Source organism: Pseudovibrio sp. Ad13 (assembly GCF_001623225.1).
Classification (GTDB): Bacteria; Pseudomonadota; Alphaproteobacteria; order Rhizobiales; family Stappiaceae; genus Pseudovibrio.
In genome coordinates, this window is sequence record NZ_LMCC01000017.1 from 286,994 (window position 1) to 344,664 (window position 57,671).

54 protein-coding genes and 1 pseudogene (1 of these 55 cut by a window edge) are annotated in these 57,671 nt (G+C 51.5%); 26 read left to right on the forward strand and 29 right to left on the reverse strand.

Features of this window, described 5'->3' with window-relative positions; translation table 11 throughout:
* Positions 1-291 carry the end of a hypothetical protein gene (locus tag PsAD13_RS20950; RefSeq protein WP_063319358.1) on the forward strand. The gene continues 699 nt to the left of window position 1, outside the view, so 291 of the gene's 990 nt are visible here — the last part of the coding sequence; its start codon lies beyond the left edge, outside the window; its stop codon occupies positions 289-291.
* Positions 292-389: 98 nt separating this feature from the next.
* Complete coding sequence (gene rpe, locus PsAD13_RS20955; protein WP_063319359.1) at positions 390-1,058, forward strand: ribulose-phosphate 3-epimerase; 669 nt, start codon at positions 390-392, stop codon at positions 1,056-1,058.
* A gap of 66 nt (positions 1,059-1,124) precedes the next feature.
* On the opposite strand, the gene PsAD13_RS20960 is transcribed toward rpe, so the two are convergent.
* Together PsAD13_RS20960 and PsAD13_RS20965 are read right to left on the reverse strand one after the other, a co-directional pair.
* Positions 1,125-1,892, reverse strand: a complete 768-nt coding sequence (locus PsAD13_RS20960) for an aldolase/citrate lyase family protein (protein ID WP_063319360.1) — start codon at positions 1,890-1,892, stop codon at positions 1,125-1,127.
* A gap of 167 nt (positions 1,893-2,059) precedes the next feature.
* Complete coding sequence (locus PsAD13_RS20965) at positions 2,060-2,383, reverse strand: DUF1476 domain-containing protein (protein ID WP_057462572.1); 324 nt, start codon at positions 2,381-2,383, stop codon at positions 2,060-2,062.
* Positions 2,384-2,739: 356 nt separating this feature from the next.
* Here PsAD13_RS20965 and purC point away from each other — a divergent pair, with 356 nt between their 5' ends.
* From purC to purQ, 3 genes are all read left to right on the forward strand, one after another.
* Positions 2,740-3,504, forward strand: coding sequence for a phosphoribosylaminoimidazolesuccinocarboxamide synthase (gene purC / locus PsAD13_RS20970; RefSeq protein ID WP_008548091.1), 765 nt, complete (start codon positions 2,740-2,742; stop codon positions 3,502-3,504).
* Positions 3,505-3,714: 210 nt separating this feature from the next.
* The gene (gene purS / locus PsAD13_RS20975) at positions 3,715-3,954 is read left to right on the forward strand and encodes a phosphoribosylformylglycinamidine synthase subunit PurS (protein WP_057462573.1); all 240 of its coding nucleotides are present in this window, start codon (positions 3,715-3,717) and stop codon (positions 3,952-3,954) included.
* Between the two features lie 244 nt (positions 3,955-4,198).
* Entirely contained in the window at positions 4,199-4,870 is a 672-nt protein-coding gene (purQ, locus tag PsAD13_RS20980) for a phosphoribosylformylglycinamidine synthase subunit PurQ (protein WP_063319361.1), read from the forward strand.
* A gap of 68 nt (positions 4,871-4,938) precedes the next feature.
* Here the strand turns inward: purQ and chrA are convergent, their stop codons facing one another.
* Complete coding sequence (gene chrA / locus PsAD13_RS20985; RefSeq protein ID WP_063319362.1) at positions 4,939-6,165, reverse strand: chromate efflux transporter; 1,227 nt, start codon at positions 6,163-6,165, stop codon at positions 4,939-4,941.
* Between the two features lie 89 nt (positions 6,166-6,254).
* Positions 6,255-7,067, reverse strand: coding sequence for an AraC family transcriptional regulator (locus tag PsAD13_RS20990; protein WP_063319363.1), 813 nt, complete (start codon positions 7,065-7,067; stop codon positions 6,255-6,257).
* A 147-nt stretch (positions 7,068-7,214) separates the two neighbouring features.
* Here PsAD13_RS20990 and PsAD13_RS20995 point away from each other — a divergent pair, with 147 nt between their 5' ends.
* Positions 7,215-7,751, forward strand: a complete 537-nt coding sequence (locus tag PsAD13_RS20995; RefSeq protein ID WP_063319364.1) for a peroxiredoxin-like family protein — start codon at positions 7,215-7,217, stop codon at positions 7,749-7,751.
* A 63-nt stretch (positions 7,752-7,814) separates the two neighbouring features.
* Here PsAD13_RS20995 and PsAD13_RS21000 read toward each other — a convergent pair whose 3' ends face one another.
* Entirely contained in the window at positions 7,815-8,864 is a 1,050-nt protein-coding gene (locus PsAD13_RS21000; protein ID WP_063319365.1) for an FUSC family protein, read from the reverse strand.
* Between the two features lie 11 nt (positions 8,865-8,875).
* Positions 8,876-9,859, reverse strand: a complete 984-nt coding sequence (locus tag PsAD13_RS21005) for an HlyD family secretion protein (RefSeq protein WP_193777082.1) — start codon at positions 9,857-9,859, stop codon at positions 8,876-8,878.
* A 359-nt stretch (positions 9,860-10,218) separates the two neighbouring features.
* On the opposite strand from PsAD13_RS21005, the gene PsAD13_RS21010 reads away from it, so the two are divergent.
* The 7 genes from PsAD13_RS21010 to PsAD13_RS21040 all read left to right on the forward strand — a co-directional run bounded on the left by PsAD13_RS21010 (position 10,219) and on the right by PsAD13_RS21040 (position 16,099).
* A complete protein-coding gene (locus PsAD13_RS21010) occupies positions 10,219-10,731 on the forward strand; it encodes a hypothetical protein (RefSeq protein WP_063289576.1) in 513 nt (170 codons plus the stop codon).
* Between the two features lie 224 nt (positions 10,732-10,955).
* Positions 10,956-13,160 carry a phosphoribosylformylglycinamidine synthase subunit PurL gene (gene purL, locus PsAD13_RS21015; RefSeq protein WP_063319432.1) on the forward strand — a complete coding sequence of 735 codons (2,205 nt, stop codon included), beginning with the start codon at positions 10,956-10,958 and terminating at the stop codon, positions 13,158-13,160.
* Between the two features lie 113 nt (positions 13,161-13,273).
* Positions 13,274-13,507, forward strand: a complete 234-nt coding sequence (locus PsAD13_RS21020) for a BolA family transcriptional regulator (protein WP_057462580.1) — start codon at positions 13,274-13,276, stop codon at positions 13,505-13,507.
* 130 nt (positions 13,508-13,637) lie between these two features.
* A complete protein-coding gene (gene grxD, locus PsAD13_RS21025) occupies positions 13,638-13,973 on the forward strand; it encodes a Grx4 family monothiol glutaredoxin (RefSeq protein WP_063319366.1) in 336 nt (111 codons plus the stop codon).
* Between the two features lie 153 nt (positions 13,974-14,126).
* Positions 14,127-15,005 (forward strand): hypothetical protein, encoded by an 879-nt coding sequence (locus PsAD13_RS21030; RefSeq protein ID WP_063319367.1) that lies wholly within the window; start codon positions 14,127-14,129, stop codon positions 15,003-15,005.
* Between the two features lie 146 nt (positions 15,006-15,151).
* Entirely contained in the window at positions 15,152-15,814 is a 663-nt protein-coding gene (locus PsAD13_RS21035; protein ID WP_063319368.1) for an HAD family hydrolase, read from the forward strand.
* 93 nt (positions 15,815-15,907) lie between these two features.
* Positions 15,908-16,099 carry a hypothetical protein gene (locus PsAD13_RS21040; RefSeq protein WP_057462584.1) on the forward strand — a complete coding sequence of 64 codons (192 nt, stop codon included), beginning with the start codon at positions 15,908-15,910 and terminating at the stop codon, positions 16,097-16,099.
* Positions 16,100-16,652: 553 nt separating this feature from the next.
* Here PsAD13_RS21040 and PsAD13_RS21045 read toward each other — a convergent pair.
* The 6 genes and pseudogenes from PsAD13_RS21045 to PsAD13_RS21070 all read right to left on the reverse strand — a co-directional run bounded on the left by PsAD13_RS21045 (position 16,653) and on the right by PsAD13_RS21070 (position 22,344).
* Positions 16,653-17,150 (reverse strand): hypothetical protein, encoded by a 498-nt coding sequence (locus PsAD13_RS21045; protein ID WP_063319369.1) that lies wholly within the window; start codon positions 17,148-17,150, stop codon positions 16,653-16,655.
* 99 nt (positions 17,151-17,249) lie between these two features.
* The gene (ttcA, locus tag PsAD13_RS21050) at positions 17,250-18,215 is read right to left on the reverse strand and encodes a tRNA 2-thiocytidine(32) synthetase TtcA (RefSeq protein WP_063298033.1); all 966 of its coding nucleotides are present in this window, start codon (positions 18,213-18,215) and stop codon (positions 17,250-17,252) included.
* A gap of 132 nt (positions 18,216-18,347) precedes the next feature.
* A complete protein-coding gene (gene rpsD / locus PsAD13_RS21055) occupies positions 18,348-18,965 on the reverse strand; it encodes a 30S ribosomal protein S4 (RefSeq protein WP_057462588.1) in 618 nt (205 codons plus the stop codon).
* 238 nt (positions 18,966-19,203) lie between these two features.
* Positions 19,204-20,649: pseudogene (locus PsAD13_RS21060) on the reverse strand (sodium:alanine symporter family protein).
* Between the two features lie 151 nt (positions 20,650-20,800).
* The gene (gene murI, locus PsAD13_RS21065) at positions 20,801-21,574 is read right to left on the reverse strand and encodes a glutamate racemase (RefSeq protein WP_063319370.1); all 774 of its coding nucleotides are present in this window, start codon (positions 21,572-21,574) and stop codon (positions 20,801-20,803) included.
* Entirely contained in the window at positions 21,574-22,344 is a 771-nt protein-coding gene (locus PsAD13_RS21070) for an RNA methyltransferase (RefSeq protein ID WP_063292767.1), read from the reverse strand. The genes murI and PsAD13_RS21070 overlap by 1 nt, the downstream gene beginning before the upstream one ends.
* Before the next feature lie 294 nt (positions 22,345-22,638).
* Here PsAD13_RS21070 and PsAD13_RS21075 point away from each other — a divergent pair, with 294 nt between their 5' ends.
* Entirely contained in the window at positions 22,639-23,223 is a 585-nt protein-coding gene (locus PsAD13_RS21075; protein ID WP_063319371.1) for an HdeD family acid-resistance protein, read from the forward strand.
* An 88-nt stretch (positions 23,224-23,311) separates the two neighbouring features.
* Here the strand turns inward: PsAD13_RS21075 and PsAD13_RS21080 are convergent, their stop codons facing one another.
* Both PsAD13_RS21080 and fabF read right to left on the reverse strand, forming a co-directional pair.
* Complete coding sequence (locus tag PsAD13_RS21080) at positions 23,312-23,902, reverse strand: DUF2585 domain-containing protein (protein WP_063319372.1); 591 nt, start codon at positions 23,900-23,902, stop codon at positions 23,312-23,314.
* Between the two features lie 225 nt (positions 23,903-24,127).
* A complete protein-coding gene (gene fabF, locus PsAD13_RS21085; protein WP_057462594.1) occupies positions 24,128-25,390 on the reverse strand; it encodes a beta-ketoacyl-ACP synthase II in 1,263 nt (420 codons plus the stop codon).
* Positions 25,391-25,849: 459 nt separating this feature from the next.
* Here fabF and PsAD13_RS21090 point away from each other — a divergent pair, with 459 nt between their 5' ends.
* The 3 genes from PsAD13_RS21090 (at position 25,850) to PsAD13_RS21100 (ending at position 29,553) form a co-directional block, all read left to right on the forward strand.
* Positions 25,850-27,067: an NADP-dependent isocitrate dehydrogenase gene (locus PsAD13_RS21090; protein ID WP_063303477.1), complete on the forward strand. Its 1,218-nt coding sequence runs from the start codon at positions 25,850-25,852 to the stop codon at positions 27,065-27,067.
* 183 nt (positions 27,068-27,250) lie between these two features.
* Positions 27,251-28,372: a hypothetical protein gene (locus PsAD13_RS21095; RefSeq protein WP_063319373.1), complete on the forward strand. Its 1,122-nt coding sequence runs from the start codon at positions 27,251-27,253 to the stop codon at positions 28,370-28,372.
* Positions 28,373-28,572: 200 nt separating this feature from the next.
* The gene (locus PsAD13_RS21100) at positions 28,573-29,553 is read left to right on the forward strand and encodes a glycerophosphodiester phosphodiesterase family protein (protein WP_063319374.1); all 981 of its coding nucleotides are present in this window, start codon (positions 28,573-28,575) and stop codon (positions 29,551-29,553) included.
* Here PsAD13_RS21100 and PsAD13_RS21105 read toward each other — a convergent pair.
* The 3 genes from PsAD13_RS21105 to recA all read right to left on the reverse strand — a co-directional run bounded on the left by PsAD13_RS21105 (position 29,543) and on the right by recA (position 34,823).
* Positions 29,543-30,718 carry a cyclic nucleotide-gated ion channel gene (locus PsAD13_RS21105; protein WP_063319375.1) on the reverse strand — a complete coding sequence of 392 codons (1,176 nt, stop codon included), beginning with the start codon at positions 30,716-30,718 and terminating at the stop codon, positions 29,543-29,545. The two genes, PsAD13_RS21100 and PsAD13_RS21105, sit on opposite strands and share 11 nt — an antisense overlap.
* A 189-nt stretch (positions 30,719-30,907) precedes the next feature.
* Positions 30,908-33,568 (reverse strand): alanine--tRNA ligase, encoded by a 2,661-nt coding sequence (gene alaS / locus PsAD13_RS21110; RefSeq protein ID WP_063319376.1) that lies wholly within the window; start codon positions 33,566-33,568, stop codon positions 30,908-30,910.
* Positions 33,569-33,758: 190 nt separating this feature from the next.
* Positions 33,759-34,823, reverse strand: a complete 1,065-nt coding sequence (gene recA, locus PsAD13_RS21115; protein ID WP_057462600.1) for a recombinase RecA — start codon at positions 34,821-34,823, stop codon at positions 33,759-33,761.
* 301 nt (positions 34,824-35,124) lie between these two features.
* On the opposite strand from recA, the gene PsAD13_RS21120 reads away from it, so the two are divergent.
* The 3 genes from PsAD13_RS21120 (at position 35,125) to PsAD13_RS21130 (ending at position 37,856) form a co-directional block, all read left to right on the forward strand.
* On the forward strand, positions 35,125-36,048 hold the full coding sequence (locus PsAD13_RS21120; protein WP_063319377.1) for a PfkB family carbohydrate kinase: 924 nt from the start codon (positions 35,125-35,127) through the stop codon (positions 36,046-36,048).
* Between the two features lie 32 nt (positions 36,049-36,080).
* The gene (locus PsAD13_RS21125; protein WP_063319378.1) at positions 36,081-36,995 is read left to right on the forward strand and encodes a pseudouridine-5'-phosphate glycosidase; all 915 of its coding nucleotides are present in this window, start codon (positions 36,081-36,083) and stop codon (positions 36,993-36,995) included.
* A gap of 393 nt (positions 36,996-37,388) precedes the next feature.
* On the forward strand, positions 37,389-37,856 hold the full coding sequence (locus PsAD13_RS21130; protein ID WP_063292832.1) for a hypothetical protein: 468 nt from the start codon (positions 37,389-37,391) through the stop codon (positions 37,854-37,856).
* Positions 37,857-38,027: 171 nt separating this feature from the next.
* Here the strand turns inward: PsAD13_RS21130 and PsAD13_RS21135 are convergent, their stop codons facing one another.
* The 7 genes from PsAD13_RS21135 to flgB form a co-directional block, all read right to left on the reverse strand.
* Positions 38,028-40,592, reverse strand: coding sequence for an ATP-binding protein (locus PsAD13_RS21135; RefSeq protein ID WP_063303470.1), 2,565 nt, complete (start codon positions 40,590-40,592; stop codon positions 38,028-38,030).
* A gap of 95 nt (positions 40,593-40,687) precedes the next feature.
* The gene (flhB, locus tag PsAD13_RS21140; protein ID WP_057462611.1) at positions 40,688-41,764 is read right to left on the reverse strand and encodes a flagellar biosynthesis protein FlhB; all 1,077 of its coding nucleotides are present in this window, start codon (positions 41,762-41,764) and stop codon (positions 40,688-40,690) included.
* A gap of 11 nt (positions 41,765-41,775) precedes the next feature.
* Positions 41,776-42,549: a flagellar biosynthetic protein FliR gene (gene fliR / locus PsAD13_RS21145; protein WP_063319379.1), complete on the reverse strand. Its 774-nt coding sequence runs from the start codon at positions 42,547-42,549 to the stop codon at positions 41,776-41,778.
* 43 nt (positions 42,550-42,592) lie between these two features.
* Positions 42,593-42,859, reverse strand: a complete 267-nt coding sequence (fliQ, locus tag PsAD13_RS21150; protein WP_057462613.1) for a flagellar biosynthesis protein FliQ — start codon at positions 42,857-42,859, stop codon at positions 42,593-42,595.
* A gap of 57 nt (positions 42,860-42,916) precedes the next feature.
* The gene (locus tag PsAD13_RS21155) at positions 42,917-43,225 is read right to left on the reverse strand and encodes a flagellar hook-basal body complex protein FliE (protein ID WP_208986846.1); all 309 of its coding nucleotides are present in this window, start codon (positions 43,223-43,225) and stop codon (positions 42,917-42,919) included.
* Between the two features lie 35 nt (positions 43,226-43,260).
* On the reverse strand, positions 43,261-43,671 hold the full coding sequence (flgC, locus tag PsAD13_RS21160) for a flagellar basal body rod protein FlgC (protein ID WP_108818255.1): 411 nt from the start codon (positions 43,669-43,671) through the stop codon (positions 43,261-43,263).
* 54 nt (positions 43,672-43,725) lie between these two features.
* A complete protein-coding gene (flgB, locus tag PsAD13_RS21165) occupies positions 43,726-44,133 on the reverse strand; it encodes a flagellar basal body rod protein FlgB (protein ID WP_082827033.1) in 408 nt (135 codons plus the stop codon).
* A gap of 445 nt (positions 44,134-44,578) precedes the next feature.
* Here flgB and PsAD13_RS21170 point away from each other — a divergent pair, with 445 nt between their 5' ends.
* Positions 44,579-46,045, forward strand: coding sequence for a flagellar biosynthetic protein FliO (locus PsAD13_RS21170; RefSeq protein WP_063319381.1), 1,467 nt, complete (start codon positions 44,579-44,581; stop codon positions 46,043-46,045).
* 10 nt (positions 46,046-46,055) lie between these two features.
* Positions 46,056-46,817, forward strand: coding sequence for a flagellar type III secretion system pore protein FliP (gene fliP / locus PsAD13_RS21175; RefSeq protein WP_082830714.1), 762 nt, complete (start codon positions 46,056-46,058; stop codon positions 46,815-46,817).
* 84 nt (positions 46,818-46,901) lie between these two features.
* Here the strand turns inward: fliP and PsAD13_RS21180 are convergent, their stop codons facing one another.
* From PsAD13_RS21180 to PsAD13_RS21200, 5 genes are all read right to left on the reverse strand, one after another.
* On the reverse strand, positions 46,902-50,906 hold the full coding sequence (locus PsAD13_RS21180) for a hypothetical protein (RefSeq protein ID WP_208986847.1): 4,005 nt from the start codon (positions 50,904-50,906) through the stop codon (positions 46,902-46,904).
* A 105-nt stretch (positions 50,907-51,011) separates the two neighbouring features.
* Positions 51,012-51,710, reverse strand: coding sequence for a FlaA (locus PsAD13_RS21185; RefSeq protein ID WP_063307941.1), 699 nt, complete (start codon positions 51,708-51,710; stop codon positions 51,012-51,014).
* Positions 51,707-52,273 carry a DUF6468 domain-containing protein gene (locus tag PsAD13_RS21190; protein ID WP_063292779.1) on the reverse strand — a complete coding sequence of 189 codons (567 nt, stop codon included), beginning with the start codon at positions 52,271-52,273 and terminating at the stop codon, positions 51,707-51,709. The genes PsAD13_RS21185 and PsAD13_RS21190 overlap by 4 nt, the downstream gene beginning before the upstream one ends.
* A complete protein-coding gene (fliM, locus tag PsAD13_RS21195; protein ID WP_063289603.1) occupies positions 52,274-53,497 on the reverse strand; it encodes a flagellar motor switch protein FliM in 1,224 nt (407 codons plus the stop codon).
* Positions 53,498-53,508: 11 nt separating this feature from the next.
* Positions 53,509-54,006: a flagellar basal body-associated FliL family protein gene (locus tag PsAD13_RS21200; protein ID WP_057462619.1), complete on the reverse strand. Its 498-nt coding sequence runs from the start codon at positions 54,004-54,006 to the stop codon at positions 53,509-53,511.
* A gap of 279 nt (positions 54,007-54,285) precedes the next feature.
* Between PsAD13_RS21200 and flgF the strand changes: the two genes are divergently transcribed.
* Genes flgF through flgH form a run of 4 tightly spaced genes read left to right on the forward strand, consistent with a single transcriptional unit; the run spans position 54,286 to position 57,562 of the window.
* Positions 54,286-55,026: a flagellar basal-body rod protein FlgF gene (gene flgF / locus PsAD13_RS21205; protein ID WP_063292781.1), complete on the forward strand. Its 741-nt coding sequence runs from the start codon at positions 54,286-54,288 to the stop codon at positions 55,024-55,026.
* An 11-nt stretch (positions 55,027-55,037) separates the two neighbouring features.
* Positions 55,038-55,820 carry a flagellar basal-body rod protein FlgG gene (gene flgG, locus PsAD13_RS21210; RefSeq protein WP_057462621.1) on the forward strand — a complete coding sequence of 261 codons (783 nt, stop codon included), beginning with the start codon at positions 55,038-55,040 and terminating at the stop codon, positions 55,818-55,820.
* Between the two features lie 12 nt (positions 55,821-55,832).
* Positions 55,833-56,801, forward strand: coding sequence for a flagellar basal body P-ring formation chaperone FlgA (flgA, locus tag PsAD13_RS21215; protein WP_063319382.1), 969 nt, complete (start codon positions 55,833-55,835; stop codon positions 56,799-56,801).
* Positions 56,801-57,562, forward strand: coding sequence for a flagellar basal body L-ring protein FlgH (gene flgH / locus PsAD13_RS21220; protein WP_063319383.1), 762 nt, complete (start codon positions 56,801-56,803; stop codon positions 57,560-57,562). The genes flgA and flgH overlap by 1 nt, the downstream gene beginning before the upstream one ends.
* The last annotated feature ends 109 nt before the right edge of the window (positions 57,563-57,671 follow it).

Sequence of the window (57,671 nt, forward strand, 5' to 3'; positions counted from 1 at the left end):
ACCGCACCTTTCAAAGCCACCGTCTTGTTTGTGGGTGTCTTTGCAATTGCAGCACTTCAGTTGCTCGTAACCTTCCTGATCTTTTATCCGGCAGGACAGCAAACTGCCTTCATCGCCGCCTACGGCACCGGAAGCCGCAATCTAGGCCTGATGGTTGCTGCATTGGGAGGCACAATTCCAGAGCTCGCATGGCTGTTCTTTGCATTTGCCCAGTTCCCGATCTACCTGCTTCCATGGATCCTTAAGCCTGCTGCGATACACATCCGTGAAGCAGAAGCAACAATCCCTTGAGCGCTGTGCGGTAAGCTGCGCTGTTCGCACCACTTGCTTCTCATGTGTGTCCATGTTAGCCGCACAGCAAATTGGGCACATCTAGGAGAATCCCTGCTATGGCACAGCCGCTCGTTATCGCCCCTTCCGTTCTTGCGTCAGACTTTTCTAAGCTAGGGCAAGAAGTTCGTGATGTAGTTGAAGCTGGAGCCGACTGGATCCATCTGGATGTCATGGACGGCCACTTCGTTCCAAACATCACCTTCGGCCCGGACATCATTGCAAAACTCCGCCCTCACACCGATAAAGTCTTCGACGCGCACCTTATGATCGAACCATGTGATCCGTACCTTGAAGCCTTCGCAAAAGCTGGCTCGGACTACATCACAGTTCACGCAGAAGCGACCACCCACCTGCACCGCTCTTTGCAGGCAATCCGCAATCTGGGTAAAAAGGCAGGCGTTTCTCTAAACCCTGGCACACACGAAAGCTGCCTTGAGTATGTTCTGGACAGCGTCGACCTGATCCTTGTCATGACCGTAAACCCTGGCTTCGGTGGGCAGAAATTTATCCACTCTCAAATCGAGAAGGTTGCCCGCATCAAAAGCATGATCGGCGATCGCCCAATCCGCATCCAGATTGATGGCGGGGTCACCCCTGAGACAGCCCCATTGGTCACCAAGGCTGGCGCTGACACACTGGTCGCAGGCTCAGCAGTCTTCAAAGGCGGCACAGTTGAGAGTTATCGCGAAAACATCGCAGCAATCCGCGCTGCTACTCAGGTCTGATTTTTTGATCCTGAAATGCAAAAGGCCGCCCCTAAGGCGGCCTTTTTTTTTGCAGACGTAGTGACTTTAATCCAATGAACTCGCAGCTTCCGCAGCAGCATTGATAAACAAAGTCGAATCCGTCCCAAACGTCATAAACTGATAACCAGCAGCCTTTGAGTGCTGAAGATGCCCCTTGGAAACACAATAGATCCCTGCAATCTTCCCAGCCACACGGGTTTTCTCTGCAATGTCTTTCTGCATCTCCAGAGAACCGTCAGAAACAGGTTCCACGCATTGTCCGCCAGAAACAGTCAATGACAGGTCAGCAGGCCCGACAAAAATGCCATCCAAGCCATCAACAGCCAGAATGTCTTCAAGCGCCTCATAGGCCTCTGGCGTCTCAATCATGGCAATGGCAAGCGTTTTCTCATCAGCCGAAGAAAAATAATCATCCATAGAAACACCAGTTGCCATGGTTGCACCAACAGCACCATAGCTACGCGCACCCAGCGGCGGGTACTTGCAGAATTCCACCAGCTTCTTCGCGTCGTCCACTGAGTTGATCATAGGCGCGATAATCACTTCAGCGCCCACATCCAACAACCAGCTGGCTTTTTTAAAGTCGTCGACACAGATTCGTGCAACAGCATGCCCGCCACCATTGATGATCTCTTTGATAGAATCACGCGCTTCAGCAGTGGTTAGCAAACCATGCTGTAAATCCAGTGTGATTGCTTTGTAGCCGCCTCTTAAAAACAGATCAGAAAATATTGGAGAAGGCAGGCTTGCCCACGCGCTCACAATGGTTTGCCCTGCTCTCAACTTCTCTGCCAGACACTTATTCTCAGTCATTCAATGCCTCATCTGATTAAGCACAGGCACCATCAACCACGCAGCACCAGCTCTAAAACAAAACTATCATTCAAACAAAAAAGCCGTCTCCCTGAAAATAATCAAGGGAAGACGGCAAATTCTCTAGTTTAAGGGCTCTCTTGGTGAGCCTGCTTAAGGAGTGCAGCTTATGCTTCCTCAGCAACTTCCTTTTTCGCAACAGCCATCAGCTCTTCCATAGTGCGGCGAATCTGGTGTTCAGACTGCTCAACACTTGCATCTGCAAAATCTTTGGAAATACGAGCAAAAATGTCTTCGTCGCCTGGCTCTTTAAGATCAGTTTGGACGATCTTGTTGGCGTAATCTTCTGCGATGTCTCCGGCCAAACCAAGCTTCTCAGCAGCCCACTGGCCCAGCAGCTTATCGCGCCGTGCAGTAGCCTTGAAAGCAAGCTCAGAACCCATTGCGAAACTGCCTTCAAACGCATCAGCTCGTTTGTCAAACGTGCTCATCTATTCCCTCCTAGCTCAGACAATGTAAAAAGGTCCCTCCCCTCTTACAAGCCACGCTATAACTTACGTAATTCATTGTACGCAACTTCTATTTGCAGGTCAAAAGCCATTAGTTGTAGTCAGCAGCAATTCAGAGAGCGTTGACGCCATTCAAATTACCCATTTGTGCTTTATCAAAAAGTCGGTTAAGTTCCGCGCCGCATAGCGGGATCGCGATTTTCGCAATGACGAAAGATGCGAAAACCAGTGCTGGAGGGTCATTCGCAGCATTTTTGCTCGAATGTTTTGCAAGGCAAGTGGTTTAAGCCTCAACGTCACCCGTACGACTTGTTCTACAAACGCAATGGTAAGTGCCTATGAACCGCCGTCGGCGAATTTACGAAGGCAAGGCTAAGATTCTCTATGAGGGTCCTGAGCCGGGAACGCTGATTCAGCACTTCAAAGATGATGCTACAGCCTTCAACAACGAAAAGCATGAAGTCGTTGATGGAAAGGGTGTCCTGAACAACCGGATCTCTGAGTACATTTTCAACAATCTGAATAACATGGGCATTCCAACCCATTTTATTCGTCGGTTGAACATGCGCGAACAGCTGATCCGTCAGGTGGAAATCATCCCGATCGAGGTCGTTATCCGCAACGTTGCAGCAGGTTCTCTGTGCAAACGCCTGGGATTGGAAGAAGGTACTCAGCTTCCACGCTCCATTATCGAGTTCTACTACAAGAACGACGAACTTGGAGATCCGCTGGTTTCTGAAGAACACATCACCGCTTTTGGTTGGGCCGCTCCTCAGGAGCTTGATGACATCATGGCACTCGCCATCCGCATCAACGATTTCCTGTCCGGTCTGTTCATGAGCGTCGGTATTCGCCTCGTTGACTTCAAGATCGAACTTGGACGTCAGATCGAAGGCGACATGATGCGTATCGTCCTTGCGGACGAGATCTCTCCAGACAGCTGTCGCTTGTGGGACACTTCCACAAACGACAAGATGGATAAAGACCGGTTCCGCCAGAACATGGGCGGCATGGTTGAAGCCTATCAGGAAGTAGCCCGCAGGCTTGGTATCCTGATCGACAACGACCGCCCGGGACATTCTGGACCAGTGCTAGTCAAATAATCAACGAACGGGCCCCTGCGGCCCGTTTTGCATTTTTGGGGCAAGCAAACTACCGCACGGGTATTGAACTATCTCACTACCTGCGCTCATTTTCACTTCCCCAGTATAGATTCCCGCGTTATGAACGCGCGCAAAGAACGGATTTTCGCGGCAGGCGCAATGCAAACCGCTTGAATCTCTCATTTTGGTAAGGAAGGACCAGTTAGAACCATGAAGGCACGTGTGACCGTCACTCTTAAGAACGGTGTTCTCGATCCCCAGGGCAAAGCAATCGAAGGCTCCCTTGGTTCTCTTGGTTTTGAAGGCGTTGAAGGCATTCGCCAGGGTAAAGTGTTTGACCTTGAACTGGCAGATCGCACCGATGCTCAGGCAAAAGCTGACATTGAAGCCATGTGCGAGCAGCTACTGGCAAACACCGTCATCGAAAATTACTCGATCGAGCTTCTCTAGAGCGCGTTCCATGTGATTGAACTCAATCACATGACAAGAATTCGCTCAAAAGTAAGTTGTAACCGATAGCAGAATCTGCGAGGGCATAAACGTGCAAGACGATACAGGCCGGATCATCCGGTTCATGGTTATCAAAGCAATCATCTTTATTGGCTTGCCCGCTGCCCTCTCTGTTCTTGCAGTGTTTTTACTTCTGTAAAATCTCGTCTGTAACAAGCGGCCCTCCATCCAAGAGGAAACATTCATGAAATCCGCAGTGATCCTATTCCCCGGTTCCAACCGGGATCGCGATATGATCAAAGCGCTGGAGCAGATCTCCGGCCAGTCTGTTGCCACGGTATGGCATACTGAAACTGAACTGCCAGAAGCAGACCTTTATGTCCTGCCAGGCGGCTTCTCTTACGGCGATTACCTGCGCTCAGGTGCGATTGCAGCACGCTCCCACATCATGCCAGCTCTCAAAACTGCGGCAGATCAGGGACGTCACGTTCTCGGCGTATGTAACGGTTTCCAAATGCTGACTGAGGCAGGCCTGTTGCCAGGTGCGTTGATGCGCAATGCATCCCTCCACTTCGTGTGTAAGGAAGTTATGCTGGAAACCACCAGCACCAACAGCGCCTTCACACCGCACATGGAAAAAGGCAAAGTTTGGCGCTGTCCGGTGGCACACCATGACGGCAACTACTTTACTGACGCTGAAACCCTGAAAGAACTCGAAGGCGAAGGCCGCGTCGCATTCCGCTATGCTGACGGGACTAACCCAAATGGTTCTCTCAACGACATTGCAGGCATCACCAGTGCCAAAGGCAACGTTCTCGGCATGATGCCTCACCCGGAAAATCTTATCGAAGATCTTCATGGTGGCCTCGAAGGCCGGGCTCTGTTTGAAAGCGTAATGCAAAGCCTCGCTGCTTAATCAGAAAAGCAAACAAGTTTTAGAACCCGGAATGCTCAGCACTCCGGGTTTTTTATTACCTGAAGTCCTTAAATGAACGCAAAGCCAATCCCGGTCAGGCCAAGCAGTACCACAACCACCCATGGCGGCGATTTGAAAGAAACCAGCAGAACAAATCCGCAAAGCGCAGCTGCAAAGTCTTTCGCCTCAAGGATAGCGCTGGTCCAGACAGGCGCATATAAGGCCGCTCCAAGAACACCAACAACAGCCGCATTTGCACCAGCCATGACGCCACGTGCAGAAGGTGTCTGACGCAGCACGGCCCAGTAAGGCAGACCGGCAATCAGAAGCAACGCCCCCGGCAGGAAGATGCCCAGCAACGCTATGCTTGCTCCAATCCACGCTGCATAGCCCGTCTGCATTTCAGCGCCCAGATATCCAGCAAATGTAAACAAAGGCCCCGGCACGGCTTGCGTCGCGCCGTACCCGGCAAGGAAAGAGCTCTCACTCACCAGCCCTTTGCCAACCACCTCGGCTTCCAGCAGTGGCAACACCACATGCCCTCCACCAAACACAAGCGAACCGGAATGGTAGAAGCTGGCAAACACACCCAGCAACGGATCAACAATAACATCACTCAGAACGGGCAGACCAAAAAGCAGCACAGCAAATAAAATGACAGAAAGCAGCCCAACCCGACGTCTAGGAGCAAATAGAACCTCATGCACCACGGCTTTGGGCTCCGAGCGACAAAACAAAAAACCTCCCAGGCCACCGGCCACAATCGCCGCAATTTGCCCCCCGGCACCACCGAAGGCAACAACAAGAACCACGGCCAGAACAGCAAGTCCGGCCCTGAGCTGATCTGCGCAAAAGTTGCGTGCCATCCCCCAGACAGCCTGAGCAACAACAGCAACTGCCACCAGTTTGAGGCCATGGATCAGCCCCATACCGACGGGCCCTTCAAAAGCGCTCGCCCAATAGGCAAACCCAAAGAGCAGTAAGGCTGACGGAGCAGTAAAGGCGAAGAACGCAGCCAAAGCTCCCAACGGCCCTGCCCGCATAAGTCCAAGCCCAAACCCAACCTGACTGCTGGCCGGTCCCGGTAGGAACTGACACAACGCAACTAAATCACCATAGGCTTCTTCGGAAAGCCACTTCCGGCGCTTCACGATCTCTTCGCGAAAATAACCCAGATGAGCAATCGGCCCACCAAACGACGTCAAACCCAGCTTTAGAAAGGTAACAAAAACCTCCAGCGCATGACCTTTGGCATGCACTTCAGGAAGGTTGGTCGGGCGTTCTGTAAAACTCATGCACAGCTCAATTGTATTCTGAAAAGAAAGCGGAGCAGCATATAAAGCAGAGATGTGACATTAGGACAAACACGCAGAACGCATCTGTTTTAAGCAGCCACACCTGTTTTCAATGCAACATTACGAGGAAGCTCATTGTAACGCCGTTGATAGGCCCGCGACAATGCCGTTGGTGAAGCAAATCCAACCCGCGCAGCAACGCTTTTCAAAGGGCGCCCAGCCTCCAGATCCAATTTAGCCAATGCCAGCCGCCAGTTGCTCAAATACGACCCTGGCGTCTCCCCCATGACCTCCTTGAAGTGCACAGCAAACTGTGTGCGCGACATGCCAGCAACTTCTGCAAGACTTTCCAGACGCCACTGCTTGGAAGGATCTTCATGAATGGCAACAAGCGCTTGCGCTAGATTAGGATGAGCCAATCCGGCAATCAGACCACTGCAAGCAACACCGGACCGCACCGCATGACGCAGCAGCCGGATCACCACCACTTCACACAAGCGATTGATCACAGCGGCACTTCCGCACCGAGGCGAAAGCACTTCTTCCACCACCAATGCAGCAAGGCTCTCCAGCTCTGGCGCATCCTTGAGATAGATCTCCACGTAATCAGGCAAAGCTGTGCTCAGCTGAGACCCCGGCCCGCCAAACTCAACCCGAGCTCCGGCAAGAACAACAGTATCCTGGCATATACGCTTAACTTCAGTGGGGTTATTGGGACTGGCGGGAAGAAACACAAGCTTCCGGAAACCTTGCATACACCGAAGAATAAAAAAGTTGCCCTGAAGCACCTCATCCTCAGTGTTTTTAAGAATATGTGCCTCCACTTTAAAGCGTTCAATAAGCGAAGAAAGGCGATCGTATCGCAGCTCTCTCGGTTTCACCTCAGCAAGCGCAGTGGCCATATCCGAACTCTCAGTCAGTTATTTCGAACAAAAAGCAATTAAACGTTCAATATCATATCAAATAGAAATCGACCACTGCTAATTGCCCTTTCAAAAAATCGAATTGAGCAAAGCTACAAAAAGAAAATTTAGCTCAGGAGAATAATAATGCTTATCCCTCGCAAGCCAGTCCCAAGCTTATCTGTGAACCTTCTTGGTGGTGGTACATTCGATCTGTCAGCCGATGCTTCTGACTTTGCCACTCTGGTCGTTTTTTACCGTGGTCTGCACTGTCCCATTTGTGCAACCTACCTGAAAGAACTGGAACGCCTGACACCAGAGTTTGAGGAACGTGGTGTGAAAACCATCGCCCTCTCAACCGATACGCAGGACCGTGCTCAAACATTTTCCAATGCGATTAAAGCAGACAAACTGCGTGTTGGTTATGGCGTTACTCTGACAAAAGCACGTGAGTGGGGTCTGTTCATTTCAGCAGGCCGCGGAAAAACGTCTATCGGTATCGAAGAACCAGGCCTCTTTGCTGAACCAGGCCTGTTCTTTGTAAAGCCTGACGGCACTCTCTACTTCGGGAATGTGCAGACTATGCCATTTGCACGTCCTGACTTTAAACCAATGCTCGGTGCTCTCGACTTCTGCATCAAGAATGATTATCCCGCTCGCGGTGAATACACCGGGGCTCTTTAATCAATTGTACCACAAACACTTTTCTTGATGCACAGAGAGGCTGTGATTTCACAGCCTCTCTTTTTATTGGTCATCTACTTTTTGCGAAGATTTTTCATCGGCAATATGCTCAATACTCTTGAGTTCAGCCCCTTGCCAAATTCTGACAGCATACAGCACTATAATTCCTAGGATCGCCCCCAAAAGCACGCCAACCAAACGGTCAAGCACCCCTTCGATATTGTCAATCGGCCCGGAAGACGCAAGCGCAGCAATAACAAAGGCATAGCCGCCTTGTGTCCCGGCATAAGCCCAATAACTTGTGCTATGATGGAGTGAACAGAGAAAAAACAGCCCGCAAAAAACTGCGATCACCCACCAGAAGAATGACTGCAGACCCAGCACAACTAACAGTAAACCCAGCAAGCCGCCGATCAGGCACCCAACAGACCTGTTTAAGGCAACTTTCTTCACATCTTGAACTGGCCCATATAAGACCACAAGAGACGTAATCGTGATCTGCACCATAGCAACCAGATCATGCTTCACATAAATGATTGGTGCGGCTACCGCGACCACTGCACCTGTAATGCAAAGAGCTGTAACCCAGCTATGGTCAACTTCCTCAAGCCTGCTAATACCAATGGGGCCAAAACCAACCTTGATTGAGCTACCCTTGGTCAACCAATACATAACAATCGTAGCAACCCCAACCCCAATCAAAACAGTAACGCTCCGGTCTACCATCTTAGAAAAGAGCGCATCTATCTCAACCACTGAGATATAAATTGCAAGCATCGCTGTAATGATCCCAAGCAACCAGGCGTAGCTATAATCTGGACTTGCCATCCGTTTATAAACCGCGAGCGCAGCAAGTCCTCCAATTGAAATCACTTGGAAGATCGGAATGTTTCTGAACATGATAGCAAGCATGTAGCCAAATGCAGCGCCAGCAAGCGTACCAAAAAGCCGCTGAGCTCCTTTGCGCCACACATTGGTCCAATCGGCATTAGCAACAGTCATGGCAGACATCGCCGCCCACCAGGGATCATCCGCATCCACAACAAGCGCAACAACAGAAGCAAGTGTCACCATCAAAGCAGTTCGAAAACCATTATGATAATCCAGCTTCATCTGCTTCTCCCCTAATGCACAAGGAAGATGCGAGCGTCACCGCCATGCATCGGTTGATGATTTTTAAGGTATTCGCCCATATCAATCTCGACAGGAAAGCGTTGAGAGAGCCGGATCCACGCAGTTGTCAACGGGATATAAGGCAACACCCTCGAATCTGCATCCATTCTCGACACACCGCGCCCGATTGATCTCACCGTGCCTTTATGAATGCGATAAGGATCACTGGAAACTTGAAACCACACCGTTTGCCCGGGAATGAGACGAGCTGCGTGACGCTCAACTAAGTTGGCAATGATCCTCCAGTTGCTATTGGTGATGAGCGCCAGTTGAGGAACCCCCTCCAGTACATAATTACCCGGATTAACCGAATACTCACTAACCACACCATCATAAGGCGATAGAAGCGAGGATTTGCGAAGGTTATATTGCGCCAGAGCAGTAGCAGCTTGAGCCGCTTCATAAGTAGAGCGCATCACCTCAACCAAGTGCGTGGCCGCTCTCAAAGCATCACGTGTAGAGTCAGTTTCCGCGTTAGCTTCTTCCAGCGAGAGTGTTATGTTATCCAAACGCTGCTGGGTAACAAAACCATTGTCCGTAAGCTCTTCAAAGCGCTGCTGCTGTGCAGACAGATTGGCAACCTTGGCAACAGCCGCTGTGACAGCAGCCTCGGCAACCTGCACCTCCGCCTCAGACCGACGCAGATTTGCTAGAGACATCGCCTCTTCTGCACGGGCTTCCTGAACGGCCAAAGCAAACGGTTCAAGATCAATCTGCATAAGAAGCTCCCCCGCACCGACTTTCTGGTTTCGGGCAACTGGTACTTCGGTAACAAACCCGGAAATTTCTGGAGCAACGCGCACAACATCAGCGGAAACATAAGCATCAGCAGTGTAAGTGATGTAATAATCCTGTACCACATAAGCGCCGATCAAGGCGCATGCGCCTAAGATCACCTTGATCGGACCACTTATATGATAAATGCCTCCAGGCACCCTTTATCTCCGCTCACCTGACACTACGCAAAACATAAGTATCGGCGAATTCTTGTTAGACAAACCAGCGTCAAACACTGGCAAAAGGCACCCATTTGGAGGCACGAGAAAGCATCGCAAATGAGGGTTTTAAAATCATGAAAACCATCCCTCTAAATTCAAAGTAGGTAGTAAATACAGTAAGTTAACGAAGATTTCTGAAATGTGAAGTTTTTACACGTGCTCGTTGCAGAACGCGAAACAAAAACCTAACCAGTTCAAAAGGTCGTCGTTGAAAGGGGATCAGCAGGTGTGGTTGCATCGCGAAAACGCTTAGGCTTGGCCCAGTTGTCAGGCAAACCTGCAAAGGACTATCTGTGATGCCCCCCCTCGCGAAAAGAATTGCCGTCCTCGGAACCGTTTTCGCCACCACGTTTGCAGCGACAACGCTCAACGTCAATGCAGCACAGGTTAATGCTCGAGCCGCAAGCTTCTCCCACACAGGCCAGTTGGCCACCTTTGGCCTCTACAACAATGCAATTGTGACGGATCAGCTCAATCTTAAGCGCATCAACGCTGATTATATCTTCTTAAGCGATAACCCAGAGGACCCTTTTGACTTTGTATCAGGCAGTTGCTTCGGAGGCGCTGTCGTCAAAAACATGCAGGTCCAAGGCGGTGGCGTCTGCAGTTTGAAAGATAAGAATGGAACGCCCTTCGCTCTCAGTTATGAAATCACGACAGTTAAGAGTGGAACCTACTCCGGCAACTGGGCAATCCTTGGTGGTGATCAAAAATGGGACACAGCCAAAGGCAGCGGCACATGGAGCAGAATGGCCCTTCCCAATAAGTCCATGTCCGTCACCACAATTCAGGGCGAAATAACCTTCTGACAACCCAAAAATCGCCAATCAGAGGTGAAAATTTTTTCAGTCAATTCAAGAAATTACAGCCCACGTATTTTCCAACAAAGCGACTTGACGTTAAGCTGCAAAAAACCATGCCTTGGCAGCAAAAAAACCAAAAAAACGGTGTCGACAGTTTCCATTTTCCTATGAATCCTGTTAAGCAGCCCGTGACATTTGGCCCCGGCGCACTGCGCCCAAATTTTCTGAGTGTGATGATCCAAAATAGCGTCAAGATCACCCCCGAACTCATTGAGGCCCACGGTCTTAAGGAAGATGAATATGCTCGCATCCTGGAGCTGATTGGCAGAGAGCCAACCTTCACCGAGCTCGGAATTTTCTCCGCAATGTGGAATGAGCATTGCTCTTACAAATCCTCCAAGAAATGGTTGAAGACACTCCCGACCACCGGACCTCGTGTTATTCAGGGACCGGGCGAGAATGCAGGCGTTGTCGACATCGATGACGGGCAGGCAGTCGTCTTTAAGATGGAAAGCCACAACCATCCGTCTTACATCGAGCCATATCAGGGCGCAGCAACTGGCGTTGGTGGTATTCTGCGCGACGTGTTCACCATGGGGGCACGTCCGGTCGCAGCCATGAACGCTCTGCGCTTCGGTGAGCCAGATCATCCACGCACCCGCCACCTCGTGTCCGGTGTTGTCTCCGGTGTAGGTGGATACGGCAACTCCTTCGGTGTCCCGACAGTGGGCGGCGAAGTTGAGTTCCACAAATCCTATAACGGAAACTGTCTGGTCAACGCATTTGCAGCGGGCCTTGCCGATTCTGACAAGATCTTCCTGTCTGAAGCAAAAGGGGTTGGCCTCCCGGTCGTATACCTCGGTGCCAAAACAGGCCGTGACGGTGTTGGCGGCGCCACAATGGCATCCGCTGAGTTTGATGATTCCATTGAAGAGAAACGTCCAACTGTTCAGGTTGGTGATCCATTCACTGAAAAGTGTCTGATGGAAGCCTGCCTTGAACTGATGAAGACCGGCGCAGTCATCGCCATTCAGGACATGGGCGCAGCTGGCCTTACCTGTTCAGCAGTTGAAATGGGCGCAAAAGGTAACCTTGGCATCGATCTGGATCTCGACAAAGTCCCAGCCCGCGAAGAGAACATGAGTGCCTATGAGATGATGCTCTCTGAAAGCCAGGAGCGCATGCTCATGGTTCTAGAGCCATCCAAGGAAAAAGAAGCCGAAGCCATCTTCACCAAGTGGGGACTGGACTTCGCAATCTGCGGTGTAACCACAGATACCCTGCGCTTTGTTGTGAAGCAGCACGGCGAAATCATGGCCGATCTGCCAATCAAGGAACTCGGCGACGAAGCTCCTGAGTATGATCGTCCTTGGACACAGTGGGCTGAGCCGGAAGAAATTGCAGCAGCCAATATTGAAGAGCCAGCAGACTACAAAGAAGCTCTGCTGAAGCTTATCGGTGGCGCTAATGGATCCTCCCGTCGCTGGGTCTATGAGCAATACGACACCCTCATTCAGGGCAACTCCGCAGCAACTCCGGGCGGTGATGCTGGCGTCATCCGCGTTGACGGAACAGACAAGGGTCTTGCATTCTCCGTAGACGTCAACCCGCGCTATTGCTACGCAAACCCATATGAAGGCGGCAAGCAGGCAGTTGCAGAAACCTATCGTAACCTGTCCGCAGTTGGGTCCCTTCCGCTGGCGATCACCGACAACCTGAACTTCGGCAATCCCGAGAAGCCTGAGATCATGGGCCAGTTCGTTGGCTGCTTGAAAGGCATCGGTGAAGCATGCGAAGTTCTGGAAACTCCGATCGTCTCCGGTAACGTGTCTTTGTACAACGAAACCTACGGCGAAGGCATTTTGCCAACTCCTGCAATCGGCGGCGTTGGCCTGCTCAAAGACGTAACCAAGCGCGTTGGCAGTACATTCGTTAGCACTGGAGAAACCATCATCGTGCTGGGCGGCAAAGGCAAACACCTCGGTTCATCTCAGTACCTGCAGGAAGTTCTGGGCAGCGATGAAGGTGCACCTCCTTCAGTGGATCTGGAAGTTGAAAAGCTCACCGGAACGTTCGTACGTGAAGCCATCACCGCGGGCCGCATCACAGCAGCTCACGACATTTCATCTGGCGGTCTGGCTGTTGCTCTTGCGGAAATGGCCATCAAAGGCAAGCTCGGTGCTACTGTAAAAATCACCGGCGAACATCCTCATGCCATTCTGTTTGGCGAAGATCAAAGTCGCTATGTTGTGACTGTGGCAGAGGAAAAGCTCGCTGCCTTCTTGGAAGATGCGATCGACGCTGGTATCAGCACGGAAGAAATCGGTAAGACTGGAGGTGATACTCTTGTTCTTGGTGATAAAATCAGTGCATCAGTTGAAGAGCTGCACAATGCTTTCGAGGGATGGTTCCCGCATTTTATGCAGGCGAGCTGATACTCGTCCACCGAACTGCTAAACTGAGTTCTAAATAAGATTCGCTTCCCTCCTCATTTGGGTGAGGGAAGCAGCCAAACAGAAGTAACCCAGTCGGGCAAGGAGGCATACCCATGGCCATGGACGCAGGCGAACTACAAAACCTTATCAAAGAGGCTTTGCCAGACGCACACGTGGAAATCAGAGATCTGGCAGGTGACGGCGACCATTACGCCGCTGTCGTTATCTCAGAGAGTTTCCGCGGTAAATCCCGCGTACAGCAGCACCAGTTGGTGTATCAGGCTCTTAAGGGTAAAATGGGCGACGATTTGCACGCATTGGCGTTGCAGACCTCTGCTCCGGAATAACAAAACTAAGGCAGTGCGACCTTTCTCTTGCATTATCCCTGCAAGTTCCCATATGAGTGCCGCACTACGAACAATATACAATCACGGTCACCGGGCTTTGACCCCGGTCGAGCGAAAGGAACTCGACGACATGAGCGATATCCAAAGCTGGATCAAAAACGAAGTAGAAAACAACGATGTAGTGCTCTTTATGAAAGGCACTCCAAACTTCCCACAGTGTGGCTTCTCCGGCCAGTCTGTGCAGATTTTGGATTACATCGGCGTAAAATACGTCGGTCATAACGTTCTGGAAGACGATAGCCTCCGTCAGGGCATCAAAGATTATAGCCAGTGGCCAACAATCCCACAGCTCTACGTCAAAGGCGAGTTCGTTGGTGGCTGTGATATTATCCGTGAGATGTTCCAGTCTCAGGAACTTCAGGCTCTGCTCTCAGAAAAAGGCATCGAGATCGCACCAGCTGCGTAAGTCTCTGCTGAACATAAAATTCATAAAACGGGCCTTCCCACGGAGGCCCGTTTTTTCGTTTTCACTCACGAACCCTTACTCCATCCCATTTGTGAGGTTTAGGTGCCCATCTCACTGTGCTAGCTCTAGTTATTATTCTTTTCGGAGCGCACTATGACCGAGCCAACCATTAAATTTCTTCCCAAAGACTTACGCAACACACATTCAACTTGGTTGCAAAAATACAAAAAAAATATCGTCACCAAATATGGCGAAGATGGCATCATCAATAAGATTTTTGATGTTATTGGAGTGGAAAACAAAGTTTTATGCGACGTGGGTGCAGCCGATGGAAAACATCACAGCAACACATATAACCTATTAAAAAATAAAGGTTGGAAGGGCATCTTATTTGAGCCAACAAAGCAACGTTACAAATTGCTCAAAGAATTATACAAAGAAAACGAACAAGTACTCCCACTATTTGAATACGTTGGCCTAGATAAGCACACTGATCTGGATTTTCATCTCGACCAACTTCGTGAGAAGCTCCCAAGAAATTTTGATTTTTTGTCAATCGATATTGACGGCTGTGACGTCCACATCTGGGCAGATGTAAAGCGATATCGTCCGCGCGTTGTCTGCATTGAGTTTAATCCCTGCATATCTTTGGACATTTATTTCCTGCAAGCGCGAGATCTTTCAGTGAATCAAGGAAATTCCTTACTCGCTATCTGCGAAGAAGCAAAAGATATGGGCTATGAACTAGTTGCAACAACTCAGCTAAATGCATTCTTTGTTGATCGCAATGATTTTGATAAATTTGAGATTTTAGACAATTCTCCGAAAGCAATGCATTTCTTGGAGGATAAAACCACTCATATTCTTATGGCTTATGATGGCCATCTTTTCTTAGCTGGAAGAACCCATCATCCGTGGAAGCATTACGAAATAAAAGACGACAATATACAAGTATTGCCACCGGAGTACCGAAAATGGAAGGCGGATGGGCGCTTTGCATTCGCAACGCAGGATAAAGAAAAAGCGCCTTAAAATCCTCTCATCTGAGTATCGGCTTGATAAAATATTTTCCTACAAAGCCCTTTAAAACGGGCCTTCACACGGAGGCCCGTTTTTTGTTTTCAGGCACTCGAAAACCATTAGGTTATTCTGCAAGCATTCCTCAAAACAGGCAGCATATGTTTAAGACCATTGTTTTCGATTTGGATGGCACAATTTGTCATCACAAAGCATCCTACCCGAAAATGTTCTTTGAGATTTTTGGTGAGCAGTTCAACAAGCACAGCGACACCTGGCTACGCCACATGCTGCACAATGGCGAGCACACCGGGTTGGAGGCTGTGCAGTCGTGTTTCCCAGACATGCAGGCTGACGAACAGGAGCACGCACTGACAACGTTCACCCAGAGGTGGGCGGAGGCACAAGCTCCTTTCTCTGGCATTTTTGAAGCAATCGCACTTTTGAAGGCAAACTTTGACTGTCAGATCGGTGTCATGACCAATGGCCCTTCAGGTTTCCAATGGGCTGTCATGAACAAGCTTGGAATTCTGGATCACGTCGACTTTGCGTACGCCAGTGGTGATACATTCCCAGCAGAGTGCAAACCAAGCGTGTCGCTTCTTCGCAAGCTTGAGAAAAAACACGACTTTATCGCAGAAACAGCTCTGTTCATTGGCGATAATCTGGAAAAAGACATCAAGCCTGCCCGCGAAGCAGGTTGGAGTGCCCTCCATGTTGCTCCCCACGATCGAAAAGCAGATGCCCTGCCCCTCAACAGCTTCACAGAAGCAATAGCGCAGGCAGAGTGCTTAGAGGTTAACTGGAGTAGCCTGACCGCTTAACCTTCCTGAACGCTGAATGAACACACCTCTCAGAGCTCTCTCACATTCCCCTTGCTAAATCAGTCTGATCAACAGTTCATCGGGGGATGAGAGATGCAAGTTTATCTGAGAGTTTTGCTCCTAGGCGTAATCACAGGCACCACGATGGGTGCAGTCGCCGCGGCTATTACGCCAACCACGAAGGAAGGCCTCGCCCGTTACGAGTGCAACCACATAACCGTGTTCCAAAAGCCGTCTCTACTAAACGGCCCTGACGCCTGTAAGTACTATGGGGGGATGAAGTGAGAACTCAGCTGCACTCATACTGCTGCTTCACCACGGTGATAACACCGTCTCGTAAGTTAAAGCGCTCAGTCAGCTTGCTACAGCTATCACACAGTGGAACGATTTGAGCCCGACTTCCGCTCAGCCATCTCAGGTGTGATCCTTGGGTGGGTTTTTTATGACATTCTGCATTGCTGCAGGTAGATGGCCAGTCACGTTTTGAATGCCTGATCCAGTGCAACTTCCAGGAACCGCACTGACAGGATTGATCAGCAGTATCTCTCTGCTTTTTCCATCCAATACCGTTCAAGCCATCAATGACCATATTCATAGTTACCTCCAATGTCTTTCGTGGAAAATTCACATCGAGAAACTAAAAAAATATCACCACGTTAAACCGCGGCTTGATCGCTGAAATTCTGTCTTAATTCGACTTTAGTTACAGGATCTGGATACAATCTTTATTGAATAGGTAAAATCGCGTAGTTTCTGCAATTATTTCTCGCAGTTTACGTATTTTTATTACCTAACAAGAATTTAAAATACCGCAGGGAATCTCTAGCAGCACTGAAAATCAAACACCATTGAGACGGCGAAACTGGTTGATTTGCTCAGCCATTTCTTCTGGAGATTGCTTGTAGGTGCCTGGCAACACCCCATCAACGCCCAATCCACGCACGGCTTGAGCATAGGGAAACTTCCGCTTCCCCTTCAAATCCAGCACAACGCGTTTGGCCAGCTTAAACCCCATAAAGCTGAGTTGCTTTACATCCACACTCTCAATCTCATTCCAGGCCAATCTGCGCTTGATGAGAGCACGGTGATAAACAATCCCGTCTTTTCCAATCTCGGTATAATTGAGCGAAGGAAGATGAAAGATGCAAGCAGTGCCAAGTGCAATGGTAATGCCAATCAGAAAGAACGTGGTGATGCTTATGCCAAACACCTCTTCAAGCAACGGAGAGAGATCTGCAAATCCTCGCAACTGTGAGAACAACACAAACATCAGCGCAGTAAAGACGTTCTGCAAAACCAAAGCCGTGTTACGTGCCCAAAATCGAAGTGGTGTCATGTCTCTATCCAATCCAACCGATCAATCTATCGGAAAAAAGCAAAAACCGCTCCATCAAAGGATGCAGCGGTTTAGAATTACAGCAGTTAAGCCAAATGACTAAAACTCATTGCCAAACAGTTTCTCAGTCATCGCAGCAGCAGCGGAGCAAGGTTCCTGATCACTCTCTCCCTGCTCACCCGTATTAGGACGCAGGCCAACAAAATCAAACGCCTGTGCATCATGTAAATGAGATGGACGCACATGCGCCAGAGCCCGAGCCATAATGCCCAGCCGACCCGGCGTCTCCTTCTCCCACTGTTGCAACATCTTCTTCACCTGAACACGCTGCAAGCCATCCTGTGAGCCACACAGGTTACAAGGAATGATTGGGAAATCCATTGCCTTGGAGAACTTCTCGATATCCGCTTCAGAGGAGTTCATCAGCGGACGCAGCACCATCAGGTCACCTTCATCATTCACCAGCTTTGGCGGCATCGACGCCATGCGGCCACCAAAGAACATATTCATCATAAAGGTTTCCAAAGCATCGTCCCGGTGATGCCCCAACACAATTGCCTCACAGCCCAGCTCACGCGCAGTACGATATAAAATACCGCGGCGCAGGCGAGAGCACAGGGAACAATAAGTAGACGTTTCAGGCAGCTTGTCGGTCACAATGCCGTAGGTGTTCTCGCGCACAATCTTGTTCGGGATCTGGTAGCGCTCAAAGAACTCGGGCAGGATGTGTTGCGGGAAATCCGGCTGGGACTGGTCAAGATTGCAGGCGATCAGGTCAACAGGAAGAAGACCGCGCCACTTCAGATCCATCAGAACAGCAAGCAGAGTGTAGCTGTCTTTACCGCCAGAAAGGCAGATCAGCCATTTGGTTTTCTCCGGGCTCGCCCCATCCAGAACCATCTTATAGTCAGAAATTGCCTGACGAGTTTCACGCAGCAACCGTTTACGCAGTTTTTTGAACTCAACCGAACTTGGCACCTCACGGAAAAGTGGATGACACTTTGAATCGAAACTCTTGTCCTCAGCGGCTGTATCAGTGGCGTGTTCTGCGCTTAACTGGCTCATGGCGTTATCTTATCTTCACTCGTTCTCAATCAAACAATGGCGAATGCAATATGCTGCGGGAGGAATAGCACCACCAAAAGAAAAGGGCCACCCAAAGGGCAGCCCAAATCAAATTCTTCAGGATCAAACCTATTAGCGGGAATAGAATTCCACAACCAGGTTTGGTTCCATCTGAACTGGGTAAGGCACGTCGCCAAAAGCAGGAACACGAGCAAATGTCGCGGTCAGCTTGTTGGTGTCAACGTCAAGGTAGTCAGGAACGTCGCGCTCAGCGGACTGTACTGCTTCCAGTACGATTGCCAGCTGCTTGGACTTTTCACGAACTTCAATAACGTCACCAGGCTTACACATGTAAGAACCGATGTTTACGCGGCGACCGTTTACGTTCACATGACCGTGGTTGATGAACTGACGAGCAGCAAACACAGTGAGAACGAATTTTGCGCGGTAAACAACTGCGTCAAGACGGCACTCGAGAAGACCGATAAGGTTTTCAGAAGTATCACCGCGCTGACGGGAAGCTTCATCATAAGTCTTACGGAACTGTTTCTCAGAGATGTTGCCGTAGTAGCCTTTCAGCTTCTGCTTAGCGCGCAGCTGCACACCAAAGTCAGAAAGCTTACCCTTACGACGCTGACCGTGCTGGCCTGGGCCATATTCACGACGGTTCGCAGGGCTTTTAGGACGACCCCAGATGTTTTCACCCATCCGACGGTCTAGTTTATACTTGGCGCTCTGGCGCTTAGACATCGCAGTTTCCTTAGCGTTTATCTGTAATTTTAAAGGAAACGCGCCCTCCTTTTCCTTCACAAACCCAAAGGCTCATAAAGATTGACAGCGGTCCTGGCAAATAGCGCATGCCGAACCACACGGGTGCGTAAAATCAAGCCGGCTCCATAGGAACCGCCATGAACAGCGCATTCCTATTGAAATTGCACGCAAGAGTCAACGGAATATGACAGCAAACAGCTGAGAAATAAGAGCACTATCAATAGCGCCTTTGCGCTTCTTCGCCGCGCTCTTTGCTCCAGATCGTAGCATCAACACCATCTGCAAGTTCAGGATGTTCGGCAATATCAAACATAGGTTCCTTCCCTTCCTTAAGCTGTTTAATGTAATCCTTGGTAATCAAGGACACTTTTGGCGCTAGAAGCACAATCGCAATCAGGTTGATTGTGGCCATCACAGCCATAGCGGCATCCGCTGCGTTGAATACAGTATCGACTGTCTGCAAAGTACCCCAAAACACCATTGCCAGCGAAAGAACACGAAGGATTGTGAGCCCCGGCTTCCAGCCATGCTCCAGATAAATCATGGCATTTTCCGCATAAGAATAGTTCGCCACAATCGAGGTGAATGCAAAGAACAAGATCGCAACAGCGATGAAGTAGACACCAAAGTCACCCACATGCGCCTCTGCCGCAGATTGTGTCAGCGATATTCCCGTCACACCAGTTGTCGGATCATAGATACCGGAGAGCAGGATAATCAATGCGGTCGCAGTACAGATCACGATCGTATCAATGAAAACACCCAGCGCCTGCACAAAGCCCTGTGAGGCAGGATGATGCGGATCAGGAACAGCTGACGCGGCAATGTTTGGCGCAGACCCCATGCCAGCTTCGTTGGAGTATAGACCACGGCGGACACCGTTCAGCAGCGCTGCCATCACACCACCAGATATCCCGCCAACCGCTTCTTCAAGGCCGAAGGCATGCGCGACGATACTCCACAGAACACCGGGCACTTCTTCGTAATTCGCAGCCAGAATACCAAACGCGATCACCACATAAGCAATCGCCATAAACGGAACGACGACCTCAGCAAAGTGAGCGATCTTCCGCAGGCCACCAAAGATGACCAGCCCAGCGGCTAAAACGAGCACAACACCAGTGACGATTTCCGGCATATCAAACGCACTGTTCATAGCATCTGCAATGGAGTTGGACTGCACGGCGGAAAACACGATGCCAAAAGCAAAAATCAAAGCGATTGCAAAGATATGACCAAGCAATTTGCTTTTAAGACCAGCTGCCATGTAAACCGCCGGACCACCGCGAAACTGGCCGTCGTCATCTTCAACCTTATAAAGCTGGGCCAACGCGCTTTCTGCATAGGCCGTTGCCATGCCAACCAAAGCAACCATCCACGTCCCTTAGATCGCCCCCGGCCCGCCCAGCGTCAGCGCAACTGCAACCCCTGCGATGTTGCCGGTGCCAACACGGGACGCCAAACTGGTACATAAAGCCTGAAACGGGCTAATCCCGTTGCGATCTTCATGCCTCGATTTGAGAAGAACGCTGAAACACTGCCCAAAATAACGAAACTGGATAAAGCCTAATCGAAACGTGAAAAACACACCAACGGCAAGCAAGCCATAAAGCAGAACGTAATTCCAGAGGATGGTATTGGTGTAATCGACGACAGTATTGATGATATCCAAGGCTTCGACTCCAGCAAATCCGCAGGTGCCGACTGGGTATCAAAACAAATTCAAGATCCGCCTAGAACAACCAATTAAATAAGAGAGGATTTGAGCCAAGGCGAGCAACACTCCAGCAACCTATACCTTACGAGGGAGAACCTCAGCTGGTCAGGAAAAATAGATCCTCAAACCCGGTCGCTACAGTTTCCGGCTCCAGGACCTGAACCAGCCGTTTGGCAATCGCAGGCGCAGGATCAATCCACGTCACCGGCCAGGGAGCTACCTGCTCCATTTCTTCTTGCAAAAAAGGATAGTGCGTGCATCCAAGCACGATGCAGTCGGTACGCTGACCGTCTTTCTCGACAAAGCAAGGAGCAATTTCCTGCTGCAAACGATCAAGATCCACGACGCGACCTGCCAGCTTATCTTCTGCAAGCGCTGCAAGACCGGTTGCCCCGACAAGAGCGATATGGTGCTCAGGCGCAAACTCTATGATCAAGTCCTGCGTGTAGTCACGCTTCACAGTCCCTGGCGTGGCAAGCACTGCAAAAACGCCACTTTGTGTTTGTTCTGCAGCAGGTTTTATTGCAGGAACCGTACCAACCACAGGAACGCTCAGAATCTCTCGTAAGCTCTTGAGCACAAGCGTCGAGGCCGTATTGCAAGCCACCACAACCGCGCTCGGTTGCCACGCCTCACTGACAGTCTGCACCAATGCGCTGATGTGCTCACGCAGTGCCGCTGCATCCCAGTCGCCATAAGGGAAAGCAGCACGATCCGCCAGATACAACAATGCAGCATCAGGAAGCATTCGCTTGATCTCACGCTGCACCGACAGCCCCCCGACACCACTATCCAACACCAACACACGACCAGACGTATCCGCCTGCATATGCATTTGCTGAAATGGAACGACTGGGGAGCCGATCAGCATCAATCTTTGTCCTTCACGCCATATTTCTCAAAGCAGGAAATCACACCACGCATGATACGCACTTCATTTTCGGTGAGATCTGCTTTCTGAAAGATGTTGCGCAGCCTACGAATTGTTACTGGCTTCTTTTCAATAGGACGGAAGAACCCGCGAGAATCCAGCCCTGCTTCCAGATGCTCAAACATCCGTTGAATGGATTCTTGTGTTGCGAGCTCTCCATCATAATCGTCCAAGGAGAAAGGCAGTGCACCTGCTGTCGCCACGCGGCGCCATTCATAGGCACATACCAGAACAGCCTGGGCAATATTCAAGGACGCGTAGGTTGGATCAACCGGAAGGGTCACAATCTTATTTGCAAGCGCCACCTCGTCATTGTTCAGGCCCCAGCGTTCGCGGCCAAACATATAACCGGACGGGATCCCGCGTACGCCCTGAGCAACACTCTCAGTCGCGGCCTCATCAGGTCCTACAACAGGTTTTGGAATGTCACGGCTTCGTGCGGTCGTTGCAAAAACGAGTTTCAGATCGGCAACAGCTTCTTCAACACTGTCGAAAACCCGTGCTGCATCAATAACATGATGTGCCCGGCTGGAAGCTGAGCGTGCTTTCTCACTCGGCCAACCGTCGCGTGGGTTGATCAGGCGCAGGTCGTGCAGACCAAAATTGGCCATAGCACGAGCAACCATACCGATGTTTTCGCCAAGTTGAGGTTCACAAAGAACGACAACAGGAGGAATGGCATTGTTTGTTTCAGGAGTGCTTTCAGACATGCGGATCCTCTAGCCGATCACACCGGAAATTACCAGAGCCGTTTTGCCTCCCAGCCGTCTCAGCAAACGCAAATTCCTATCAGAATAAGCCTGCTGTTTTCCCTCGGCGACAAGTCACCACCTGCACCTCAGTCACATGATATGGCGTAGGAACTCTGACCAATCACGTAAAGAGGGTAAAATTCGGCGAATTCAATCAAGAGTAAAGCTGTGTTTTGCTGTTACCTAGAGTGTTAGCCATTTCAATGCAGCCTCTGAATGGCATGACCCTCTACGAAGGAGACCCCGACGACAATGTCTGGACAAGAACCCAACGCAGGTGGCACCCCGCCTCCAAATGTCCCGGACCTCACGCAGTTAGTGCGTGACAACTGGTTGAAGTTTCTGGTGCTCGGAGTACTGATGGTGATTGGTGGTACGATTGTGTTGGTCATACCATACGCGTCCTCCATCGCAGTAGCACTGGTTATTGGATTGGTTCTGATAGTCGTCGGGGTTCTTCAACTTTGGCACGCCATGCAGGTAAAAGAATGGGGAGGCTTCCTCGGGCAATCACTGGTCGGCATCATCGCGCTGGTTGGTGGGGTAGCAATCTATTATAACCCTGTCGCCGGCACAGAAGCGCTGACACTCGTGCTCTCCGCTGTCTTCATAGCGCAAGGTGTTGCACAGGCGCTGTTCTCATTCCGTTTACGACCTCACACCAGTTGGGGCTGGATTCTGGCCTCTGGCATCATAGCAATCGCAGCTGGCTTGATGATCCTGCTCGACTTCCCTGCTTCAACCGGTTGGGCTCTGGGCCTTGTGGCTGGCATTTCCATCATGTTCAACGGCTGGAGTTATGTGGCCATCGCGCTGGCCGCGCATAAGAAAGCATAATGCGCTTCAAATGAGAACTTGATCGGAAGATTGAATTCAAAAAACAGCGTGCCGCGCAATCTAAAATGAGCGCGGCACAATTTTGTAATCAATAGGCCTGCATCTGCCATTCTTTGATGGCATCCAACGGATAAACCAGCATGATCACATTGAGTGTGAGGTTATCCCTGATGATCGCTCCAACAATCAGTTCCATGGCAAGAATGAGCACAACAGTCAGCCAGACCGGCAACCGTGCAGCAAGCCAGAACCCGAACATCATCCAGATAATATCAAAAACAGAATTCAGAACACTGTCGCCAAAGTAATCCAGGGCGATGGTCGCTTCACGGTAACGATTGATAATGTAGCTGGAGTTCTCGACAAGCTCCCATGTCGCCTCAACATTAACCGACAGAACCAGCCGGAAGCCCATTGGCCAGCCTGCTCCATCCGTAAAGAGACGGCCCATCCACCAGAACAAAGCATAAAACAGCATGCCGTGGATGATGTGAGACGGCGTGTACCAATCAGAGATATGCTGGCTGCTATCAGCACTGTTGGCGTTGCCCGCCCAAAGTTTGATCACCCCACATTTGCAGATTGGTTCCCGCCCCATAGCAAGAAGGATAGCGGCAGTCGCGATCAGCAACAAAACGGTGATCAAAGCATAGTGCTTGTTGTTCAAACGGTTGAGCATCAATCAAACTTTCAAAATGAGCAGGAACTAAAATCTTATCCGCGAAGGATGAACAGGACCTTCAAACAAGCCTGCGTATATAAGCAACGCCTAAATCAATCAACGAAAACTACAAGAAACGTGAGTTGAATTAAGTCAGTAAGGTGCAGCTAAAAGAACAATGTGGCAAAAAAAAAGGCTCAGAGAACCCCTGAGCCTTTTCCAGAACTATGTTGTCGCCAGCTGTCAGCTCGGCTTTCCAAAGATCACAGAGGCATTCACCCCGCCAAAACCAAAGCCATTGGACATGACATATTTCAGGTCTTTCTCTTTGGACGCATTCGCCACCAGATCGAACTGGGAAGCCTCATCATCCGGCTCTTCCAGATTCAGTGTCGGAGGAAGCACACCTTCCCGCAGTGCCATAATAGAAGCGATTGCCTCAAGAGCACCGGCAGCCCCCAAAAGGTGCCCCGTCGCCGATTTGGTTGAAGAAACAGCCAGATCTTTCCCACGATCTCCAAACACAGCCTGAATGCCTGCAATCTCTGCAGCGTCCCCAACTGGTGTGGATGTACTGTGGGCATTGATGTAATCAATGTCGTCAGGATTAATCCCTGCCTGCTTCAAGGCCTTACGCATCGCAGCTTGCCCACCTGCGCCATCCGGAGGAGAAGCCGTTACGTGGTGGGCATCAGCTGACGTGCCATACCCCAGGATCTCCGCAAGCGGTGTCGCACCGCGAGCGAGGGCATGCTCAAGCGTCTCAATCACCAACATCGCAGCCCCCTCACCCATGACAAATCCATCACGGTTTTTATCAAAGGGACGAGAGGCTTTGCTAGGCTCATCATTAAACCCGCTCGACAGCGCACGGGCAGCAGAAAAGCCGGCAAACGAGACAGCATCAATGCAAGCCTCAGCACCGCCAGCAAGGGCAACACTTGCCTCACCGCTCTTGATCATGCGCACCGCATCACCAATGGCCTGCACACTGGCAGCACATGCGGTCACAGGCGTTCCCAACGGGCCCTTAAACCCATTGGCAATCGAAACCTGACCCGCTGCAAGGTTTGCAAGAAAGCTCGGTACAATAAACGGTGACAGACGCCGCGGACCTTTGGTCTCAACGGTGCGTGTAGCTCCGGTCATCGCTGGAAAGCCACCAACTCCGGATGCAATGATCGTCGCGGTGCTCTCCTTCTCTTCGTCCGTTTCAGGACGCCAGCCAGCTTGCTCAACGGCTTCTTTGGCTGCAACCAGAGCATAATGGATAAACAAATCCATCTTCTTCTGGTCTTTAAAAGGAATAGCAACACTGGCATCAAAGCCAAATTCATCTTCGTCGATGGTTGGAACCTGTCCTGCCACCTGACAAGCATGCTCGCTTCCATCAAATCTGGTAAGAGCGCGAATACCACTTTCAGAAGCTACCAGTCTCTTCCAAAACGGGTTGATCCCAACACCTAGGGGCGAAACAACCCCCATACCGGTTACAACAATCCGCATCTTCCCTTACTCCTAAGTCAAAGAACGCAGCAACCGACTCCTGCGCGCTCTACAAAATGCTCGCGTCCCAATTATGACGCCATCAGGTCGCCAGAGTAATTGGATATGTTTTGAGAGTTAAGAACAAACTGCACAATTGCAACTCATAGTGGATAACATCTTGGGATTGCGGAGTAATCAGTTTTTGCGCCCTAAGCAGAATGTTCGACAATCCACTCGGAAAGAAGAAAGGTACAGCAAGATTATGGACAGCATCTCACACCATGCATGAGAGCAAATACAGTTGAAATTGCAGTTTGTTAGCAAACACCACTTCTGTGCAGCATACGAATTTGGTATTACAAGCCAACCGAGCTAGCATTTCCACTGGCATTAAATTGCGCACATGTGTATACACATGGCAATTCGAGCCGCTTCAGGCTCCATTTTCATGTACCTAAAAACACGAGGTCTACTAATATGGCGAAGATCAAGGTAGCAAATCCAGTCGTCGAGCTCGACGGCGATGAGATGACTCGCATCATTTGGCAGTTCATCAAGGACAAGCTGATCCATCCTTACCTGGACATCGATCTGAAGTACTACGACCTCGGCATTGAGTCCCGCGACGCAACAGACGATCAGATCACCGTTGATGCTGCAAACGCAATCAAAGAACACGGCGTTGGCGTTAAGTGCGCAACCATCACTCCAGATGAAGCACGCGTTGAAGAATTCGACCTGAAGCGCATGTACCGCTCTCCAAACGGCACCATCCGTAACATCCTGGGTGGCGTTATCTTCCGCGAGCCAATCATCATGTCCAACGTTCCACGTCTGGTTCCAGGTTGGACTCAGCCAATCATCGTTGGCCGTCACGCATTTGGTGATCAGTACCGCGCGACTGACTTCAAATTCCCTGGCAAAGGCAAGCTGTCCATCAAATTCGTTGGTGACGACGGCGCTGAGATTGAACACGAAGTATTCGATGCTCCTTCAGCGGGTATCGCAATGGCGATGTACAACCTGGATGATTCCATCCGTGACTTCGCCCGTGCTTCCATGAACTATGCTCTTGGCCGTAAGGTACCTTGCTACCTGTCCACCAAGAACACCATCCTCAAAGTATACGATGGTCGCTTCAAAGATATCTTCCAGGAAATCTATGACGCTGAGTTCAAAGAGAAGTACGAAGCAGAAAAAATCTGGTACGAGCACCGTCTCATCGATGACATGGTTGCTGCATCCATGAAGTGGTCCGGTGGTTACGTTTGGGCTTGTAAGAACTACGATGGCGACGTTCAGTCCGACACCGTTGCACAGGGCTTCGGTTCCCTTGGCCTGATGACTTCCGTTCTCATGTCACCAGACGGCAAAACCGTTGAAGCAGAAGCTGCACACGGCACAGTGACCCGTCACTTCCGTCAGCATGAAAAAGGTGAAGACACTTCCACAAACTCCATCGCATCTATCTTTGCATGGACCCGTGGCCTTGCGCACCGCGCGAAACTCGACGACAACGCTGAGCTGAAGAAGTTTGCTGAAACTCTTGAGCAGGTATGTATCGATACAGTTGAAAGCGGTCACATGACCAAAGATCTGGCTCTTCTCGTAGGTCCAGAACAGAAGTGGCTCACCACCACTGGCTTCCTCGACAAAGTCGACGAAAACCTTCAGAAAGCTATGGCTGCTGCATAAGTACTGCCAAAGCGCTGATTTACGAAAAGGGTGCCTCCGGGCACCCTTTTTTGTGGGCGAAGCAATTGTGCAAGCCTGTCAGCAACCCGATTGAATTTCCAGTACTCCCTTTAAATCAAGGGAGTACCGAACAATGCATCCTTCACGAATACGGCCCTACCGTAATCAAAAAGGATCCTGACGATGAAACCACAACTCTTACTGCTACTGCTCGGCGCGGGATTGGCAAACTTTGCTCAAGCTCAAGATAATGACGCCATAACCGCCAAGAAAATTGGCCCGTATTTCCAGCTGGAAATACAAACTACAACCCCGTCTGGTGAAAAAAAGAGCTCGATCTTTGTGATGGATACAGGATCAACCGGCATCGTTGGCTCCGCTGGCTTTTTTATTCCCACAGCTGAAGAACAGGCCAGCTCCACCTGCTCCACCCTGTCCTACTCCAGCTCAGGGAATACCTATGCTGGATACATAATCAATCGCGATCTCTCGTTTGGAACGCCCGGCAAGGCTCCTACAAAACACCTCAAAAACTTTCCGGTCTTTGCCGCCGTACAGCATTGCCCAAACAGTAAAAACAAGCCCACTTGCTCAAAGACACCTGCCCCCACTTGTAACCACAATCCTAAGGTTTTCATGATGGGGGTTGGTTTTGACAGTCCCCATGGCATTTCCCAGGTGGATGCAGATCAAGCCAATCCCACAAACCCATTCCTAAATCTGGTAGACGACAACGGCGTCCCTTTCGAGAACCAGAATTATGCCCTCACAAACACGCACTCAAACAACAGCAGCATAGATGTCTATCTGGCATCTACTCAAAACCCGCTCCCCAATCTGGGCAAAACGCTTACGCTTCCATTATCGGCCTCACCAACAAATCCAACAGCTTTGGTCGCACCTATCCTCCCCTTTGCAATCACAAGCAAATCCAACGGCGAGGTCGTTTATCCGCCAACCGGTCCCCAACCAACCCGCGTTCTCCCCGATACTGGTATTTCATATGGAATAGTCTCAGTAGCTAAGACCACGCCTCCGTGTTGCACTACCAGCCCTAACAGCGGACAGATTGAAACGTCAGACTATGAGATGCAGCTTTACGTATATAAGCAAAGCAAAGAACCGCTGGTGACACTAAGCTATGGGAGCAATCAAGCTCTCGGCCACTCAGCCAGATGGTCCTTAGGGCATAAGGAAGTTAGTCCGATGCTTTTTAACAGCGGCCAGCTGTTTTTCGAACACTGCAACTACTTCTACTCCCCCGCGGATAAGCAAGTGACCCTAAGCTGCGCTTCAGGACAATAAGGCTCACAGGGAGCGGAACAGCCGCTCTGACGCTCCCTGCCAGATCTCGACATGCATCTGCCTGATTGCCGCAAAGCTCCCCATGACTTCACCGGCCCCTCGATGCTGAAATCTTGAGTACGCCAAAACAACGCCTAAGTGAGAACACATTACGCTTTCAACCTAGGCGGACGGTCACTGTTTCCAATCCGGCGCCTCTTATGTTTAAAAAGATTGTTCTGCTGCTCCTCCTCGCATTTGCTGGGGTCTATCTCTACAACGCTTCATGGCTTTCAGGCCAAACTCCATCCGGCAAACCCAGATTCATTGCTCATCGTGGGGTCCACCAGACCTATCATCGCAACGAGTTGACCAACCAGACTTGCACAGCAGAGCGCATTAACACGCCTACCCATTCCTTTCTGGAAAACACAATTGCCTCCATGCGGGCTGCATTCGAAGCTGGCGCAGATATTGTCGAGCTGGATGTACATCCAACCGCAGATAACAAACTTGCCGTCTTTCATGACTGGACACTGGATTGCCGCACCAATGGACTGGGCATCACCAGATCTCATTCACTTGCAAAACTCAAAGCACTGGACATCGCCTATGGCTACACCGCAGATGGCGGAGAAACCTACCCTCTAAGAGGAACCGGCATAGGCGCAATGCCAGAACTTGAAGAGGTTTTCCGTGCTCTTCCCGGCAAGAAATTCCTGATCAACTTCAAGGAGAAAGAACTACACTCGGCAGAACTCCTGCAGGAGAAGCTTGACAAGCACCCTGAGTGGAAAGCGCAAGTCTGGGGCGTCTATGGGGCATCCGCACCCACCTGGAGTATTGCAGACAGCGCGGAGGAAATCGTAGGCTTCGACAAACGTCAAACCAAAGCCTGCTTAAAAGCATACATTGCTCTCGGCTGGAGTGGTTACGTCCCGCAAGAGTGTAGAGGCACGGTCATCGGCGTTCCCTCAAATTACACATGGGCTGTATGGGGCTGGCCACATAAGTTCCAACAAAGGCTCAAAGAATATGGCAGCGAGGTCATCGCATCCGGCCCATTCACATTACAGGGTGTCGGTGGCGGCATAGACACACCGGAACAACTTGCTGCGGTGCCTGATAACTTCGATGGATACATCTGGACCGACAAGATCGAAGTTCTTGCACCGTACATCCAAGGCCAGTCTACGAAGTAAACTCCACATCCGTGTGATGGCCCTTCCGTTCATCAATGGCTTCATCAATGATCTTCTTTGCTATAGCCGGTTTACGGTCCATGAAGCGGCGCAGGTCTTCCATTTTGAGGACCATGAGCTGAACGGGTGTTCGCGCAACAGCACTGGCCGTTCGCTTGCGGTGAGCAAACAACGATGCCTCGCCAAAATGCTCACCCTCACCATGTAAAATACTGTGGTCAGCAAACACTTCTTCCACTTCACCAGATGCAATCAGGTAAAGGCTGTCACCATCCTCGCCCTTCTCACAAATGGTCTGTCCGGCAGGCACACTGTGCGAATGTAAAAGCTCCGTCACTGCAGCGATCTCAATCGCAGACAGGCGCTCAAACAGCGGTATGGTGGCCACCATACCCCAGGTGATCACAAAGTCTCTGCTATGGATCTCACGCGCAAACGCAGTGCCAACAATTCCAACTGGCAGCGCAAACAGGCAGTACCCCATCAACATCACCAGACTGGCGATGGTTTTACCCATCGCTGTGACAGGCACAACATCACCATAACCAACCGTAGTGAGAGTTGAAAACGCCCACCACAACGCACTCGGAATAGTACCAAAATGCTCCGGCTGCGCGGTATGTTCAACACTGTAAAGCAGCGTCGCAGACACGAGAGCAACGCCAAAAATCAGCACCAGACTGCCAACAATCGCCCTCTGCTCAGCAACCACTGCAGAAATAAGAGAGCGAACAGCAGGCGAGTATCGCGCAATCTTCAGGAACCGTAACAGACGCAAAATAACAAGCGATTTCCAACTGATACTAGCGAAGAACAGCGAAAGCCAGAAGGGCAAAACAGCTACAAAATCAACCAGCGAGAGCGGCTGCATCGCATAAACAGCACGCGCTTTGAGCGGACCATATTTCCTCAAAGGAGGATGCAGGTCTGAAACCCAAAGCCGCAATAAATATTCAACGGCAAAGATTGAGCCAGCAATGAAATCCAGCAGAAAGATCTGCCAGACATACACTTCTCCGATGCTTGGCTCTGTCTCAAGGACAGCAAGTCCCACATTCACAACAATAAAGATGATGAGAATAGCATCGATCTGCTTGGCAAGCCGGTTACCAGCACTGCTGCGCTCCAGCAGATTATAAACTTTCAACTTGATGGAGTGTGCCACCAACGCCCCCAATAAAATTCCCGGGCACTTGAAGAAACAGATAAAGCAATCCCAACAGCAATAAACCTCCCTTCACCATTTTACAGGCCCACGCAAATCGCAAAAAGAGGCACCCAGCGAAAGTAACTGGCAAAAAATAAAGGGGAGATTAAATCCCCCCTTTGCAGCTCTTAGATCTTTGGTTCGGTATTAAAGCGTTTCAAGGTGAGCCTTAATCGCAGCAATCGCCTCATCAGCCTTGCTTGCATCCGGGCCACCAGCCTGCGCCATGTCCGGACGGCAACCGCCCCCACGACCACCAAGAGCAGCAGAACCAATGCGAACAAGCTCAACCGCACTGACCGTCTCACTCACATCCTTGGTCGAGCCAACAACGATCGCAGCTTTTCCGTCTTCCGCTTTGCTGATCAGCACAACAACACCGGAACCAATCGCAGTCTTGCCTTCATCGGCAACAGACTTGAGATCCTTCGGATTGATGCCTTCAAGAACACGAGCCATAAGCTTGAACTTACCCGCTTCAGTAACACCGGCATCCCCATCAGAGCTGCCACCGCCCATCGCAAGTTTCTTCTTCGCGTCCGTCAGTTCACGCTCAAGCTTCTTGCGCTCATCCAGCAAGCTTGCAATACGAGCAGGAACGTCAGCTGCAGCAACCTTAAGCAAACCAGCAGTCTCACGCATCAGCGCATCCTGCTCCGCCAGATACTTACGTGCTTCATCACCAGTAAGCGCTTCAATACGGCGAACACCAGCAGCAACAGCACCTTCAGAAACAACAGTCACAAGACCAATGTCACCAGTGCGCTTCACATGCGTACCACCGCAAAGTTCCACAGAGTAAGACTTTCTGGCTTTCTCGCCAGTAGTCGCCGTACCCATGGAAACCACACGGACTTCATCGCCATACTTCTCACCGAACAGAGCCATCGCGCCAGCTTCGATCGCCTCATCAACTTCCATCAAAGAAGTCTCAACAGCACCGTTTTGCAGCACGATCTCGTTGGCCAGAGCCTCAACCCGTACCGTTTCTTCAGCGCTGACAGGCTTTGGATGCGAAAAGTCAAAACGCAGACGTTCTGGCGTAACCAGAGAGCCCTTCTGAGCAACGTGAGTACCAAGCACTTCACGCAATGCTTCGTGAACCAGGTGCGTTGCGGAGTGGTTGGAACGAATGGCACTACGGCGAGAATGGTCAACAACCAACTCAAGCGCATCGTCCACCTTAACTTCACCGCTCTCAACACGAACAAAATGGACGAACAGGCCGTCAGCTTTCTTCTGCGTGTTGGTGACAGCAAGGGAAACACCATCTGCAACCATGGTACCACAGTCGCCAACCTGACCACCGGATTCGCCATAAAACGGCGTCTGGTTAAGGATCAAAGACCCCTCTTCACCCTGCTTCAAAGAAGTAACTTCTTCGCCATCCTTCACAAGGTTCAAAACAATGCCTTCTGCCTTCTCAGTCTCATAACCGAGGAACTCAGTCGCACCTGCTTTCTCCTTAATAGAGAACCAAATCGCATCGGTTGCAGCATCGCCGGAACCTGACCACGCCGCACGCGCTTCAGCACGCTGACGCTCCATGGCAGTGTTGAATCCATCGGTATCAACCGCAATCTCACGACTGCGCAATGCATCCTGCGTCAGATCGAGCGGGAAGCCGAAGGTGTCATATAGCTTAAACGCTGTTTCACCATCAAGCTGATCACCGGAGCCCAGAGAACTGGTTGCATCTTCCAGCAGGCCAAGACCGCGCTCAAGAGTTTTGATGAAACGCTTTTCTTCCAGCTGAACAGTCTCTTCAATAAGCTTTTCAGCACGCGGAAGCTCAGGGAACGCCTGACCCATTTCACGAACCAGAGTAGGCAGCATCTTGAAGATGACCGGCTCTTGTGCACCCAAAAGGTTTGCATGGCGCATCGCGCGGCGCATGATGCGGCGCAAAACGTAACCACGGCCTTCATTGGACGGCAGAACACCATCAGCAATCAGGAAGGCCATGGACCGCAAGTGATCCGCAATCACCCGGTGGCTCGCCTGCGCTTTGCCAACAGCTTCAACACCAGTGAGATGCTCAGAGCTCGCAATCAGAGCCTTAAAGAGATCGATCTCGTAGTTGTTATGTACGCCCTGCATAATCGCAGCAAAACGCTCAAGTCCCATGCCCGTATCGATGGATGGACGAGGCAGATCGATACGCTTTTCTGGCAGCTGCTCGTACTGCATGAATACGAGATTCCAAATCTCGATAAAGCGATCACCATCTTCCTCAGGAGATCCTGGAGGGCCACCCCAGATGTGCTCGCCATGATCATAGAAGATCTCGGAGCATGGGCCACAAGGACCTGTATCACCCATGGCCCAGAAGTTATCTGAGGTTGGGATGCGGATGATTTTCTCATCAGCAAAGCCAGTCAACTTCTTCCAGATCCTGAATGCTTCTTCATCCTCGGAATAAACGGTGATCAACAGCTTGTCAGCCGGCAGCCCGTATTCTTTGGTGATCAGATTCCACGCCAGCTCAATAGCGTTTTCCTTGAAGTAATCTCCAAAGGAAAAGTTGCCCAGCATTTCAAAGAAGGTGTGATGGCGCGCAGTGTAGCCAACATTGTCCAGATCGTTGTGCTTACCGCCAGCGCGGACACACTTTTGCGAAGATGTTGCACGCACGTAATCCCGTTTTTCCAAACCGGTGAATACGTTCTTGAATGGCACCATACCCGCATTTGTAAACATCAATGTCGGATCATTGCGTGGCACCAGTGGACTGGAAGGAACAACTTCGTGTCCGTTCTTTGCAAAGTAGTCGAGAAAAGCCGACCGAATTTCGTTGACGCCACTCATAGGTATTGATGTCCGTCTCGTTTTCTAGTGGGCAGCTACTTCAACAATCACAGCCGCCAAATTGCAGGGTATGCGCATCAAAAACGATGCAACAAAAAATTAGTATCTGCCGCGTTTTAGCCATATGCAGCAAATCTGTCCATAAAACCCTACAAAAAAAGAGGCTGGATAAATCCAGCCCCTCTAAACTCTATTGGTTTTCCGCAGCTTTTTCCGGATCATCAATCGCTTCAGCGATCAAACCTGCATTCTGTCGGATAGCAAGTTCAATCTCGTCCGCCAGTTCAGGATTCTCTTTCAGGAAGGTTTTCGAGTTCTCTCGCCCCTGCCCCAGCCGCTGGCTGTTGTAGGAGAACCACGCACCTGACTTCTCAACAATGCCGCCTTTCACACCAAGATCCAGCAATTCTCCCATTTTGGAGATGCCTTCACCGTAGATGATGTCAAACTCAACCTGCTTGAATGGAGGCGCCAGCTTATTCTTCACCACTTTCACGCGGGTCTGGTTACCAACAATTTCGTCACGATCTTTAATCGCACCGATACGGCGGATATCCAAACGCACAGAAGCATAGAACTTGAGCGCGTTACCACCAGTTGTCGTCTCAGGCGAACCAAACATCACACCGATCTTCATGCGGATCTGGTTGATGAAGATCACCATGGTGTTGGATTTGGAAATGGAAGCGGTCAGCTTGCGCAGCGCCTGGCTCATCAAACGAGCCTGCAGGCCAGGGAGCGAATCGCCCATCTCACCTTCAAGTTCAGCTTTTGGAGTCAGCGCAGCAACGGAATCGATCACCAGCACATCAATCGCACCAGAGCGAACCAGCGTATCAGCGATCTCAAGCGCCTGTTCACCAGCATCCGGCTGAGAGATGAGCAGGTCATCAATATTCACACCGAGCTTGCGTGCATAAATCGGGTCCAGCGCATGTTCAGCATCAATAAAGGCGCAAATCCCGCCTCCTTGCTGCGCACAGGCAACTGTGTGCAAAGCCAGCGTGGTTTTACCGGAGCTTTCAGGTCCATAGATCTCAACGATACGCCCTTTTGGCAGTCCGCCGATTCCAAGACCGATATCAAGACTGAGAGAACCAGTCGAGACGCTCTGGATTTCTACGGCTTGCCCCTGGCCCATGCGCATAATGGAGCCTTTACCAAAGGCTCGTTCAATTTGGGAAAGCGCTGCATCCAGTGCTTTATTCTTGTCCATCTGATTGCCCTCAACAAGGCGAAGTGAAGTTTGTGCCATACGTTCTCATCCCTTATTCCACGATGGACGCGTAGTTTCAAAGTCAGTTATTTGTACTCATTTTGTTCCAACTTTGCAATACCTGATAACTAACTAATAAAAATGGACTAATTTCAATGTGTTCTCTTATTGTTCAGCATGTAGATAACTTTTCCCGACACCTGTTTGGAGGAACGCATCTGGAATCAAACAGCAAAATGCACTTTTGATACATCACCCACAGTCTGTATTTGCTCGTAGCTTGCTTTGGCCAACCACATTGCATATCAACTGTCTTTCGATGTCGGGAGGAGAATTGGTTATGTCCACTAAAAAGGTCGGAGTAATCGGAGCAATCCATCTGGACAGGATTGCCCATGCAGATCGACCATTCAAGCCGGACACCTCAACACCCGGGAAAATTATGTCCCGTGCTGGAGGTGTTGGAGCAAACATTGCACGCGCAATGGCCCGGCTGGGCATGCAACCAACAATGCATGGATGTCTGGGGGACGATGCAGACGGAGCATTCCTCGCAAAAAGTCTGACAGACTGCGGGATTGATACCTCCAGTATCACCACTGTCGCAGACGGTCGAACAGGATCCTATCTGGCGCTTCACAATCCGGATGGCACATTGTTCTCCGCAATTTCAGACAGTGAGATCACAGCAAAGGTAAGTTTCTCACAAGCAAATCCAATCCCGCAAGCTCTGCTGGACTGTGATATCTGGCTCTGCGAAACCAATCTGGAAGAAGCAACGCTTTTCTCACTTGCCAATGCCAAGGAGCATCGCCTTCTCGCAGCAGACACTGTCTCGATTGCGAAGGCACCCAAACTGCGTCCCCTCCTCTCAAACATCGACATTCTTTTTACCAACACAGATGAAGCCACAGCTCTTTTGGAGTGCGAACCAGGAGAATTCTCAGCAGAAGAACTAGCTCGAAAGCTGGCAACTGCGGGCATTCCTATTGTTCTGGTCAGCAATTCCAACAAGCCACTGGCTCTTCACTGTGCAGGCAGCACAAGCTCGCACACTCCATTTTCTGTTGTTCCCGTAGATGTCACCGGTGCCGGTGATGCCTTCATTGCAGGCTTTCTTTATGCAAGTTGCCTCAATGAAGCCCCGGTTTCAGCAGTAAAAAGCGGTCTTGCCTCTGCATCAATTACAGTGGAAGCGACCGGCGCTGCGCCAGAAACGCTTTCACCCCAATCGCTTAAAGCTCGTTTATTAGAACATGCCTAAGCACCAACAACATACGAAAGACTGGGAAAACCATGGGAAGTTCAATTAAAATCCATCATTCAAAAGAAGTTGCAGATGCTCTGAGCAATGGCGCCCCTATTGTTGCGCTGGAGTCCACCATCATTACCCATGGCATGCCGTATCCGCAAAACGTTGAAACTGCCCGCGAAGTAGAACAGATCATCCGTGACGGTGGCGCAGTCCCTGCGACAATCGCTGTGTTGAACGGCGAGCTGCATGTGGGTCTGGAAGACAGCACTCTGGAAGAATTGGCAAACGCCAAAGACGTCATGAAGTGCTCCCGCGCAGACCTTTCCTTCGCTATGGCGCTGGGTAAAAACGGCTCCACAACCGTAGCTGCAACCATGATGGCGGCGCACGCAGCTGGCATCCGCGTGTTCGCAACCGGCGGCATCGGCGGTGTCCATAAAGGCGCAGAAACCAGCTTCGATATCTCAGCAGACCTGGATGAGCTGTCCCGCACTCCAGTTTGTGTTGTTTCCGCAGGTGCAAAAGCCCTGCTCGACATTCCAAAGACACTGGAAGTTCTGGAAACACGCGGCGTTCCGGTCATTGGTTTCAACTGTGAAAACGTGCCTGCTTTCTGGTCCCGCGATTCAAAGATCAAAGCGCCTTACAGCCTGGACGATGCTTCAGACATCTCCAAGCTCATCAAGTTCCGCGAAACATTTGGCGACCACGGCGGCATGCTCGTCACCAACCCGGTACCTGTTGAAGATGAAATCCCATCTGACGAAATGCAGGTGTTCATTGATGCCTCCATTCAGGCAGCAGAAGAGCAGAACATCACCGGCAAGGAAGTCACTCCATTCGTGCTGCAAGACATTTTCGAGCGCACCAAGGGCCGCAGCCTTGCAACCAACATTGCGCTGGTGAAAAACAACGCAAAGCTTGCTACGAAAATCGCTTGTGGTTTGACTGCGTAAGCAGCTTTCAAATTAAGCAATGATGCAAATCCGGGTTGGTCCTTCCAGCCCGGATTTTTTATGTACGATCAGCACCATTTTTCAAAAGCACCCCGACACGTTTAGTCAACTCAAATCATGCAGAGACTTTCACATCTCTTTGATCGAAAGATTCCGTTGTTTTTCGGTCCCGATTATTTTAGGTGTTCTAAAGCTATAGAATTTTACATCTCTGTGTTTCTATTGGCGCATCTGCATCTTGTGGTCATATAGTGCTCATCAAAACGCCATCAGGCGGGCATATGCGAGAAAGGCCGATCCCATTTAATGGGTGGCTCCATTGAAATCACGCCAAACAGAATTGCGCGGTTGGCGGCAGCTGCTTCTGTTTTTGTCACCCGCAGGATTTACGCTATGAAGAAACTCATTTTTATCGGATTAACTGCAGCTCTCGCGGCCTGCCAAAGCGGTCCATCCAATCGCAGTGGTCAGCCAACTATTCGCGCAGACGCAGATTCTCAAACCATTCAGATCAACGCGTCTCCTGAAACTGTTCGCAAAACACTGGTCGATAGCGCAAGCGCACGCGGCACCATCGTGCAGCAGAACGAACCAAACATGGTGGTTATGGAAAGCTATGTGCGCGGCGAAAACGCTGTTTTAGATAACGAGTTCGGCGCCTCTGACTCCGGTGAGCGCGCCTACCGCATTCGTGTGCGTTTCTCTGGCGCACAGTGCCGTACAAATGTTGTTCAGGACCTTGCACTGGTCAACAACATCTACACCCCGCAAGAACAGTCTTTCCAACTTCCAGGAAATCCGGGTTCCATGCAGAGCCTTCAACGTTTGAAGTCCAATGCGGAATCATCTGCAGGCTGCTAAGCATCAAGAATTCAAAAAAAGGCCGGAAAGCTTCACAGCTCTCCGGCCTTTTGCATTAAAGAGTAAGAAACTACAGCGTATCTCCGAAAAGTGGAAACCGGTTTTCGGATAAAGATACGCAAAAACAAAGGCTAAAGCAGTTCAGGTGTTTCAACTTAAATGCGAACTGCTTTAGGCGCGTTCTTGCGTCTTGGCTTCCAGAGTTTCCTTCACGGTTGTTGCAAGCTGCTTGAGTGTGAACGGCTTCGGCAGGAAGGTGAAACTCTCCTCAGCTGGCAAGTTCTTCTCAAACGCATCCTCAGCATAGCCAGAGATAAAGATGATCTTCAGGTCTGGACGCGTCTTGCGCAGCTCAATAAGCAGGCTTGGCCCATCCATTTCCGGCATCACCACGTCAGAAACCACAAGGTCAATCGCCCCGCCTGTTTCTTCCATCACTTCCAATGCTTCAGTGCCGGAACCTGCTTCATAAACCTCATAGCCGCGGCCACCTAATGCACGTGCGGCGAAGGCCCGTACAGCCTCTTCGTCCTCAACAAGAAGAATGGTTGCAGAACCAGTCAGGTCAGCCTCTGTTACTTCCTGTTCCGGCTTAACCTCAACCACCTCTTCCTTCTCAGTGGAGATGTGACGCGGCAGGAAGATGCGGAACGTGGTACCCACACCAACTTCACTGGTGCAGAACACATAACCACCGGTCTGCTTCACAATGCCATAAACAGTGGAAAGCCCAAGCCCCGTTCCTTTACCAACATCTTTGGTCGAGAAGAACGGCTCAAAGATTTTGTCCATCACGTCCTGAGACATGCCATGGCCATTATCAGCCACCTCGATCAGAACATACTCACCCGGTGGCATACCGCGCGTGTTCTCGTAGGTTTTGGAAACAGCCTCTTCCACATTAAGCGTGCGGATGGAGACTTCGCCTCCACCTTCCATCGCATCACGGGCGTTCACGGCAAGATTGACAATCACCTGCTCAAGCTGGTTCACATCCGCCATCACAGGCCACAGCTCCCGGCCATGTACCAACTTCAGCTCAATCTTCTCACCAAGCAGACGGTCCAGCAAAATGGAAACATCAGCCAGCACATCCGCAAGTGCCAGCTCTTGCGGGCGCAAGGTCTGACGGCGGGAGAACGCAAGCAACTGACGCACAAGGCCAGCGGCCCTGTTTGCATTCTGCTTGATGTTCATAATGTCCTGGAATGCCGGATCTGTTGGGCGATGACTTGCCAGCAACAGATCAGAGAACCCGATAATCGCGGTCAGAACGTTATTGAAATCATGAGCAACACCACCCGCCAGCTGACCGATCGCCTGCATCTTCTGGCTCTGCGCAAACTGCGCTTCAAGAGCACGCTGCTGCGTGGTTTCCAGCACATAGATCACCGCAGCATCTTCACCGGCCTGACTGTCCTGCACTGCAGAAACGTAGAAGGTCGCGGAGCGCGGGTCGCCATTGCCTTTGAGTGAGACGTCAAGCGGTGCAATCTCACTCTTGCCCAGCGCCGCTTCTTCCAGCGCACTTTGCAAAGCAACGCGATCAGTTTCAACGACAAACTCGGTGAGCTTCACATCCTTGCCAAGGCCTTCACCTTGCTCGAACAAGCGCATGAACGGGCCATTGGTGCGTTCCACAAGACCATTCTTGTCGATAGAGGCAATCGCAACAGGCGTATTGTTGAAGAAGCGTGAGAAGCGCACCTCTGCAGCCCGCAGCGCCTCTTCATCATCATTGCCCGCAGAGCGATTGATCACAAGTGTACGGCTGTCGCCAGCAAGCCCATCAGCTCCAAACGGCACACGGTGTACAAGGCGCACAGGCAGCCCGGTGCCGTTGCGGGTCACCAGATCAATATCAAAGCTCTCGGTCTTAACTTCACCCTCAGAGCCCAGCAGCGCCTCAACAAGAGCTGCCCCTTCTCCGCGCACGATGTCTTTCAAAGACAGTTCGCCGGAGATGAATTGGGTCAGATCATAGCCAAGCCAGTCAGCAAGTGTCGCATTCAGGTAGACCAGCTTGCCAGTGCTGTCAGAGGAGAAGAACCCGCAGGGCGCATGGTCAAGGAAGTTGATAACTCTCTGCAGCTCCTGGAAGGAGTTTTCCTGTTCGGTACGGTCACGGGTGATATCAGAGACCTGCCAGATGGTAATGCCGCTTTCAACACCAACCGCTGCATCCTGATCCAGCGGCCGAACGCTGATGCGATACCAACGAGCCCCGCTGGCAACCTCACCAACCGCATTCGGCAGACGCACTTCTTCTGTTGCATATCGTCCGCTCCGCACCGCTTGCGACAGCCGGAATATGGCATCAGCAGCGTCCGGGTCTGACGAAAACACCCGCTCCACCGTGCGCACATCCGCAGGTCCACGCGCACCCGTCAACTCAGCATAGGACTGGTTGGCGTAGATGATGCGGCCATTATGATCAGCCAGCAGAACACCATCATCCAGCGAATTCATGAAGGATTCAGCAAGTGGATTGCGATGGGTTTTGGAGATGAACCGTAAAAGGCCAATGGCCATAGCGAAGAGAGAGAACACCCCGACAACGGCCAGAACACCCAGGAGCCCCAAAATATAGGGCTCCGCCTGTTCCTTGCGCATCAACGCGAAGGCGGCTGTCGCTGCAACAAGGCCTAATGCAAGCAGCATCAAGGCCCCAAGGCTGCCTCCCTTGTCTGTCCTGTCTATCACCGGCTCAGGTCGCCGCGCTTCGGTCTTCGTCATCTTACCCTCTCTACGGCTGCCCCGCAGACGATTTGACTCCATCGCGCCATGAGAATAGTCCGCTCCAAAGCCGACACTCCGACACGCATGTGCCGTTAAGACCGCCAGCTTTTCTTTTTACGCAGCTGCATGACATAACCAATCACCTTAGCAACCGCGGCGTAGTGCTCCTCAGGCACATAATCATTCAATTCTATCGTTGCATACAACGCACGTGCCAGCGGTGGGTTCTCCACGATCGGCACATCGGATTCCTTCGCAACCTCTCGTATGCGGAGCGCCAGTTCATCCACCCCAAGCGCAACACATTGCGGTGCTCCCATGCCCTCTTCATAACTCAGGGCAACCGCGTAGTGGGTCGGGTTTGTAATAACAACCGTCGCATCCGGCACACTTGCCATCATTCTGTTGCGTGAACGCTGAAGGCGCAACTCTCGAATTTTGGCTTTAATCTTGGGATCACCCTCAGATTGCTTGTATTCCTCTTTCACTTCCTGCTGGGTCATCTTTTGCTTTTCGAACCATTTTTTCCGTTGCCACACCAAATCGGCTCCGGCAACAACAGTCATAAGCGCAAGAATTGCTCCAATCACCATAATAGCAAGTTCGCGGACCTCCTCCAGCACAAGGCCCGTTTCTCTGAACACCACTGTATCCAGACGGTCTCTTTCCGGCCACAGCACCAGAAAGACTACCACAGCAACCGCGATGATCTTCACGAGCCCTTTCAGAAAGTTCGCAAGACTGTCTTTAGAGAACAACCTCTTCATTCCTGAAAGCGGCGAGATCTTGTTCAACTTCGGCTTCAACCGTTCAGCTGTCCAAAGTGGTTTGTGTTGAACCACATTGCCAACAACGGCGAGCACCAGAAGTGTGAGCAACGGCAGTGCCACCACACCAAGTATTTCAGGCCCAGTTATTTCTAAAAGGAAAACAAGAGCACCCGGATCAACAGCAATCGTGTCTGCATGGGCAAAAAAGCCCTTTAAAATGGTAGAAATGCCCCCAACCATCGCAGGCGCGAGGAAAGAAATCACCAAAGCGGTCCCCAACAACGAGAACCAGGCACTCACTTCCTGCGATTTCGGTATGTCCCCTTTCTCGAATGCATCATCGAGCCGTTTTTGGGTGGGGTCCTCGGTTTTCTCCGAATCGTCGGTATCTTCAGCCATCACATCCCTCGTTAATTCAGCAGGAACGGCTGAAGCGCATTTCGGAACTCCGTCAGGTAAAAACCCATCAGCGTTGAAAGCAGCAGCAGGAAGATACCAAACCCGATCAGAATATTGACCGGCATGGCGATGAAGAAGATTTGCATCTGTGGCATCAGCTTATTCAGCAGACCCAGACTGAAGTAAAACACGATCCCGACAACAATGAACGGCGCACCCATGCGAAGTGCGACAGAGAACATGTGCGACACCGTCGCGATTGCCTGCGCTGAGAGGTCCCCAACCGGCAACGGATTACCGGGGGGAAACAGCGTGAAGCTATCCTGCATGGCCTCAATCATCACATAATGCAGGTTGGTCACAAACACCATGCAGATGCCAAGCACGTTCAGGAAGTTGCCCATCAACGCGCCCTGCTGACCAGAGTTCGTCGCATCGCCGCCCATCGCAAAGGCAAGGCCGGACTGGTTGGCCATGATCGTACCAGCAGTAGAAAGGGCGTAGGAAATCAGCTTCATCGACAGACCGATGAAGAACCCCACCAAAAGCTCCCCGCCCAGCAAACCCAGCAGGCGCGGCAGACTGCTCATGGCATCTGGCGGATAAAGATCAGCATTGATGGGCGCCAGCACGTAGGTCATCAAAAGTGCAATGGTCAGGCGGACACGGACTGGAATGAAGGATTCGCCAAAGGCAGGCACGAGCATAAACATTGTGCCGATGCGCGCAAACATCAGCAGGAAACCCATAACGATCACCGGTAGGAAATCCAGATTGACCGTCACAAATTTGCCCCCAGAATGCGCGCCGCCCTGCGCTGTATCTCGCTCAATATCCGGAGATAATCAACCCGGCAATGCGGTTTGTAAAAGAATTCATCAACTCCCCCATGAAAGGAAGTGTCACGAGCAACGCAATAAAGATACTCAGGATCTTAGGAACAAACACCAGCGTCTGCTCCTGAATTTGTGTCAGCGCCTGAAACAGCGCCACAATCACACCAACCAGAAGCCCGATAAGCATCACAGGAGACGACACCAGAATAAGCGTCCATATGCCCTCGCTGGCAATATCCAGCACTTCTGCTCCGCTCATCCTGCTTTAACCACCCTCTCGCTCATCATCTTGGCACTGACACATATAGCCAAGCTGTTAGATTGGCATCCGCATAATTTCTTCATACGCAGAAATAACGCGGTCACGAACCGAAACGACGGTCTCCAAAGCAAGTTCAGTCTCAGCAACCGCTGTCACCACATCCACCACATTGGCTTTGCCCTGCAACAGGTTAAGGGACTGCACGTCAGCAACCTGACCGCCCTCATTTATCTCGCTGATCGCAGACTGCACCATATTGCCAAAAGCACCGCTTTTGTCACCAGCCTCACTGGCAGCTTCGAGTAGATTGCTCAGTTTTGCTGTGTTTGCATAAGCACTTGCAGCAATAGAAGCATTAGACATGATTGTATCTCCTTCCGGTGTCAGCCAACCGGTCATCAACCTCTAAGAATATCGAGCGTTTTCTGCATCATGGAACGTGAAGACTTCACCACATTCAGGTTCGCTTCATAAGAGCGGGTCGCTTCCTGCATATCCGCCATCTCAACCAGCGTACTCACATTCGGCATCTTCACGTAGCCTTTGTCATTCGCAGCCGGGTGGTCCGGTTCATACCGAAGCTTGAACTCGCTCTGGTCTTCACGCACCTTGCCAAGCTTCACCAGCTCAGCTTCCACCTTGCTGTCAAAACTGTTTGTGAATGTGGGAACCTTGCGGCGATATGGATCCTCGCCCGGTGTCTGGCCGGTGGAATCAGCGTTGGCAATGTTCTCCGCGATCACCCGCATGCGACCTGTCTGAGCCTTCAGCCCGGACGCCGCGATAAACATCGACTTAATAAAATCCATGGGTTCCTCCCACATTAACCCCAGCGCTCATCACACCAAGGCAACTGCTCTCACTCATCGTCTCAGCGCGGTCTTGAACATGCCAAGGCTGCGCGTATAAAGGCTTGTTGCTGTCTGATAGTCGATCTGGTTCTCCGCGATCTTCATCATCTGCTCTTCAAGAACCACACTGTTGCCGTCTGGAGTTCTTTCAAAGCTGGAAGCCTTGCTTACTTTCGTCCCGACACCAGCGCTGATCCCGCCACTTGTAATGTGCCCGGCATTTGTCGCTACAGGACGCAACGCACCAGATCCAGCCTCGGCCTGGACCATGTCACCAAAGCTCAGATCCTTCAGGTCCTTGCTGCGGTAACCAGGCGTATCTGCATTGGCAACATTTTCAGCCAGTACACCCTGACGTTGTTGGTGCCATTGCATCTTTTGGCGCAACGCCTGAAACATCGGAAGATCAGTTAAGGCCATCTGACAGCACAACCTATGAGAACAGATTTGGTAAATTAAACTAGGTAGAAAGTGCCTAGGCAATGGTTAACAAAATGTTAACATTAAGGTTCTATTAATATTTACACACCGAAGAATCCTTAAAAAGCAGAGCACTACCGAAATTCTGAGCGCATCAGAGCACTGAAAAGAATCATGGGCTTTAGCACCTATTAAGAATTGTGGCCTGAGAAGTGGAATATTTTGCCGAGCCAGCAAAATTCACCCGTCCAAAAGTGCAATTTCGTGATTTTCGCGTAAAAACTCGGGTAACGCCACCAACTTCATCCCTGTGAACTGTTCATTCTATATAAACTATAGGTTACAAATGCGCGCATGAGTTAATGCGGGGATTCGTACCCCAATTCCGGGCTGTTTTATCAAAAGAGCAGTTCGCTGAATGCTGAATACGAGTTGAGGAACATTCATGCCTGACTGGCTGGCCCAAACCACTGGTATGTCGCAGGGAAGCGCACAGCTTCTTGCTGTCGTACTGGCGATGTTGATTATCGCGGTTCTCATCGCGGTCTGCATTCCGCTTTTGAAGCGCTTAGCAAGAACCAGTTACAAGGGGTCGCGAAGTCGCCAACCTCGTCTTGCAATCATGGATGTGACCGATATCGATGCGCGGCGCAGATTACTGCTTGTCCGCCGAGACAATGTTGAGCACCTCATCATGATTGGGGGCGCCAACGACGTTGTTGTTGAGCAAGGCATCATTCGTGGCATGCCGGTCTCGGCCCCGCCTCGCGGACAGATGTTTACAGGCAATGGGCAAGTCGGCACCACACCGGCAACACCAGAACAAACGCCCTCTTCAGAAGAACCAACAGCACGCCTGAACTGGGGTGAAGACACCGCGCCTGTAACGGCAGAGGTAAAACCTGCACCTGCAAGTCGCCCAGCTCCAAAGCAGCAGCCTGAAGTAAAGGCACCTGCACAACCTCTCGCAACAGCACCTGCCCCGGCGCCAGCAGCAATCAAAGAAAAAGTTGCTACTATGCCTCAGGCAGCGCCAATCCCACAAGCTGCAGCAGCAGGGCACATGGCATCTGCGCGCCCGGTAAGACCAGCTGCCCCAGCATCAGCACCAGCATCAGCAGCGACACCAGCAGGTAGACCAGCCGCTTTGCAGACGCCAACCATCGGCGGCGCACGCGGCGTTCAAAAAGTAGCGGCACGCCCAATAACAGCACGCCCGTCTCCAGCGCGTCCGGCCTCACCACGCTCACTCAGCCCCTCTCAGCCAAGCCCAGCCGTGAAGCAGGCGGAGCCGATTGCGCCAGTACCAGAGAAAACTGCAGAAAAGCCTGCACCTAAACCGGAAGCGCCACAGCCAGAAGCACCGGCAGCATCCAAGCCTATTCCAAAAGCGGCAATGAAACCGCCTTTGAACGGTCCGGCAGCGAACGCAGCAAGTGCTTTCATGCGCCCTCGGGTAACTGAGACGCCAGCCAAAGTGCAGGAAGAGAAGAAAGACGCGCCAAAACCTGAGGCTGCTGCCGAAAAGCCTGTCGCAAAAGCTGAAGCTGCCGCCGAAAAGCCTGCGCTGAAGCCAGAAGAGACAAAAGCTGACGCAGCACCAGCAGCTATTCCAGCTGAAAAAGCAGAGGCAACGCCAACACCTGCTGCAGAGCAGAAGCCCGAGCCAGCCAAGGCAAAGGAAAAAGCCGCCAGCAAAGCAAAAGCCAAGAAGCCAGCTAAGCCGGAAAAGGCACCTGAAGCTGAGAAACCAGCAAAGCAGGAAGTGAAGGCAGAAAAGCCGGTAGCTTCCGAAGCTGCTCCTAAAAAAGCAGAGAAAACATCACCTAAAGATGATCCCAGCGAAGCTGTAGATGGCATCGCAAAGGAAATGGCAGACCTGCTAGATGACATTGAGGCCAACACAAAATAATTTAGCAGGAATGGTGAAAGCAAAGCTGAGCGAAAACAAAGGCCGATTGGGGCTTTTGGGTTTCGCTCTCTTGCTTTTCTGGTTCGGTCCTGCTGCTGCTCAAAGCATTTCAATTGATTTTGGAGGCGGAGAAGGCAACTCGGTAACAGAGCGTGCTGTTCAGCTGGTCATGCTGCTCACAGTGCTCTCACTGGCACCGAGCATCCTGATTATGGTGACAAGCTTCACACGTATCGTTGTGGTTCTTTCACTGCTCCGCTCTGCAATCGGGCTTCAGACTGCACCACCAAATGCGGTCATGTTATCCCTTGCCATGTTCCTGACAGCCTTCGTCATGGCCCCAGCCTTTGAAACTGCATGGGATCTGGGCGCAAAGCCCATGATTGAAGGCACCATCGACCCGCAAGAAGCATTCAACCGGGCATCCGAACCCTTTCACGAGTTCATGCGTCAACAAGTACGCGAAACTGATCTCCTGCTCTTTCAGGAACTCGCAAAGGCCCCTGCCCCGGAAACTCCTGAAGAGCTGAGCCTGCGCGTTCTCGTACCAGCCTTCATGATCAGCGAGTTGCGCCGCGCCTTTGAAATCGGCTTCCTGCTCTACCTGCCGTTCCTCATCATCGATCTCGTGATTGCATCAGTCCTGATGTCCATGGGTATGATGATGCTGCCACCAATCGTGATCTCGCTGCCATTCAAGCTCATCTTCTTTGTGCTCGTAGACGGCTGGCAACTGATCGCAGGCAGCCTGGTCCGAAGTTTCGGCGGTTAGCCTCTTCCCCATTCAGCCAGACATCAAACAAAAACACCGCATGAAAGATCATGCGGTGTTAAAACTGCTTCACGACGAGGCTGCTTATGCAGATCCCTCTTTGGTATCTTCGGGATAGAGGAAAGCTTCCTCAGTCGGAATGATCGGCGTTGCTGAGAGATATTGACGTCTATACTCCTCAAGGAAGGACACCAGACTATCCCCGCCACCAATCGACTTGGCAACATTCAGGAACTCAACGCCGCGGTCATCAATAGGCCGCGTCACAATCTCAAATGTTTCAGCCTGCGGAGACTCGCTCATTTTCTGCGAGTATTTCTGCCGCAGCCGCTCAAGACCTAAGCTATCTTCAGCCAGCGTATAGGCAATCGCCGCGCGGATGACATCAACACGCTCATGGTCAGCAAGCGGCACTTCATCAGACCAGCGACTGCCGTTCATCTGTTCCAGCTGCTCACCAGCCTTCCGCCAGGACCGCGCCGACCAAAGCGTATCAGCCCGCAAACGATCCACGTCTGACCCAGACATGTTACGCACCAGCTCCAGAGCAAGATCAGGACGCCCGCTCTCACTCAAAGCACGCGCCTCAACAATATTTCGCTGGCGCTGCAAAGCAGCCGGCAATTGTCCCTGACGCGTTTGCGAAAGCACCCGCAGCGCTTCTTCCGGCTTCCGGTTCAGCAGATAAACAACAGCCAGATCAGCAGCGATCTGCGCCCGCGCAGCACCTTTCAGACGCTTGTCGATCTGATGCCGCAAAACAGAGGCTGCCTGATCCAGCAGGTCCATATCAATCAGACGACTGGCCAGCATCCGCGCCATCTCATCACCTTGACGACCAGCAGGCACCAACTCACGGAAATCATAAAACAACGCAAGCGCCTTCACAGGCTCCAGAGCTTGCGCCCTGCCTTCAAGGAACAGGGTTGCAAAGACAGAACCCATTTCCTGCTGAATGTTCGAGGTGATTTCTGCGCCTGCATCAGATTGCACAGCCTGAGACATCGCCTCAAAGGCCCGGCGGTAATTGCCTTCCTGCGCATGCAGCTGAGCCATCAGCCGCAAAGTCTTCAGCTCAGTTTCATCACCACGCCACGACGCAGCAAGCCCCTCCAGTTCGGAGAGAGCTTCATCCGCATCAATCAAACCATCCCGATACCGCAGCTTCACACCCAGGAACTTGGCTTCAGCAGCCTCCGGCCCATCACTGGAGCGCACCACCAGATCATACACATCCAGCGCTTCCTGCGAGCGGCCAGAAGCATCGGCAATCCGTCCGCGCAGCAAGTCATACTGAATGGCCTGCTCTTCATTCACATCAGAAGGCTCAATCTGCGACAAAGCCCCCAGCGCCCGACCATAGTTGCCAAGAGCCAGATGCGTCTTGGCAGCCGCAAGGTTGAAATACACCTGCAACATCACCGGATAATTGGCCATAACAGCCAGCCCGCGCCCAAGATTTGCATGAGCGCCCTGCCAGTCCCCTAAAGAGGAATGCGCAAAGGTACGCCACACCGCAGCATCAGGACTGCTGGCAAGTTCGGGAGCCGCAAGATATTCAAGCGCTTCACCTGGTCGCGACGCCAACATCTGCGCAGCGCCCATCATCACGTTGAAGGTGGCATCTTTCTCGATGAGAGGATCGTCCTCTTCCATGATGCGCAAGGTGCCAATAGCTTCCTGCGCAAATCCACTGGAGAGAAAAAACCGCGCCATATCCAGACGTGGACCACTCAACTGCTCCGGATCAGCCTTCGCAATCGCATCCTCATGCGCCCGAAGGCCCTGCATGTAATCCTCAGGCTTTTGCTGGTCCAGCTGTGCAAACTCAATCAGGCCGGGCTGTGTCGGGTCTTTAACATGAGCACCAATCGTCGTGCCTTTGGAAAGACCACGGTTCGAAATCTTCAATCCGTCAGGCCTGGAGATCACAAGATCTTCGCCCGACAATTCAACATCAATACCATCAGCACTCGGAACGACGGCAAGTCCCTGAGAGCTGCGCAGGATTTGAACCTGAGGGAACCGGTGCGACTTCAAAATTCCACGAACAGGCGCAGGACCGCTGACCACATAAATCCGGTCGCCGACACTCTTGTCAGTCAGCACATGCAATCGCCCACTCGCACCAAATGGCAAGCGCAGAACATTCGAGCCATCACCCTGCACATTCCGCTCAACATCAACCGGTTCAGTCTTTGTCGAGATCGACGGCCCTAGAGTGATCGCCCATGCATCATCCTGATACTCAATGGAGATCAACGTGGTCCGCTTCAGGTCAAACCGCAGCACCTGCGCGCCATCAACTTCATCAAGTTCCACCTTGCGCGCAAGATCACTCAAAACGGCTGGAATACCGCGCCCGTCCAGATGCTCCTCACTATCAAATACCGCCCAGACCTTTTCATCTCGGCGGAAAACAGCAGCACCAACCTCGTGCTCAAACGGAAACACCAGACGAACAGTATCACCAATACGATACGTCTCAACACCAACAACACGCGCTGCAGCGTCATTCTCTTCCTGAATAATTGTTTCAGCAGAAGCACGACGCGCAATCGGCAACTCCTCGTCTGCATCAGCAACAACAGCTGCAGCAGCCGGAACAGCATCAGCGCCCGCGCCTTGTTCAGATGCAAGCGTCACTGGTATCGAGGTCTGCCCACCTGCATTCACAACCTCGGCAATGAGATCGGTTTCCGGAATCACCTCAGCAACAGGTGCCACATCAGTTTCAGGCGCGGACTCAGGCTTCACACGGCGAACAGGTTGCGCCTTTACAACAACAGCTTCAACGGGCTCTGGCTCTTTGCCAACCTCAGCCTGCAAGTCTTCTTCCGAAGGTTTTGATAGGGGGATGTCAGCTGGAGCAGGCCTGTCAACCGGATCACCAATGCGTTCCAACTCCGGCTTCGCAACTGGCAACGGCATCTGCGGAAAATCAAGGCCATCATTCACGCTGGTTTGAGCAGTCTGAACAGGTTGAGGCGTCGGAAATAGACTGCCCGGAGCAGCAACCCGAGCCTGGTCAACAGCAGCAGACACGGCAGGTGCAATTGCAGCGGGTGCCGCATCTTTATTACCAAGCGTGTTTATGACATTCGAAGCGCCTTGTGGCACATCTCCATCGCCAAAAAGCTCATCGCGAATTTCAGAAACCCGAGGATCCAACTGGCCGATGTCTTCAGGCGTGACATCAACAATAAGCTGCTTCCCCTCCTGAAAAGATCGCACATCAACACTCGGATCAACAATCATGTTGAAGATCAGATCATTGTCGCGGGTTTGCGAGCCAACATCCAGCACAGTACCTGGTAGACTTGCTTTAAACTGAGACAAATCCAGATCAGCAGCCTGATCAAACTTAACGCGAATATTGTTTCCATTGCGCTCAAACGCACTGCCAACCTTCACATTCCAGTCGAAGATCAGGCGCGTAAATGTTGGATGTGTCCCAATCCGCAGCTTGACCTTGATCTCCTGATCTTCAAGCACGTTCGCTTCTTCCAACACACGAATACGCTCAAGCGCCTCCGCAGCCCGTCGGGCAAGCTCATCAACCACATCCTGAGGCAAGGACGGAGGACGGCCTTCATAATTGGCGGGAAGCAGATCAATAAAGAGCTTCTCTCCAGCTTCCATACTGTTGATGTTAACCGGCTGCCGCAATGCAAAACGCAGCGCAGCACCATCAGGATCAGCACGGGCAATGGAGATGTAGTCCATCAATGCTTCCGGCACATCATCAACATCCGCCGCAATGCCATCCGGAAAGGAGATGCGCAGGACACTGGTGGAAATGGAAGCTTCATAGGGCGGCAACAACGAGCGATCCGGGAACGTGATTACCATGCGGGCAAAGTTGCCGGTGTCTTCAACCTCAAGAACTGCAGAAGCTGGCTCGGCCCAGGCACTTAAAACACTGCCCCCTAAGGCAGTTGTGGCGAGCATGAAGGAGACAAGCCAAGCCTTACCCTTTACCCTCACAATGCGTGCTCCATGCAATGCACGGCGCGGCACAAAAGGTAAAGTGGCGCGCAGAAAGGAATGCTTCTGCTTATCTTTAAGGTCGCCCCCAAAATCGCCCATGCCTGAGTCTTACTCCTAAAATTAATTAGGTATCTGTAACAATTGGCTATTAACGCAAGCTTACAGACTCCTGAGCCAAGAGCGAAAAACCGCCAATTTGCTCAGTTAATTCCCCTGAATCTTCGGAAGAATTGTGGAAGTCGTCTTCACATTGCGGCTCTCGCCTGCTGCCAGTGCAATTGTCAGCTGCTCTGCCATTTCCGGATCCATCTCAGAAAGCACATCCGCCATCTTCCGCGGCTGCATCTCCTTCACCACCTTCAACATGATGTCCAGGTCCAGACGGTTGAAGATCCGTGCTGCATTCTTGGCCTTCATGCTTTCATAGATCTTCACCAGATCCAGAATCTCTTCCGCAGCCTGCTTTTCTTTGCGCTCAACTTCAGAATTGATCTTCGCTTCAAGCGCCTTAAGTTCCTGAAATCGCTTATTAAAACGCGCCTCAGCAGCTGCAAGAACCTGCTCACGAAGCTCCAGATCACTTTCACGCTGGTTCAGCACATCGCGGCGATTGCCAAGACTATTGAGAACGGCAAGTTCAGAAACGGAGTTCGTTGGAACACCACTTTCTTTCACACCACTTGTATTTTGAGCGACCTGGATCTTCCGTGCGCCAGATGGATTGGGAAGAACGTTTGGAGTAGCAGGTGCCTCTTCCTCAGCCTTCGCCACTTCCGACTGCTGCGCATCAGCAACCCGAACAGCACCAATTGGATAAGTATCACCTAGAAACAAACCAAGCAGCTTCAAAACCAGAAGGGCGCTACCAGCAAATACGACAATCGGAAGGAGCCTTAGTTTCATGCTACGCGGTCCTGCGCTTGTCTACGGAAGCGCTCAAGGCGTGCAGCTGATTCATTTGCAGCTTCACGAATGTCACGGGTCACAGAGCGGGTCGCAGCTTTAGGCGCTGGAGCGCTACGTGTTTCAGCCGGATGCATTGTTTCCTGTTCCGCAATGATCCCGGCAGCAAGTCCCTCCGCTGCGGTTTCATAAGTGCGGGACATTGGAGCTGCTGGCGCAGCCACACGGGTATCACGATCAGCAAGTGCACGATCTGCAACACCGCCAATGCGGTCCAGCACATCTTCACCGGCACCCAACTGATTAGTCAGTTTGCGGGAAACCGCCTCAGCTTCGCCCAGACGCACACCAAGAGTACGGTCTGCATTTCCGCAGGTGGACTTGAGACCCATGATCGCACGCTCTGCAATTTCAGTCGCTGTAATCAGCTCAGAAATGGTTGCGCGCAAGGACTCTTCGTCAGATCGGAGACGACTTAAGCGACGGTTAAGTGTCCAGCAATACCCAATGGTAATCACAAGAAGAACCGCAACGATGCATTCAATAATAAGACCTAGGGACATCTAGTTTGTCTCCAGTTCGCTTTGCAGGGACTTTTCAAAAGCGGCGAGCGTCATTTTCGGTTGCTTCAGCTTCTTTGAAATTTCGATGGAAATCCGGTCATCAACATGGCCCATCAGGCCTTCTGTCAAAGCCACGCCCCCGCACTTCACCTGAACAGGATCACGAGGGCCGGTATCAAACAGCAAGGTTTGACCAACTTCCAGATTCAACACCCGCTGGAGCGGGATGGTGTTTTCATAAAGGACAGCATCAACCTGCACTTCTGAGGAATAAACCTCAGTGGCAAGGTGCTCTTCCCAAATAGGATCACGCCCGAACTTCTCACCCATGAACATCTGCAGAAGCAGTTCACGGATTGGTTCAAGGGTCGCGTAAGGCAGCACAATCTCAACTTTACCACCGCGATCTTCCATATCGATGCGCAGCTCAACCATAATGGCAGCATTCGCAGGACGGGAGATCGCAGCAAAGCGTGGGTTCGTTTCCAACCGTTCAAGCGGGAAGCTCACAGGGGACAACGGTCCAAAAGCCTGCTCAGCATCCAGCAGAATAATCTCGATCATCCGGCGCACCAGATTGCTCTCAATCGTGGTGTATGGCCGCCCTTCAACGCGTGTAGGTGAAGACCCACGGCCACCACCAAGCAACACATCAATGATGGAATAGATCAGAGAGCTCTCAACGGTAACAAGTCCAAAGCCATCCCATTCTTTCGCCTTGAACACACCAAGGATCGCTGGAAGTGGAATTGAGTTCAGATAGTCACCAAAACGCACATTGGTCATGGAGTCCAAGGAGACTTCAACATTGTCCGATGTGAAATTACGCAGAGATGTCGTTGTGAGACGTACGAGACGGTCAAACACGATCTCCAGCATCGGCAGGCGTTCATAAGACACCATTGCCGAATTGATCAGCGCACGAATACCGCCTTCATCACCAGCCAGAGACCCATCCAGCGTAAAGCCCAGAAGGTTGTCGATCTCTTCCTGATTCAGAATACGGTCAGCACCACGAGACGCGCTCTCTACATCTGGTTCGCTGTCGTCGATCATCGCAGCCCATTGAGCTGCGGCCTCTTCACCGCCTTCTACGCCTTGCTCCTGAAGCGCAGCGCCCCACGCCGCGGCAAGATCCTCATCACTGTCACCACCCTCAGCTTCAGAAAGAGCGGTGTCCCAGGCATCATCCATATTTTCAGGGAGAGTATCGGTATCTGACATATGCCGCTCCCCTACTGGATCAGGATCTCTTTAAAGAGAACCCCTTCAACTTTGGCTGGATAGATTGCAGAGTTGATGCGGCGCAGAAGTTGCTCCTTCAAGCGGAACAGTCCAGCAGATCCTTCCAGATCAGCAGGGCGTAACTCACGCAGATAAATCTGGAAAGCATCAAGAATGCGCGGAAGATAAGGCTCCACCTGAGAAACCATGCTGTCGCTCTCAACTTCAAGAGCGATGCGGACTTTCAGGTAGGTCGTGCGGCCTTGGGTAGAAAGGTTCACCGTCATTTCTGGCAGATCGTAAAAAACGACAGGCTTGGTTTGGATCTGCTCAACAGTGCCATCCGCCCGCTTGACGGTGGCTGTGTCGCCCAGATTGATCCAGTCCATTACATATGCACCGCCCACACCAAGGGTTAACAGCAAGACGCCAGCAATCGCTCCGATAACGATCTTGCGCTTGCCGGACTTACCGTCATCCTCAGTATTTTGCAGTTCCGCATCTGCCATTTTTGCGTCCCGGTGAATCGCAATTAAAAGTTTAGTAACTATTAATGCAACCTAGTTGGTTAACACTGATTACCGAATGGTTAATACCGTCATTACTAAGCAATTTTTGCCCACTAGGAAATTAAAGTAGGCATATTTTATCAAATACTTAACAGATAATTTGCGCTTCCCTCCATCAAAACAGCAGAATTCAGCCAAAGTTTCAAACTGGCACAACTCCTGCAAGAACCTTGGCGCTGCGGGTCTGGGGAGACCTGTTGCAATGCTGGGGAGCATAAAATGGAAAACGCACAGCTGATCGGCTTATCACGCCAAAGTGCCCTTCGTCGGAACTTGGATGTGGTGGCCAACAATCTGGCTAACATCAATACGACTGGCTACAAGGCTCAAAGGCTTATCTTTGAAGAATTCTTGATGCCAACCGCACAGGCGACTGAATTTCAGCGCCCGGACCGCCCTTTGTCCTTTACGCAGGATGTAGGGACAGCAACAGTTCTGACACAGGGCTCGATCCAACTGACAGGCAATCCGCTCGACGTCGCAATCGAAGGTGACGGCTATCTGGCTGTGACTGGCGCAGGCGGTGAGCAGCTTTACACTCGCTCAGGCAGCCTTGCCATTGATCCTGAGGGCACGCTCGTAACAGACGCAGGCCTGCCAGTTCTCGCTGACGGCGCTCCAATCCAAATCAATCCAGAAGATGGTGAAATCACCATCACCAAAGAAGGCGTGATCTCCACCCCACAGGCTCAACTTGGCCGATTGGATGTTTACACCTTCGACAACCGCCAAGAGCTTTTGCACGTTGGCACAAACCTGTTTTCCGGCTTGAACCCAATCCCAGCAAATAACCCGACTGTCGTCCAGGGCGCCCTTGAAGGCTCCAACGTGGAAGGCATTCAGGAAATCTCCCGCATGATTGAAATCACCCGTCAATACAAAAGCGTGTCCAAGATGATGTCGCAGCGCAACGAACTTCGTCAGCGCTCCATCCGCGAACTTGGATCGGTTGAAGCTTAAGGAACAGCCCAATGAAAGCCCTTCACATCGCCGCAACCGGCATGAAAGCTCAGGAACTGAACGTCGAAGTTATTTCGAACAACGTGGCCAACATGCGCACCACTGGCTACAAGCGCCAGCGCGCAGACTTTCAGGATCTGCTCTACGAAAACCAGCGCCGCATGGGCACCGAAACCTCAGACGCAGGCACAATTGTTCCAAACGGCGTGCAAATCGGCTCCGGTGTACGCACAGCAGCCACCACACGCATCATGTCACCGGGCTCTGTGACCCAAACGGGCAACGAGTACGACATAACAATTCGCGGCGAAGGCTTCTTCCAGATCCAGCGTCCGGACGGCACAACCGGCTTCACCCGTGACGGCTCCTTCGCACGCTCCCAGACAGGCCAGCTCGTCACCAAAGACGGCTATACAGTTCAGCCTGGCATCACAATTCCGGACAACGCCCGCGACCTGACAATCAACGTACAAGGCCTCGTGCAGGCCATGGACGATAACGATCAGGTCCTGAACCTTGGACAGCTCGAAATCGCCCGTTTCACAAACAAAGCTGGCCTAGAGGCAATCGGCGACAACCTCTTCCTGGAAACACCGGCAAGCGGCCCGCCACAGACCGACAACCCCGGCAACGCAGGCTTTGGCAACATCCTTCAGCGCCATCTTGAATCATCCAACGTCGATGCTGTGACCGAGCTTTCCAATCTGATTTCAGCTCAGCGTGCTTACGAGATGAACTCTAAGATCATCAAAGCAGCCGATGAGATGTACTCCACCACAACGAATCTTCGCTAAGGAGTTGAGTTGATGAGAAAGTTGGCAACCACACTCATTGCAGGACTACTGGCCCTGACAGCCAGCAGCGCATTTGCGGCCTCAACCCTGCGCCCAACGGTCAACGTAACCGGACCAGTCGTCACCATTGGTGACTTCTACACCGAAGCGGGAGAGCTGGCTCAAACACCAATCTTTCGCAGCCCGGACCTTGGCACCACTGGCAACGTGTCTGCATTGATCATCGCACAGCAGGCACAGGCCGCTGGCTTTATTCAGGCCGATACCAACGGCCTGACAACTGTGAGTGTGCACCGCCTTTCCATCCCGGTAGATGAAACACTCATCTCAGACATCCTGCGCAATGCATTTGCGGAGCGCGCAAGCGTGCAGCCGGACGAGATTGAAATCACCTACCATTCACCACTTCCGGTGAACATGCAGGCAGACGCCAACTCCATTTCTCCGCTAACCATCGGGCACATCAACTGGTCACCGCGCACCGCACGCTTCAAAGCCATCCTCAACGTGGTGCAGGAAGGCCAAAGCAAGCCAATCTCTGTCATTGGCAACGCCTCTCAGATGGTGTCCATCACCACTCTGGCACGCAATCTGGAACGCGGCAGGGTCATCACAGCCAAGGACATTCGCGAGGAGCGCAAGCCAGCCTCTCGCTATGCCGGACGTGAATTTCTTGCAGCTGCTGATCTTGTTGGAATGGAAGTGCGCCGTAACATGCGCTCTGGTTCAACCATCACTCCAAGGGATGTAAGCGCACCGATCCTCGTCAAGCGCGGCGCAAAAGTGACAGTGATCTACAAGATCCCCGGCATGAACATCACAACTCAGGGCAAAGCCAAGTCTGAAGGCGGCAAAAATGACCTGATTGAGATTGTGAACCCAATTTCAAAGAAAACGATCCTTGCTGAAGTCATCGGCAGAGACATCGCCATCGTGACCACCGCAAAAACGCAGGTCGCAGCCGTATTGGAGAGCCGCTGATGCCGAGAATATCTTCAGCAACCAAAATCAAGCAATATGCTGCGCTCACGATTGGCTTGTTTGCACTTGTCGGCTGCGAGACAGCCGACAAACTTTCCAAAGTTGGCCAAGAACCTGTTCTGACCGCGATTCAGGACCCACGCACGCAGCCAGGCTATCGTCCGGTACAAATGCCAATGCCAATTAAGGAAGTAGAGCGCTACAACGCGAACTCTCTTTGGCGCACCGGCAACAGAGCCTTCTTTCAGGACCAGCGCGCAAAACGTGTTGGCGACATCGTAACGGTAAACGTCACCATTTCCGACAAAGCAGCTTTTGAGAACACCTCGAAGAGCTCACGCAGTGATGCGAAGAATTCCGGAGCTGGTGGCGCACTCGGCGGCGCGATCAACACACTGGCACTTCATGCCAGCGCTTCAGCTGACGCTCTGGCATCAATCAACAGCTCCGACAACTTTCAAGGCACCGGCTCTATCGACCGCACAGAAAGCCTGAAGACCACCGTCGCAGCTGTCGTGACACAGGTACTGCCCAACTCCAACCTCGTCATCGAGGGCCGTCAGGAAGTGCGTGTAAACCACGAAGTCCGTGAGCTAATCGTAGCGGGCGTCGTTCGTCCGCAGGACATTGCATCCGACAACACTGTTGAGAGCACCAAGATCGCAGAGGCACGCATCGGCTACGGCGGCCGCGGCCAGATCTCCGTTGCCCAACAACCTAAATACGGCAGTCAGGTGCTGGACATCGTGCTTCCGTTTTAGAGCGCGTTCCGTTTGATTGGTTTCAGTCAAACGGCAAGAATTCGCTCCAACAAAGATGTTAGAGCGCGATGCGTGACTGTAAATGAACGCGGCGTGCTCAAAAAGAAAT

Bases quoted from the DNA above. Each gene is read 5' to 3' on its own strand.
- PsAD13_RS21010 (WP_063289576.1), top strand. From the start codon at position 10,219: ATGCCCCCCCTCGCGAAAAGAATTGCCGTCCTCGGAACCGTTTTCGCC.
- PsAD13_RS21035 (WP_063319368.1), top strand. From the start codon at position 15,152: ATGTTTAAGACCATTGTTTTCGATTTGGATGGCACAATTTGTCATCAC.
- PsAD13_RS20965 (WP_057462572.1), bottom strand. From the start codon at position 2,383: ATGAGCACGTTTGACAAACGAGCTGATGCGTTTGAAGGCAGTTTCGCA.
- flgC (WP_108818255.1), bottom strand. From the start codon at position 43,671: ATGGATTTTATTAAGTCGATGTTTATCGCGGCGTCCGGGCTGAAGGCT.
- PsAD13_RS21135 (WP_063303470.1), bottom strand. From the start codon at position 40,592: ATGACGAAGACCGAAGCGCGGCGACCTGAGCCGGTGATAGACAGGACA.
- fabF (WP_057462594.1), bottom strand. From the start codon at position 25,390: ATGCGGATTGTTGTAACCGGTATGGGGGTTGTTTCGCCCCTAGGTGTT.
- PsAD13_RS21080 (WP_063319372.1), bottom strand. From the start codon at position 23,902: ATGCTCAACCGTTTGAACAACAAGCACTATGCTTTGATCACCGTTTTG.
- PsAD13_RS20960 (WP_063319360.1), bottom strand. From the start codon at position 1,892: ATGACTGAGAATAAGTGTCTGGCAGAGAAGTTGAGAGCAGGGCAAACC.
- PsAD13_RS21185 (WP_063307941.1), bottom strand. From the start codon at position 51,710: ATGAAACTAAGGCTCCTTCCGATTGTCGTATTTGCTGGTAGCGCCCTT.
- flgH (WP_063319383.1), top strand. From the start codon at position 56,801: ATGCCGAGAATATCTTCAGCAACCAAAATCAAGCAATATGCTGCGCTC.
- fliM (WP_063289603.1), bottom strand. From the start codon at position 53,497: ATGTCAGATACCGATACTCTCCCTGAAAATATGGATGATGCCTGGGAC.
- flgB (WP_082827033.1), bottom strand. From the start codon at position 44,133: ATGGCCTTAACTGATCTTCCGATGTTTCAGGCGTTGCGCCAAAAGATG.
- PsAD13_RS20990 (WP_063319363.1), bottom strand. From the start codon at position 7,067: ATGGCCACTGCGCTTGCTGAGGTGAAACCGAGAGAGCTGCGATACGAT.
- murI (WP_063319370.1), bottom strand. From the start codon at position 21,574: ATGCTGATCGGCTCCCCAGTCGTTCCATTTCAGCAAATGCATATGCAG.
- purQ (WP_063319361.1), top strand. From the start codon at position 4,199: ATGAAATCCGCAGTGATCCTATTCCCCGGTTCCAACCGGGATCGCGAT.
- PsAD13_RS21095 (WP_063319373.1), top strand. From the start codon at position 27,251: ATGAAACCACAACTCTTACTGCTACTGCTCGGCGCGGGATTGGCAAAC.
- PsAD13_RS21030 (WP_063319367.1), top strand. From the start codon at position 14,127: ATGACCGAGCCAACCATTAAATTTCTTCCCAAAGACTTACGCAACACA.
- PsAD13_RS21100 (WP_063319374.1), top strand. From the start codon at position 28,573: ATGTTTAAAAAGATTGTTCTGCTGCTCCTCCTCGCATTTGCTGGGGTC.
- PsAD13_RS21070 (WP_063292767.1), bottom strand. From the start codon at position 22,344: ATGTCTGAAAGCACTCCTGAAACAAACAATGCCATTCCTCCTGTTGTC.
- PsAD13_RS21120 (WP_063319377.1), top strand. From the start codon at position 35,125: ATGTCCACTAAAAAGGTCGGAGTAATCGGAGCAATCCATCTGGACAGG.
- PsAD13_RS21200 (WP_057462619.1), bottom strand. From the start codon at position 54,006: ATGGCAGATGCGGAACTGCAAAATACTGAGGATGACGGTAAGTCCGGC.
- fliP (WP_082830714.1), top strand. From the start codon at position 46,056: ATGGTGAAAGCAAAGCTGAGCGAAAACAAAGGCCGATTGGGGCTTTTG.
- rpsD (WP_057462588.1), bottom strand. From the start codon at position 18,965: ATGTCTAAGCGCCAGAGCGCCAAGTATAAACTAGACCGTCGGATGGGT.
- grxD (WP_063319366.1), top strand. From the start codon at position 13,638: ATGAGCGATATCCAAAGCTGGATCAAAAACGAAGTAGAAAACAACGAT.
- PsAD13_RS21125 (WP_063319378.1), top strand. From the start codon at position 36,081: ATGGGAAGTTCAATTAAAATCCATCATTCAAAAGAAGTTGCAGATGCT.
- flhB (WP_057462611.1), bottom strand. From the start codon at position 41,764: ATGGCTGAAGATACCGACGATTCGGAGAAAACCGAGGACCCCACCCAA.
- chrA (WP_063319362.1), bottom strand. From the start codon at position 6,165: ATGAGTTTTACAGAACGCCCGACCAACCTTCCTGAAGTGCATGCCAAA.
- PsAD13_RS20995 (WP_063319364.1), top strand. From the start codon at position 7,215: ATGCTTATCCCTCGCAAGCCAGTCCCAAGCTTATCTGTGAACCTTCTT.
- PsAD13_RS21000 (WP_063319365.1), bottom strand. From the start codon at position 8,864: ATGAAGCTGGATTATCATAATGGTTTTCGAACTGCTTTGATGGTGACA.
- PsAD13_RS21170 (WP_063319381.1), top strand. From the start codon at position 44,579: ATGCCTGACTGGCTGGCCCAAACCACTGGTATGTCGCAGGGAAGCGCA.
- flgG (WP_057462621.1), top strand. From the start codon at position 55,038: ATGAAAGCCCTTCACATCGCCGCAACCGGCATGAAAGCTCAGGAACTG.
- PsAD13_RS21020 (WP_057462580.1), top strand. From the start codon at position 13,274: ATGGCCATGGACGCAGGCGAACTACAAAACCTTATCAAAGAGGCTTTG.
- PsAD13_RS21155 (WP_208986846.1), bottom strand. From the start codon at position 43,225: ATGTCTAATGCTTCTATTGCTGCAAGTGCTTATGCAAACACAGCAAAA.
- PsAD13_RS21090 (WP_063303477.1), top strand. From the start codon at position 25,850: ATGGCGAAGATCAAGGTAGCAAATCCAGTCGTCGAGCTCGACGGCGAT.
- flgF (WP_063292781.1), top strand. From the start codon at position 54,286: ATGGAAAACGCACAGCTGATCGGCTTATCACGCCAAAGTGCCCTTCGT.
- PsAD13_RS21180 (WP_208986847.1), bottom strand. From the start codon at position 50,906: ATGGGCGATTTTGGGGGCGACCTTAAAGATAAGCAGAAGCATTCCTTT.
- fliQ (WP_057462613.1), bottom strand. From the start codon at position 42,859: ATGAGCGGAGCAGAAGTGCTGGATATTGCCAGCGAGGGCATATGGACG.
- recA (WP_057462600.1), bottom strand. From the start codon at position 34,823: ATGGCACAAACTTCACTTCGCCTTGTTGAGGGCAATCAGATGGACAAG.
- PsAD13_RS21075 (WP_063319371.1), top strand. From the start codon at position 22,639: ATGTCTGGACAAGAACCCAACGCAGGTGGCACCCCGCCTCCAAATGTC.
- purC (WP_008548091.1), top strand. From the start codon at position 2,740: ATGAACCGCCGTCGGCGAATTTACGAAGGCAAGGCTAAGATTCTCTAT.
- flgA (WP_063319382.1), top strand. From the start codon at position 55,833: ATGAGAAAGTTGGCAACCACACTCATTGCAGGACTACTGGCCCTGACA.
- alaS (WP_063319376.1), bottom strand. From the start codon at position 33,568: ATGAGTGGCGTCAACGAAATTCGGTCGGCTTTTCTCGACTACTTTGCA.
- rpe (WP_063319359.1), top strand. From the start codon at position 390: ATGGCACAGCCGCTCGTTATCGCCCCTTCCGTTCTTGCGTCAGACTTT.
- PsAD13_RS21040 (WP_057462584.1), top strand. From the start codon at position 15,908: ATGCAAGTTTATCTGAGAGTTTTGCTCCTAGGCGTAATCACAGGCACC.
- PsAD13_RS21130 (WP_063292832.1), top strand. From the start codon at position 37,389: ATGAAGAAACTCATTTTTATCGGATTAACTGCAGCTCTCGCGGCCTGC.
- purS (WP_057462573.1), top strand. From the start codon at position 3,715: ATGAAGGCACGTGTGACCGTCACTCTTAAGAACGGTGTTCTCGATCCC.
- ttcA (WP_063298033.1), bottom strand. From the start codon at position 18,215: ATGAGCCAGTTAAGCGCAGAACACGCCACTGATACAGCCGCTGAGGAC.
- PsAD13_RS21190 (WP_063292779.1), bottom strand. From the start codon at position 52,273: ATGTCCCTAGGTCTTATTATTGAATGCATCGTTGCGGTTCTTCTTGTG.
- PsAD13_RS21045 (WP_063319369.1), bottom strand. From the start codon at position 17,150: ATGACACCACTTCGATTTTGGGCACGTAACACGGCTTTGGTTTTGCAG.